Origin of the sequence: Shinella sp. 838, assembly GCF_029623935.1 — a bacterium.
Lineage (GTDB): Bacteria > Pseudomonadota > Alphaproteobacteria > Rhizobiales > Rhizobiaceae > Shinella.
Genome location: NZ_JARSBQ010000012.1, coordinates 114,597 through 170,833, shown reverse-complemented (window position 1 = coordinate 170,833; position 56,237 = coordinate 114,597). Strand labels below are relative to the sequence as shown.

The 56,237-nt window shown below is 59.4% G+C and carries 58 protein-coding genes and 2 pseudogenes (2 of these 60 cut by a window edge); 23 read left to right on the top strand and 37 right to left on the bottom strand.

Translation table 11 applies throughout. The features are described from left to right. The 7 genes in view from otnC to P9A16_RS27590 are tightly spaced (at most 58 nt apart) and all read right to left on the bottom strand, a layout consistent with a single transcriptional unit that may run on beyond the window. Positions 1-77 carry the beginning of a 3-oxo-tetronate 4-phosphate decarboxylase gene (otnC, locus tag P9A16_RS27620; RefSeq protein WP_278026190.1) on the bottom strand. The gene continues 574 nt to the left of window position 1, outside the view, so the window shows 77 of its 651 coding nt (coding positions 1-77); the start codon lies at positions 75-77; its stop codon lies off the left edge, out of view. After that, the gene (gene otnK / locus P9A16_RS27615) at positions 74-1,306 is read right to left on the bottom strand and encodes a 3-oxo-tetronate kinase (RefSeq protein WP_278026189.1); all 1,233 of its coding nucleotides are present in this window, start codon (positions 1,304-1,306) and stop codon (positions 74-76) included. The genes otnC and otnK overlap by 4 nt, the downstream gene beginning before the upstream one ends. Continuing rightward, positions 1,303-2,100 (bottom strand): N-acyl homoserine lactonase family protein, encoded by a 798-nt coding sequence (locus P9A16_RS27610; protein ID WP_278026188.1) that lies wholly within the window; start codon positions 2,098-2,100, stop codon positions 1,303-1,305. Before P9A16_RS27610 ends, otnK begins: the two co-directional genes overlap by 4 nt. Beyond that, complete coding sequence (locus P9A16_RS27605; RefSeq protein WP_278026187.1) at positions 2,097-2,387, bottom strand: putative quinol monooxygenase; 291 nt, start codon at positions 2,385-2,387, stop codon at positions 2,097-2,099. Before P9A16_RS27605 ends, P9A16_RS27610 begins: the two co-directional genes overlap by 4 nt. A gap of 11 nt (positions 2,388-2,398) precedes the next feature. After that, positions 2,399-3,682: a TRAP transporter large permease gene (locus P9A16_RS27600; RefSeq protein WP_278026186.1), complete on the bottom strand. Its 1,284-nt coding sequence runs from the start codon at positions 3,680-3,682 to the stop codon at positions 2,399-2,401. Next, entirely contained in the window at positions 3,679-4,209 is a 531-nt protein-coding gene (locus tag P9A16_RS27595) for a TRAP transporter small permease (RefSeq protein ID WP_278026185.1), read from the bottom strand. Before P9A16_RS27595 ends, P9A16_RS27600 begins: the two co-directional genes overlap by 4 nt. 58 nt (positions 4,210-4,267) lie before the next feature. Next, positions 4,268-5,275 carry a TRAP transporter substrate-binding protein gene (locus P9A16_RS27590; RefSeq protein WP_278026184.1) on the bottom strand — a complete coding sequence of 336 codons (1,008 nt, stop codon included), beginning with the start codon at positions 5,273-5,275 and terminating at the stop codon, positions 4,268-4,270. A gap of 182 nt (positions 5,276-5,457) precedes the next feature. Here P9A16_RS27590 and P9A16_RS27585 point away from each other — a divergent pair, with 182 nt between their 5' ends. Next, a complete protein-coding gene (locus P9A16_RS27585) occupies positions 5,458-6,492 on the top strand; it encodes a Gfo/Idh/MocA family protein (protein WP_278026183.1) in 1,035 nt (344 codons plus the stop codon). After that, the gene (locus P9A16_RS27580) at positions 6,482-7,159 is read left to right on the top strand and encodes a GntR family transcriptional regulator (protein ID WP_278026182.1); all 678 of its coding nucleotides are present in this window, start codon (positions 6,482-6,484) and stop codon (positions 7,157-7,159) included. Before P9A16_RS27585 ends, P9A16_RS27580 begins: the two co-directional genes overlap by 11 nt. A gap of 454 nt (positions 7,160-7,613) precedes the next feature. Here the strand turns inward: P9A16_RS27580 and P9A16_RS27575 are convergent, their stop codons facing one another. Next, on the bottom strand, positions 7,614-8,507 hold the full coding sequence (locus tag P9A16_RS27575; RefSeq protein ID WP_278026181.1) for a LysR family transcriptional regulator: 894 nt from the start codon (positions 8,505-8,507) through the stop codon (positions 7,614-7,616). Between the two features lie 138 nt (positions 8,508-8,645). Here P9A16_RS27575 and P9A16_RS27570 point away from each other — a divergent pair, with 138 nt between their 5' ends. The 6 genes from P9A16_RS27570 to P9A16_RS27545 are packed head-to-tail and all read left to right on the top strand — an operon-like array spanning position 8,646 to position 14,148. Then, entirely contained in the window at positions 8,646-9,731 is a 1,086-nt protein-coding gene (locus P9A16_RS27570; RefSeq protein ID WP_278026180.1) for an ABC transporter substrate-binding protein, read from the top strand. A 23-nt stretch (positions 9,732-9,754) separates the two neighbouring features. Next, positions 9,755-10,819, top strand: a complete 1,065-nt coding sequence (locus P9A16_RS27565) for an ABC transporter ATP-binding protein (protein ID WP_443021706.1) — start codon at positions 9,755-9,757, stop codon at positions 10,817-10,819. Next, positions 10,816-11,763, top strand: a complete 948-nt coding sequence (locus P9A16_RS27560; RefSeq protein ID WP_278026178.1) for an ABC transporter permease — start codon at positions 10,816-10,818, stop codon at positions 11,761-11,763. The genes P9A16_RS27565 and P9A16_RS27560 overlap by 4 nt, the downstream gene beginning before the upstream one ends. A 1-nt stretch (position 11,764) precedes the next feature. Continuing rightward, on the top strand, positions 11,765-12,568 hold the full coding sequence (locus P9A16_RS27555) for an ABC transporter permease (protein WP_278026177.1): 804 nt from the start codon (positions 11,765-11,767) through the stop codon (positions 12,566-12,568). 13 nt (positions 12,569-12,581) lie between these two features. Then, positions 12,582-13,214 carry a cysteine hydrolase family protein gene (locus tag P9A16_RS27550; protein WP_278026176.1) on the top strand — a complete coding sequence of 211 codons (633 nt, stop codon included), beginning with the start codon at positions 12,582-12,584 and terminating at the stop codon, positions 13,212-13,214. A gap of 19 nt (positions 13,215-13,233) precedes the next feature. Next, positions 13,234-14,148 (top strand): DMT family transporter, encoded by a 915-nt coding sequence (locus P9A16_RS27545; protein ID WP_278026175.1) that lies wholly within the window; start codon positions 13,234-13,236, stop codon positions 14,146-14,148. 5 nt (positions 14,149-14,153) lie between these two features. Here P9A16_RS27545 and P9A16_RS27540 read toward each other — a convergent pair whose 3' ends face one another. Then, on the bottom strand, positions 14,154-14,579 hold the full coding sequence (locus P9A16_RS27540) for an Lrp/AsnC family transcriptional regulator (protein ID WP_278026247.1): 426 nt from the start codon (positions 14,577-14,579) through the stop codon (positions 14,154-14,156). A 129-nt stretch (positions 14,580-14,708) separates the two neighbouring features. Between P9A16_RS27540 and ctlX the strand changes: the two genes are divergently transcribed. The 5 genes from ctlX (at position 14,709) to tnpB (P9A16_RS35820) (ending at position 18,409) form a co-directional block, all read left to right on the top strand. Beyond that, positions 14,709-15,647 carry a citrulline utilization hydrolase CtlX gene (gene ctlX / locus P9A16_RS27535; protein ID WP_278026174.1) on the top strand — a complete coding sequence of 313 codons (939 nt, stop codon included), beginning with the start codon at positions 14,709-14,711 and terminating at the stop codon, positions 15,645-15,647. Positions 15,648-15,656: 9 nt separating this feature from the next. Further along, entirely contained in the window at positions 15,657-16,721 is a 1,065-nt protein-coding gene (locus P9A16_RS27530; protein WP_278026173.1) for an ornithine cyclodeaminase, read from the top strand. Positions 16,722-16,730: 9 nt separating this feature from the next. Further along, positions 16,731-17,045 (top strand): DMT family transporter, encoded by a 315-nt coding sequence (locus P9A16_RS27525; RefSeq protein WP_278026172.1) that lies wholly within the window; start codon positions 16,731-16,733, stop codon positions 17,043-17,045. A gap of 558 nt (positions 17,046-17,603) precedes the next feature. Continuing rightward, a complete protein-coding gene (tnpA, locus tag P9A16_RS27520; RefSeq protein WP_278026171.1) occupies positions 17,604-18,047 on the top strand; it encodes an IS66-like element accessory protein TnpA in 444 nt (147 codons plus the stop codon). Next, a complete protein-coding gene (gene tnpB, locus P9A16_RS35820) occupies positions 18,044-18,409 on the top strand; it encodes an IS66 family insertion sequence element accessory protein TnpB (protein ID WP_443021700.1) in 366 nt (121 codons plus the stop codon). The genes tnpA (P9A16_RS27520) and tnpB (P9A16_RS35820) overlap by 4 nt, the downstream gene beginning before the upstream one ends. A gap of 247 nt (positions 18,410-18,656) precedes the next feature. Here the strand turns inward: tnpB (P9A16_RS35820) and P9A16_RS27515 are convergent, their stop codons facing one another. Beyond that, the gene (locus P9A16_RS27515) at positions 18,657-19,076 is read right to left on the bottom strand and encodes a transposase (RefSeq protein ID WP_278026170.1); all 420 of its coding nucleotides are present in this window, start codon (positions 19,074-19,076) and stop codon (positions 18,657-18,659) included. Between the two features lie 338 nt (positions 19,077-19,414). Here P9A16_RS27515 and tnpA (P9A16_RS27510) point away from each other — a divergent pair, with 338 nt between their 5' ends. From tnpA (P9A16_RS27510) to tnpC (P9A16_RS27500), 3 genes and pseudogenes are all read left to right on the top strand, one after another. Beyond that, positions 19,415-19,900 (top strand): IS66-like element accessory protein TnpA, encoded by a 486-nt coding sequence (gene tnpA / locus P9A16_RS27510; protein WP_278026169.1) that lies wholly within the window; start codon positions 19,415-19,417, stop codon positions 19,898-19,900. Beyond that, on the top strand, positions 19,897-20,253 hold the full coding sequence (gene tnpB, locus P9A16_RS27505) for an IS66 family insertion sequence element accessory protein TnpB (protein ID WP_278026168.1): 357 nt from the start codon (positions 19,897-19,899) through the stop codon (positions 20,251-20,253). The genes tnpA (P9A16_RS27510) and tnpB (P9A16_RS27505) overlap by 4 nt, the downstream gene beginning before the upstream one ends. Before the next feature lie 71 nt (positions 20,254-20,324). After that, a pseudogene (gene tnpC, locus P9A16_RS27500) lies at positions 20,325-21,140 on the top strand (IS66 family transposase); the annotation flags it as partial. A gap of 489 nt (positions 21,141-21,629) precedes the next feature. On the opposite strand, the gene P9A16_RS27495 reads toward tnpC (P9A16_RS27500), so the two are convergent. Next, positions 21,630-22,529, bottom strand: coding sequence for a LysR family transcriptional regulator (locus tag P9A16_RS27495; RefSeq protein ID WP_278026167.1), 900 nt, complete (start codon positions 22,527-22,529; stop codon positions 21,630-21,632). A 103-nt stretch (positions 22,530-22,632) separates the two neighbouring features. Between P9A16_RS27495 and P9A16_RS27490 the strand changes: the two genes are divergently transcribed. The 3 genes from P9A16_RS27490 (at position 22,633) to P9A16_RS27480 (ending at position 25,465) form a co-directional block, all read left to right on the top strand. Beyond that, positions 22,633-23,109 carry a nuclear transport factor 2 family protein gene (locus P9A16_RS27490; RefSeq protein WP_278026166.1) on the top strand — a complete coding sequence of 159 codons (477 nt, stop codon included), beginning with the start codon at positions 22,633-22,635 and terminating at the stop codon, positions 23,107-23,109. A 24-nt stretch (positions 23,110-23,133) separates the two neighbouring features. Then, on the top strand, positions 23,134-23,760 hold the full coding sequence (locus P9A16_RS27485; protein ID WP_278026165.1) for a glutathione S-transferase family protein: 627 nt from the start codon (positions 23,134-23,136) through the stop codon (positions 23,758-23,760). A 61-nt stretch (positions 23,761-23,821) separates the two neighbouring features. Continuing rightward, positions 23,822-25,465, top strand: a complete 1,644-nt coding sequence (locus tag P9A16_RS27480) for an FAD-binding oxidoreductase (protein ID WP_278026164.1) — start codon at positions 23,822-23,824, stop codon at positions 25,463-25,465. Positions 25,466-25,851: 386 nt separating this feature from the next. Here P9A16_RS27480 and tnpC (P9A16_RS27475) read toward each other — a convergent pair whose 3' ends face one another. The 3 genes from tnpC (P9A16_RS27475) to tnpA (P9A16_RS27465) all read right to left on the bottom strand — a co-directional run bounded on the left by tnpC (P9A16_RS27475) (position 25,852) and on the right by tnpA (P9A16_RS27465) (position 28,290). After that, a complete protein-coding gene (tnpC, locus tag P9A16_RS27475) occupies positions 25,852-27,471 on the bottom strand; it encodes an IS66 family transposase (RefSeq protein ID WP_278026163.1) in 1,620 nt (539 codons plus the stop codon). Between the two features lie 76 nt (positions 27,472-27,547). After that, a complete protein-coding gene (gene tnpB, locus P9A16_RS27470) occupies positions 27,548-27,892 on the bottom strand; it encodes an IS66 family insertion sequence element accessory protein TnpB (protein ID WP_112700979.1) in 345 nt (114 codons plus the stop codon). Beyond that, positions 27,889-28,290, bottom strand: coding sequence for an IS66-like element accessory protein TnpA (tnpA, locus tag P9A16_RS27465; RefSeq protein ID WP_037405095.1), 402 nt, complete (start codon positions 28,288-28,290; stop codon positions 27,889-27,891). The genes tnpB (P9A16_RS27470) and tnpA (P9A16_RS27465) overlap by 4 nt, the downstream gene beginning before the upstream one ends. A 73-nt stretch (positions 28,291-28,363) precedes the next feature. On the opposite strand from tnpA (P9A16_RS27465), the pseudogene P9A16_RS27460 reads away from it, so the two are divergent. Continuing rightward, positions 28,364-28,908 (top strand): annotated as a pseudogene (locus P9A16_RS27460) (transposase); the annotation flags it as partial. 112 nt (positions 28,909-29,020) lie between these two features. Here the strand turns inward: P9A16_RS27460 and P9A16_RS27455 are convergent. The 11 genes from P9A16_RS27455 to P9A16_RS27405 all read right to left on the bottom strand — a co-directional run bounded on the left by P9A16_RS27455 (position 29,021) and on the right by P9A16_RS27405 (position 40,995). Next, positions 29,021-30,292 (bottom strand): TRAP transporter large permease, encoded by a 1,272-nt coding sequence (locus P9A16_RS27455; RefSeq protein WP_278026162.1) that lies wholly within the window; start codon positions 30,290-30,292, stop codon positions 29,021-29,023. Between the two features lie 8 nt (positions 30,293-30,300). Then, a complete protein-coding gene (locus P9A16_RS27450) occupies positions 30,301-30,864 on the bottom strand; it encodes a TRAP transporter small permease (protein ID WP_278026161.1) in 564 nt (187 codons plus the stop codon). Between the two features lie 83 nt (positions 30,865-30,947). After that, on the bottom strand, positions 30,948-31,928 hold the full coding sequence (locus P9A16_RS27445; RefSeq protein ID WP_443021705.1) for a sialic acid TRAP transporter substrate-binding protein SiaP: 981 nt from the start codon (positions 31,926-31,928) through the stop codon (positions 30,948-30,950). Positions 31,929-32,021: 93 nt separating this feature from the next. Further along, positions 32,022-32,792, bottom strand: coding sequence for an SDR family oxidoreductase (locus P9A16_RS27440; protein WP_278026159.1), 771 nt, complete (start codon positions 32,790-32,792; stop codon positions 32,022-32,024). Continuing rightward, positions 32,789-33,823, bottom strand: coding sequence for a zinc-dependent alcohol dehydrogenase (locus P9A16_RS27435; RefSeq protein WP_278026158.1), 1,035 nt, complete (start codon positions 33,821-33,823; stop codon positions 32,789-32,791). Before P9A16_RS27435 ends, P9A16_RS27440 begins: the two co-directional genes overlap by 4 nt. Before the next feature lie 7 nt (positions 33,824-33,830). Beyond that, a complete protein-coding gene (locus P9A16_RS27430; RefSeq protein WP_278026157.1) occupies positions 33,831-34,928 on the bottom strand; it encodes a mandelate racemase/muconate lactonizing enzyme family protein in 1,098 nt (365 codons plus the stop codon). Next, on the bottom strand, positions 34,925-35,926 hold the full coding sequence (locus P9A16_RS27425) for an ABC transporter permease (protein WP_278026156.1): 1,002 nt from the start codon (positions 35,924-35,926) through the stop codon (positions 34,925-34,927). The genes P9A16_RS27430 and P9A16_RS27425 overlap by 4 nt, the downstream gene beginning before the upstream one ends. Positions 35,927-35,929: 3 nt before the next feature. Beyond that, positions 35,930-36,925, bottom strand: a complete 996-nt coding sequence (locus P9A16_RS27420) for an ABC transporter permease (protein ID WP_278026155.1) — start codon at positions 36,923-36,925, stop codon at positions 35,930-35,932. Further along, entirely contained in the window at positions 36,922-38,445 is a 1,524-nt protein-coding gene (locus P9A16_RS27415; protein ID WP_278026154.1) for a sugar ABC transporter ATP-binding protein, read from the bottom strand. Before P9A16_RS27415 ends, P9A16_RS27420 begins: the two co-directional genes overlap by 4 nt. A gap of 73 nt (positions 38,446-38,518) precedes the next feature. Then, entirely contained in the window at positions 38,519-39,493 is a 975-nt protein-coding gene (locus tag P9A16_RS27410; RefSeq protein WP_278026153.1) for an ABC transporter substrate-binding protein, read from the bottom strand. 77 nt (positions 39,494-39,570) lie between these two features. Continuing rightward, positions 39,571-40,995: an aldehyde dehydrogenase family protein gene (locus P9A16_RS27405; protein WP_278026246.1), complete on the bottom strand. Its 1,425-nt coding sequence runs from the start codon at positions 40,993-40,995 to the stop codon at positions 39,571-39,573. Between the two features lie 229 nt (positions 40,996-41,224). Here P9A16_RS27405 and P9A16_RS27400 point away from each other — a divergent pair, with 229 nt between their 5' ends. Beyond that, on the top strand, positions 41,225-41,950 hold the full coding sequence (locus P9A16_RS27400; RefSeq protein ID WP_229576183.1) for an FCD domain-containing protein: 726 nt from the start codon (positions 41,225-41,227) through the stop codon (positions 41,948-41,950). Continuing rightward, positions 41,950-43,572, top strand: coding sequence for a GMC family oxidoreductase (locus P9A16_RS27395; RefSeq protein WP_278026152.1), 1,623 nt, complete (start codon positions 41,950-41,952; stop codon positions 43,570-43,572). Before P9A16_RS27400 ends, P9A16_RS27395 begins: the two co-directional genes overlap by 1 nt. A 74-nt stretch (positions 43,573-43,646) precedes the next feature. Here P9A16_RS27395 and P9A16_RS27390 read toward each other — a convergent pair whose 3' ends face one another. The 3 genes from P9A16_RS27390 to P9A16_RS27380 all read right to left on the bottom strand — a co-directional run bounded on the left by P9A16_RS27390 (position 43,647) and on the right by P9A16_RS27380 (position 46,229). Then, complete coding sequence (locus P9A16_RS27390) at positions 43,647-44,435, bottom strand: SDR family NAD(P)-dependent oxidoreductase (protein WP_278026151.1); 789 nt, start codon at positions 44,433-44,435, stop codon at positions 43,647-43,649. Further along, entirely contained in the window at positions 44,432-45,415 is a 984-nt protein-coding gene (locus tag P9A16_RS27385) for an LLM class oxidoreductase (RefSeq protein ID WP_278026150.1), read from the bottom strand. The genes P9A16_RS27390 and P9A16_RS27385 overlap by 4 nt, the downstream gene beginning before the upstream one ends. 106 nt (positions 45,416-45,521) lie before the next feature. Further along, complete coding sequence (locus P9A16_RS27380; RefSeq protein ID WP_278026149.1) at positions 45,522-46,229, bottom strand: NAD(P)H-dependent oxidoreductase; 708 nt, start codon at positions 46,227-46,229, stop codon at positions 45,522-45,524. Positions 46,230-46,338: 109 nt separating this feature from the next. Here P9A16_RS27380 and P9A16_RS27375 point away from each other — a divergent pair, with 109 nt between their 5' ends. Continuing rightward, positions 46,339-47,244 (top strand): LysR family transcriptional regulator, encoded by a 906-nt coding sequence (locus tag P9A16_RS27375; protein ID WP_278026148.1) that lies wholly within the window; start codon positions 46,339-46,341, stop codon positions 47,242-47,244. A 295-nt stretch (positions 47,245-47,539) separates the two neighbouring features. On the opposite strand, the gene P9A16_RS27370 is transcribed toward P9A16_RS27375, so the two are convergent. The 9 genes from P9A16_RS27370 to P9A16_RS27330 form a co-directional block, all read right to left on the bottom strand. After that, complete coding sequence (locus P9A16_RS27370) at positions 47,540-48,292, bottom strand: SDR family NAD(P)-dependent oxidoreductase (RefSeq protein ID WP_278026147.1); 753 nt, start codon at positions 48,290-48,292, stop codon at positions 47,540-47,542. Continuing rightward, positions 48,289-49,398, bottom strand: a complete 1,110-nt coding sequence (locus P9A16_RS27365) for an ABC transporter ATP-binding protein (RefSeq protein ID WP_278026146.1) — start codon at positions 49,396-49,398, stop codon at positions 48,289-48,291. The genes P9A16_RS27370 and P9A16_RS27365 overlap by 4 nt, the downstream gene beginning before the upstream one ends. Before the next feature lie 13 nt (positions 49,399-49,411). After that, positions 49,412-50,314: a carbohydrate ABC transporter permease gene (locus tag P9A16_RS27360; protein WP_278026145.1), complete on the bottom strand. Its 903-nt coding sequence runs from the start codon at positions 50,312-50,314 to the stop codon at positions 49,412-49,414. Further along, positions 50,307-51,233, bottom strand: a complete 927-nt coding sequence (locus P9A16_RS27355) for a carbohydrate ABC transporter permease (protein WP_278026144.1) — start codon at positions 51,231-51,233, stop codon at positions 50,307-50,309. The genes P9A16_RS27360 and P9A16_RS27355 overlap by 8 nt, the downstream gene beginning before the upstream one ends. A gap of 74 nt (positions 51,234-51,307) precedes the next feature. Further along, positions 51,308-52,582, bottom strand: coding sequence for an ABC transporter substrate-binding protein (locus P9A16_RS27350; RefSeq protein WP_278026143.1), 1,275 nt, complete (start codon positions 52,580-52,582; stop codon positions 51,308-51,310). A 120-nt stretch (positions 52,583-52,702) separates the two neighbouring features. Then, complete coding sequence (locus tag P9A16_RS27345) at positions 52,703-53,410, bottom strand: SDR family oxidoreductase (RefSeq protein ID WP_278026142.1); 708 nt, start codon at positions 53,408-53,410, stop codon at positions 52,703-52,705. Positions 53,411-53,444: 34 nt separating this feature from the next. Next, on the bottom strand, positions 53,445-55,226 hold the full coding sequence (locus P9A16_RS27340) for an IlvD/Edd family dehydratase (RefSeq protein WP_278026141.1): 1,782 nt from the start codon (positions 55,224-55,226) through the stop codon (positions 53,445-53,447). Positions 55,227-55,235: 9 nt separating this feature from the next. Beyond that, positions 55,236-55,985, bottom strand: a complete 750-nt coding sequence (locus P9A16_RS27335; RefSeq protein WP_278026140.1) for an SDR family NAD(P)-dependent oxidoreductase — start codon at positions 55,983-55,985, stop codon at positions 55,236-55,238. Continuing rightward, positions 55,982-56,237: the 3' end of a fumarylacetoacetate hydrolase family protein gene (locus P9A16_RS27330; RefSeq protein ID WP_278026139.1), read on the bottom strand. Its footprint extends 608 nt past the window's final position; 256 of the gene's 864 nt are visible here — the last part of the coding sequence; its start codon lies off the right edge, out of view — the gene reads right to left on this strand; it ends in the stop codon at positions 55,982-55,984. Before P9A16_RS27330 ends, P9A16_RS27335 begins: the two co-directional genes overlap by 4 nt.

Below are 56,237 nucleotides of genomic sequence, written 5' to 3'. Positions count from 1 at the left end.
CCATGCGTCAGTCCCCGATCGAAGATCGACCTGGCATGGAGTGCGACAAGGTCTCGGGCACGGGAGACTTCACTCATGAGCGCCCCTCGAGGGTTTCGAGGGCTTCGGCAAAGAACTGCGGCCCGCCGAAATTTCCCGATTTGAGGGCAAGCACCACATCCCGGTCACTGACCCTTAACGCGGGCACGCCCGGCGCGATCTTCGGGCCGATTTCAAGAGCCGAAGCCCCTATCCCGGCGACCACGGCCCCCGATGTCTCCCCACCGGCGACGACAATCCGCCTAGCGCCCGCTTCGACTAGCGCCCGGGCCAGGTCGGCAAAGAGTTTCTCGACTGCGCCGGCGACGTCCTTCTGCCCGAACCGATCCTGCGCTGTCGCGACCACCGCGGGATCGGCGGACGAATAGATCAACGGGGCTTGCTGTTGCTCCATCACCCATCGGACCAGCTCACCGATCGAATAGGCGCCCGCCATGACCTTTTCGGCCAGCACTTCAAGAGAGGGCGCGTTGGATCGATAAGTCTCGACCTGTTCCCGCGTCGCCCTCGAGCAGGAGCCGGACAGCACGGCCCCCGGCCCGGAAAGGCCGGACCAACCGGATGAAGCCGGGACGATACCGAAATTGGCGGGCAGGCCCAGCGCGATACCGGAGCCACCGATCAGGAGCAGACGATCGCGCGCGGCCTTGCCGATTTCGATCAGGTCTTCATCACGAATGGCGTCCACAATGACCATTGCCTTGCCCGAAGCGGCGAGACCCGCCTCCAGCGCATCGGCACCACCAAGGGTCGTCCCGATGGGAACATGGGAAACGGGCCATTCGGTCTGCCGTGCCAGCACCCGGCGCAGGTCGGGATCCGTCATTGGCGTCAGCGGATGGTTTTCCATGCCGCTTTCGCTGAGGAGGCGGTCCTTGACGAAAAGATGTCCCTGATAGACGGAGCGGCCGTTCTCCGGAAATGCAGGGCATACAACGACCTTGCTTTCACCAAGACGTTCCGCCAGCGCGGCGCCCACCGGCCCGATATTGCCCGAATGCGTTGAATCGAAGGTCGAGCAAACCTTGTAAACGATCTGCTTGCAGCCCTGTTCACACAGCCAATCGCAGGCCTCCAGTGCGGCCTCGACAGCTTCCGTGACCGGACTCGTGCGAATTTTGAGCGCGACAACTCCAGCCTCGACCGACGGGTCAGCCCGCATCCGGGGCACACCGATATATTGAACGGTCGACATGCCGCGCGAGGACAAGGTCAGACCTATATCCGAGGCGCCTGTAAAATCGTCGGCGATGATACCGAGCATCATGGCAGAATTTCCTTCAATGGGCCGCGATCGAGACGAAATATGTGGTCAGCGAAAATGGAGGGGAAATAATCCCGTACCAGCGGATCGTGACCTGGAACGATCAGGGCCGGCGCGCTTGCCAGCCGGCGCAGCAGCTTGAAGCCGTCGAGCATGTCCTGAAGATCGACGACGATCGGGAAGGGCTCTCCGCTGATGAAATTCTCGTAGTAGTGCGACGCGTCGGACGCGAGGCACAGCCAGCCAACTTCGGTCTGGACGCGAACCGCCTGGAGCCCGCGGCTATGCCCCCCGATGCGATGCACGGTGACCCCTTCGGCGACCTCGCCGTCACCATCATGGAATATCATTCGCCCGGAATAGAGACGCTGCACAGCCTCGCAAACATGCATGGCTGTGAACGGCGCCTGCAAGACGCCATGGCACATGCAGGGGCCGGTCGCGTAAGCCATCTCGGCGGCCTGGATATGGATCGTGGCATTCGGGAACAGCCGCAGCCCGCCTGCATGGTCATAGTGCAGGTGGGTGACGATGACGGTATCGACCGCTTCCGGCGCGATGCCAAGCGGCTTCAGTGCTTCCACCGGGTTCATCCGGATCGGGCGGGCGCGCCTCGCGCCCTCTTCCTCGTCATATCCGGTATCGACCAGGATCGTGCGGCCGTTTCGCCGCAACACCCACATGAAATAGTCCATCGCATGAGCGACGTCATGGCGCTCATCGAAGAGGAAGCTGTCCTTGCGGGTTCGCTGGTTGCGGTCCGCATATTTGACAGCGAAGACTTCCCATGCACTCACGCTTCCGCCCTCCCGAAGGTCATGACCTCCTTGGCCGAAACCATGTCCCTGACCTCGGCATCGAATGAGAGAAAGTGTGGCATCTTCAGATGCGCCTGGAAGGCTTCGGGACTGTCATAGACCTCATAGAGCAGGACCTCTTGAGGGCCTCCCGTCGACACGCAAACGTCGAACTGGTGACATGCCGGTTCCAGCTCTACCGAAAGTCTGGCGTTCTCCATCATGAGCGGCATGAACGCCTCCACTCGGCCCGCGTGAAGTTGAAAGCGTACGACGACGACAAACACGGATATCTCCTTCACCGGAACAGATGGACCATGCCCATGGATACGAGGGGCACATAGGTCACGAGGCCGAGCGCAAAAATGGCGGCGATGTAGAGCGGCGCCATGCCGCGCGCGATCGACAGGACCCCCACGCCCGAAATGCGGGAGGCTACATAGAGCGTCGCACCGACCGGCGGCGTGAACAGTCCGATTGCGACGTTACATGTCATGATGACTCCGAGATGCACCGGATCAATGCCGAAGGCCTGGGCGGTCGGCAGGAAAAGCGGCGCCGTCAGGAGGATCGCGGGAACAGGGTCCAGAACAAGGCCGAGGATGAGCAGAACGATGTTGACCATCAGCAGGAACATCCAGGGTCCACTGGAATAGGCCTGAACGAATTCAACGAGAATCTGTGGCATCTGCTCCAGTGTAATAAGCCAACCGAGCACACTCGTTGCGCCAATCACCACCATGACCACCGCGCTGGTGACAAAGCTGTCCACGAGAAGCGCAGGCAGGTCCTGCAGCTTGAAGTCGCGATAGACGACTGTGGTGACGATGAGACCGTAGACGACAGCCAATGCAGCCGCTTCCGTTGGCGTTACCCAACCCGTAAAGATCCCGCCGAGGATCAGGACCGGCATGAACAGGGCCGGCGCGGTCCCGATGAAGGACGACCAAAGTTCCTTTCCGGAGATTGTCCTGCCGCCGGGATCGCATTTCGTCGTTTTGCCCACGTAGTAGCAAACCGCCATGAAGAACAGGCCGAACATCAGACCCGGCACCACTCCCGCCAGGAACAGGTCGGCGACGGAAACGTTGCCGACAAAGCCATAGATCAGCATGGGAATAGACGGAGGAATTATGATGCCGATCGTTCCTGCGGCTGCAACGAGCCCGGCGGCAAAAGCGGTATTGTAACCTTCCCGCCCCATGTTCTTGATCATCACCGAACCGATGGCTGCGGAATCGGCTATGGCAGACCCCGATATGCCGCCGAAAATCATCGAAGCGCCCACGACCACCATGCCAAGGCCACCGGCCATGAAACCAAAGGCCGCCCGGGCAAAGCCGATGATGCGGAGCCCAACACCGCCACGGCTCATCATTTCGCCGGCGACGATGAAAAGCGGAATGGCAAGGAAGTGATTGGGCTCGACGCCGCCGATGAAATTCAGGAACAGCGCCTGCAGAGGATATCCGAGATCGAAGACGATGATCGGCAGGGTGGCGGTCAAGAGTATCGCCCAAACCAGCGGGATACCGAGAAATACCGTCGTGAGAAAGACGGCAACAACGAAAAGCAAGATCATGACAGCGCCTCGCCACCATCGCTGTGGGCGCCGTGGGGCATCACCGGTTGACGGACTTCGATGTAAAAGTTGAACATGTGGAAGATCAGCGACAGTGCCATTCCGGCGGGCATCGATGCATAGAGCAAGCCCATGGGCCAATAGAGAACCGTCGTTGTCTGATCCCAGGTTCGCTGTGAAATCTGCCACCCGATCACGATCAGCAGGAGCAGCAAGCCCGCGACGATGGCGTTGATGACCAGATTGAGAATGCGCAATCCAACCCCCGGAAACAGCCCCTCCGCAATTTCCGTCACTCGCATGTGGGCGCCGCGGGCGATGGCGGCGGCACAGCCCAGAAAGGTGGTCCAGAGCAACAGAAAGCTCGTCACCTCGAGCGACCAGGCGAGGTCGAAGCCGGCGAACCCGCGCAGAGCGGCGTTGCAGAAGACAAGTGCGAGGATGGAGAAGCCGCCGGCCATCAGGCACAGGTCGACCAGACCGCTTAGGAGCCAGAGGGCTTGCGGATAATTTGCACGGTAGTCCAAGTGTTTCCTCCCGAATTCGGAAGCGGACTAAAGCCCGCTCCCTGATGATGCCTGACGATCAGTTCGCAGGCATCGCCTTACGGATCGCCGCCGCGTCAGCAAGAATTTTGTCGACAGCCTCCGCACCGTAGACATCCTTGGCTTTCGCGTACACGGATTGCACAGCGGAACGGAACGGCTCGATATCGGGCGTGCTGATCTTGGCTCCGGCAGCCGACATTTCCTCCAACTGCTTCGCGACCGAATTCTTCACCAGATCACGGCTGAACGCGGCCGAGTCTTTCGCAGCCTTCATCACCGCCTGCTTGTCCTCATCCGAAAACGACTGCCAGGTCTTTTCGGAAACGGTCAGCGGAAGCGGACTATAAACATGCCGCGTCAAGGTGATGTAGGGAGCCACCTCATAGAAGCGTTGGGACTTGATCGTATCGACGGGATTTTCCTGCCCGTTGACGACACCTTGTTGAATAGACAGGTAAACATCGGTGATCGGCATAACGACGGTCTGGAACCCCATCGCCTCCATAGACCAGCGGATCATGTCATTGGGAAACACGCGCATCTTCATTTTCTTCGCGTCTTCAGGCGAAGTCAGCGGTTCATTAGTGGTAAAGCTGCGGAAACCCGCTTCCCATGTGGAAAGCACCCGGAAGCCCTTTGCCGGCAATTTTGCGAATTCGCCCTGAAGCCACTGCGAATTGTCGTAGAGTTCCCAGCCTTGCTCGTAACTATCGACGAGGAACGGCATTGCCGTAAGGTTCAATGATGCAAGATGAGGCGCATACGAGCCGGTCGCCGATACGGTGAAGTCGACCGCTCCAAACTGCATCATTTCAATCGCCTTTGGGTCGTTGGCGAGCTGGCCCGAGGGATAGATCTTAACTTCGTAGCGACCGTCCGTATATTCGGCGACCTTCTTCGCAAAGACCTCCGCCGCAGCCTGCCGGGAACCGCCCGGATTGTCGGTATGGCTGAATTTCAGCGTCTGCGCCGCCATCGCGTGCCCGGAAAACAGAACTGCTGCCAACGCGGCCGCGATCCTGCCTACCTTGAATTGCTTCTCCATCAACTGCCTCCTCCCAAAGCCCAACTCAAGGGCAATTCCTTTATGCATTTAACTGCGTATACATTAATATACTCATTGTCAACGACACTGGGTCATTCTATCGATGAGTTCAATGGCGTTGACGTGAAGCATCCGACGGCGCGCGATCGGGTTTACGAGCGGCAACCTTGCTGGAGGGAACGATGAAGAATTTTAGCGCAATACGTGTCGCGTGCTTGGGAGCCGGTTATTTTGCGCGCTTCCACTACGATGCATGGAACAGGATCGACGGAGCCCAAGTTATCGGCGCATGCGACCTCGACGCTACGCGCGCGCAAGCCACTGGGGCACACGCATTCTCCGATCTCAAGACAATGCTAGAGGTGGCCCAACCGGACCTACTAGATATTATCACGCCCCCTCCGTCGCATCTCGACGCTATCGGAACCGCGCTTGACGCTGGTGTTAAGACTATCATTTGTCAGAAGCCGTTTTGCCGGAATTATTCGGAGGCCTTAAAAGCGACGACGTTGGCCGAAGAGGCGGGAGCGACACTGGTCATTCACGAGAATTTCCGCTTTCAGCCCTGGTACAGAACAATCCGCAGCATGATTGATGCAGGCGAACTAGGTGACGTCAGCCAGATAACATTCAGGCTCAGAACAGGCGACGGACAAGGCAATGACGCCTATCTGCACAGGCAACCCTATTTCCGATCGATGCCGAGATTGCTGATGCACGAAACCGGGGTGCATTGGATCGACACGTTTCGCTACCTGCTTGGCGAACCGGAAGCGGTCTACGCAGACATACGGAAGCTCAACCCTGTGATTGCCGGCGAGGATGCGGGTTATTTCATCCTCGACTTCCCCGGCAACCGACGCGCCTTGTTCGATGGAAACAGGCTTCTGGACCACAACGCGGACAACCACCGGACTACTCTCGGGGAAGCTGCTATCGAAGGGACGAAGGCAACCGCATTGCTTGATGGCAACGGTGCCGTCAGCGTGCGCGCCTTCGGCGAGAACCAGGTGACCACCGTGCTTCACCATCAGGAATGGCCCGGTTTTGGCGGGGATTGCGTCCGGGCACTGAATGAGCACGTAATCAGGGGTATTGAAGGCCGAACAGCATTGGAAAACACAGCACGCAACTATCTGAAGATCATAGTAATCAAGGATGCAATCTACAAATCCGCGGAAACTGGGCAGAAAATTTGGGGGTTCGATGACCATTGAGGCCGCAAAGCAGAAATCGACAACAATCCAGGCCGTCGACAGCATCCGGTCGTTGATATTCAGTGGCGAACTTGCCGCTGGAACCGACCATTTGGAAAGTGAGTTGGCAGAGCGGCTGGGTATGTCGCGCACCCCAGTCCGCGAGGCGACACTGATGCTGGCACAGCAAGGTTTGCTCGAGGTGCGTCCACGCAAGGGTGTGCGGATATGCGCTCTATCCGTAAGGGACATGGAGGAGGTTTACGCCGTCCTGACCGAGCTGGAGAGCCTCGCTGCAGAGGATGCCGCCCGTGTAGGATACAGCGAGGAGGAACTCACCAACCTGAAATCCGCGATAGACAGTATGGATCGCTCGATCGCGGACCAGAATCTTGAAGACTGGGCTGCCGCGGATGACAGTTTCCACAGCGAACTCGTCAGGCTCGGTGGAAATTCGCGAGTTCAGACAATAGTGACCATGATGAGCGATCAGGTTCGCCGAGCCCGCTCCATTACACTTTACATTCGACCGCTTCCCGTGAAATCAAACGAAGATCACCGAGAGCTTTACGAAGCCATCAGGCGTGGAGACCCGGTAGCAGCCCGCCAGATACACCGCCGACACCGCAGCCAAGCTCGAGAATTACTGGTTGGATTACTGCATCGCCACCGGCTAAGCTTTCTCTAACCGTGAAGTATTCAGAAACTGGCGGACGATCCATAGTGTTTCGGGGCGCGGGGGATGTCTAGAGACACGCGAGCATACGACACGCACATCCCGGTGAGACAAAGGCGCAGAGCTACGTTCCCTGTCATAGGTAGCGGCCCCAGTCACCTTATACCGCCCCTCACCGATCAAAACCCATTGGCCCATTCTCTGCGTCCGATGCAAGCCGCACCAACTGCGAACCGCCAATTCCACGCGCGGGACCTGTGTCGTTTAATCGGTCAAGCTGCCTTCGAAGCGCGGGTACTCGATGTAATCTGCAAGTTTAAGTGCCAGAGGTTTTCAGCGACCTTGGCTGTGCACGGACGTGCGGTGTTAGCGGGCGAGATTTCGCTTGAACCGTGACCGTTCGACTACACGCTTTAAACTTGAACCTGCCGAATTGAATACAATACATCCATGCTTTGGCGCTATTTCAGTCCCGCAGCGCATGCGTCTTGTCCCGCAACCAATTGCGCAGTGTCTCGGCGGCTGGCTTTCGAGTGGTGTTTCGCGGCAGGGCAACCTGATACCAAACGCAGCGTACCGAGCGTTCATCCAATCGGACAAGGCGGCTCGACGCCATTTCCTGCTTGCACAGGATGTCATCCGCCAAAATCACGCCCTCCCCGTCCGCTGCAGCATCGATCGCAAGGGAAAGATCGGAATAGACCCGCCCTGTTCGCCATGCCTGGCTTCCAGGCTCAAACGCTGTAAACCATTTGTGCCACGTTTCTCGTCCATTGTCGTGCACCAGCGCGGCGCCGGACCAATCAATAGCTCCGTTTGCATTGATAAGTCCGTCCCTAACCTGCGGCGTCGCAGCGGGGTAACCGTCAATCGGGAACAGGTCGGACTTCTCGACGCCGCTCGCGGGCATTCGGGTGGCGAAGTGAATGATCATGTCAGCCTGACCGTCTGCGATCCATTCGGGCGTCCACGCGGGGCGTAGGTCCACCTCGATCCGAGGATAGAGCGCGCAGAACTCGGTGATGTGTTTGCGGAGCCAGAGCGAAGCCAGGGCGGGTTCTGCACTGACGACGACAGCTCCCGATTGCGACTTGCGCAGGATCCCTTCGCAAGCATCGGTCAGCGTCTGCAGCCCGCTCGCTACCTGCGGCATCAGGGCTCGTCCTATCGCAGTCAGTTCCACGCGGTTTCCATGCCGAGAAAACAGGTCGGCACCGAACCACTCTTCGAGGTTCTTCACATGCTGGCTGACGACGCTGTGGCTGACGTTTAATTCGCTTGCCGCCATGGCAAAGCTCGAATGTCGGGCGGCGGCCTCGAAGGCGCGCAGGGAGTTCAGGTGGCGAAGTGAACGCGTCATACTTCAGCGTAGCGAAAAACGACGCTGAGCGCCAGATCTTCGTGTTTTGTCCCGCAACTTGCTCGCCATACTGTTTGATGAAGCATCCATAACTCGGACCAACCGAACTAAGCGACTTCAGCAAGAAGGGGAACTGCCATGACCACATCCATCACCCGCCGGAATCTTCTGAAGACCTCCGCAAGCCTTAGCGTTCTTGCGGGAACCGGCATGCTCGCCGCTCCAGCCATCGCGCAAAGCCGGTCGATCAAGATCGGATCCTATGGTGGCTACTTCGAGGACAGCCTGAAAAAACACGTCTACCCCGTGTTCACCGAAGCCACGGGTATCGCTGTGGAAAGCGTTACGCAGCCGGACTCGACGAGCTGGCTACAGACGATGAGCCAAGCGCTTTCTGCCGGGAACATCCCCGCTGATTTGTCGATGCACACGCCGGTCAACATCATCAAGGCGGGGCGTCTTGGCGGCATCCTTGCGCCGATCGACCCGGGCCGGGTCGCGACCATTGACAACGTCGGAGAGAACTTCCTTTCGCGCCAGGATGATAGCCTGCTTGGCGTCGGAGCGCTGAGCTTCTTCTACTCGATGGTCATCAATACTGACAAGATCGGGCAAGTACCGAGCAGCTGGGCCGATTTCTGGGACTCGAACCGTTTCGAAGCCAGCCTCGGCCTGCCAAAGAGTGTCAACTTCCACTTCCTCGATGTGGTCGCCGCAACCTTCCTGGGCGGCATCGACGCGCTGCGAACCCATGACGGTATCATCGCCGCCGTCGAGAAGGCCGCAGAACTGCACCAGAATGTCGCACTGTGGTACACCGGCGAAAGTCAGATGGAACAGGCGTTGAAGAATTTCGACGTGGTGGGCGGGATGTACTTCCATGACGTCGCGGGGCTAATGGCGGCCGATGGCCTGCCAATAAAGTCGGTCTTCCCCAAGGAAGGCAACGTGCTCGACTTCAACTCCTGGACGCTGGCGCATGGCTCGGCCAAACAGGACGAAGCCTATGAATTCATCGCCTTCTCCTGCCAGCCGGAAACGCAGGCGATCATGTCGCGGATGATCGGTACCGCCCCGGTCGTCGATCCGGCGTCGATCGGACTGTCGGGTGATGAACTGGCCGCCGTCACCGGAACGCCCGCCATTCACGTACCCTACGAGGTCTACCTGGATGACGAGACCTTCATCAATGAAGCTTGGGACCGCATGGTCGCCAAAGCGTGATACGGATGAAGGGGGCCAAGGAAGTGTCTGATCTTATTCTAGAAGATGTGCGTAAGGAGTTTGGCAGCTTCGTCGCGGTGCAGGGCGCGAACCTGACATTCGAGCGGGGAAAACTCACCGCGCTTCTCGGCCCCTCCGGCTGCGGGAAAACTACGCTCTTGCGGATGATTGCCGGGTTGGAGGGCCCGACCAAGGGGCGCATCCTGCTGAACGGGCGGGACATCGCGCCACTTCCTGCAGAAAAACGCAAGTTCGGCATGGTGTTCCAGTCTTTTGCGCTTTTTCCGCACCTGAACGTCGGGCGCAACGTGTCGTACAGCCTGCGCATTGCCGGGGTAGATGCTGCGACCCGACGGGCGCGGGCGCAAGAATTGCTGGACTTGGTGCAGCTCGGCGACAAGGGGCAGAACCGAATCGGCGAACTGTCCGGCGGCCAACGCCAGCGGGTCGCCATCGCACGGGCGCTGGCCCAGGAGCCCGAAATATTCCTGCTCGACGAACCCATGTCGGCACTGGACGCCAAGCTGCGTAATGACATGCAGATGGAATTGCGGCTACTCCAGCAGCGGCTCGGTATCACCACAATTGTCGTCACCCATGACCAGCGAGAGGCGATGACCATGGCCGATCGGATCGTGGTGATGAGCCATGGCCGGGTCGAGCAAGTCGGCACGCCGCAGGAAATATACCACCGCCCTGCCAACTCATTCGTTGCTTCGTTCATTGGCAACGCCAACCTCTTGCAAGGGCGTGCAACAGAACACGGCGTTAAGCTGGGCGGTACCGAATTTGCGGTTCACGACCACGGCGAATTCGGTACGGGCGATCCTGTAACGCTGTTCTGTCGGCCCGAGGCTGTACGGCTTTTGGAGAGTGCCCCGATCAAGAACAGCCTGCCGGGCAAAGTCATATTTGTGCGTGACGAGGGTGTGGCGCGCGAGATCCATCTTGAAACGCCTGCCGGTCACGTAACGGCGGAAATCCCGGGCAGCTTTCACGAGACCGTCCGCATCGGCGATCAACTGAGCATCGAGTTTCCGGCCGACACTCTGCATCTCTTGCCTGCTACCGAAAGCAAATCCGCATGAGCGCCTCGACCCTGCATAGTCGCCCCCTCCTGAAGGGCTTGAAAACGATGCATGTGGCATTTGTTCTGGTCCTTTCGGTGGTGCCTTTCCTCCTCGTCTTTGCGATCAGTTTCGGCCACAAGGTCGAAGGCGCGGGTTGGATCTGGGGGTTCGAACTGACCAACTACAAGCGCTTCTTCGTCGGCACGGAGTATCCGGACAGCGTTTCGCTGCTCTACGTCAAATATCTTTGGTATTCGGTCTGGTACGCTCTGGTGGCCGCAATCCTCGCCGTTGCCACCGCCTTCCCATTTGTCTGGCTGATGACACGGGCATCGCGCCGGGCGCAAACGGTTTGGCTGGTCTTCTTCCTGTGCAGTCTGACCTTCTCCGAGGTCTTCATCGTCATGGGTTGGGACATCCTGATGTCGAACCGTTCTGGTTTGCCGATGGTGTTCCAGGAAACCGGGCTGACCAATTGGCTGAAGGCCAACGGTGGATTGGACCTGCTGCGCGAATGGGGGCTAGCGACGCCGCGCAACGTGCGTTTCAAGCCCAGCGAGTTCGCAACAATCCTGACGCTGACCTATCTGGTGTGGCCCTACGCCGTGATACTGCTCTATCCGCCGATTTCGAAAATCGACCGTGAAGTGGTCGAGGCTGCCCGCACCATGGGCGCCAGCCCCTTCACGGTCGTCCGCACAGTGGTCATGCCGATGGTCCGGACGCCGCTGGTGGGCGCCGTACTCTTGCTCTTCGTGTTCCTGCTGGGTGCCTACGTCACCATCGCTGTCTTTGCCGAGCCTTCGCAGCAAACGCTATCCATCTCGGTTTACGAAGCGGTGCGCGGATCGACGCTGAACGCACCCTTCGGATCCGCGCAGGCGGTGGTGCTCGTGCTGACAGCCGCAGCGGTTCTGGTCATCGGACAGCGCTTCCTGTCTGCCAAGACCGGAGGGCGCTGAGATGGGAAAACTCCTTGCACGCGCCTACATGGGATTTGCCGCGCTCTGGATCGTCTTCCCGATCCTTGTCGTCTGCCTTGCGGCGCTGAATGGCGGGCGCACGATGTTCTTCCCGCCCGAAGACCCCACACTTGCCCGCTTTGCCGAGTTCTTCCTGACCGAAGAAATCTGGGTGCGCTCGCTCCGGACATCGTTCATCGTGGCCTTCTCAAGCGCGGCACTTGCGGTGCTGACTGCATGGCCGATCGCATACGCTCTTTGGCGCCGCAAAAGCCGAGCCTCAAAGCTGGTCGCTGGCCTGGCCTCGATGCCCTTTGCTTTGCCGCCCATCGTCTTCGGTGTCGGGCTGGTGTTCTTCTGGGGATATTTGGGCGCGCTTGGCGACCTGTGGTCCGGCATTCTCAGCCATACGATCCTGTTCCTGGCCCTGCCACTGACCACGTTGTCAATCGGGCTACAATCCATCGACCGTGCGCATCTGGATGCGGCCGCGACCATGGGCGCGAGCGAGGCCACGGCCTTTTGCACCATCATCCTGCCGCAAATGATGCCCTTCACCGCCTCGGGATTCTTCTTTGCGCTCGTGCTCAGCTTCAACGAGTTCATAGTGATCTTCTTCGTCTCGGCCTCGGGCTACTCGACCGTAACAGTGCAGATCTTCAACTCGCTCCGGAACGGGTTCACGCCGACGATGGCCGTCGGAGCCATTACCTTCCTCGCAATTTCCGCGTTGGTCTTTTCCCTGATCGCGCGGTTCGCAAACCTGCCCCAACTGCTTGGGGCCGATACAAGCAAATCGTCCTGACGGAGAAACCATCATGCTGAACGGCAAACCCAACAAGCGCGCCCTTATCGAGGGCAAAGCCGCCCTGATCGTCATCGACATCCAGAAATCGACCTTCGCGCCGATCCCCGATGACAAGCGGTCCATCGCACACATGCCCGACTACGCGGACCGCATGGCCCGCACCAAGATCGCAATCAACCGCGCGCGCGAGGTCGGCATTCCCGTTATCTTCATCCAGGAAATCCACCGCGCTGACTTGGTGGACATGGGCCGCGAAACCGACGGCGACGAGGATATCCACTGCCTCGACAGCAATCCGCTGACCGCGCTGGCCGAAGACGAACTTGGCATCCGCCCCGATGACTACAAGATCCAGAAACGCCGCTATTCGGCCTTCTACGGCACCGACCTGGAAATCCTGCTGCGGGGCCTCAAGGTCGACACCCTGCTGCTCACCGGCGGGCTTACCGATGTCTGCGTGCATTACACCTTCGTGGACGGGCATCAGGGCGATTACTTCTGCCGCGTGATCGAGGATTGCGTGGCGGGTTCCAGCCTTGCCGCGCACCAGGCCTCGGTGAAAGCGATGGAATACCTGCAACATGGCGCCATCCGGTCGCTGGACGAAGTACTGACCGCAATGGACGGAAAAGCGGCGGCCTAATTTCCTGAGCCATGAGACCATGACGGCAAATACAAATCTTCAAGCGGCGGCACTGGCGCTGGCAGCCTCAGCAATCCTCAGTCTAATCGACAACTTCGTCGCATCGATCGCCGAGGAGGCCGGCCTGTGGCAATTCCAGATCTTCCGCACGCTCTTCGCGCTGCCACTCCTGGTGTTGCTGGGTCGCACCGTGCGCGTTTCGGTCGCACCGAAACATTGGGGGCGGCTAGCCCTGCGAAGCGCCTTCGTATCGGCAGGGCTACTGCTTTACTTTGCCTCGCTTGGGACGTTGCCGGTGGCTCAGGCGGGAGCGGGCCTGTTCAGCGCCCCGATCTGGGTGTTGCTGCTGTCTTTCATGGTGTTTGGCGCCCGGATTGGCGGCTTGCGTGTGCTAGCGGTCATTGGCGGCTTTGCTGGGGCGCTCATGGTTCTGCGGCCCGACGCGGCGGCGCTGTCAGTCATGGCTGTCCTGCCCCTTGCGGCGGGGGCGCTCTACGGATTCGGAATGCTCCTGACGCGTGAGTTCTGTGCACATGAAAGCCCCGTGGCACTGGCGTTTGGCGTCTTTGCCACCATCGGACTATTCAGCCTTGGATTGGTCTGCGTCACGGCTCTTGCTCCGGGCGAGACATTCCTTACCCGCCCGTGGGCGCCGGTGACGTTCCGTTTCCTGTGGCTGACCCTTTTCCAGGCTGCAGGCGCGGTGATCGCTGTGACGCTTATCGCACAAGCCTATCGGATCGGCAGACCGGCAAACGTAGCAGTTTACGAGTACTCCTTTCTTGTTTTCGCTGCTTTCTGGGGATTGGCCCTGTGGGGGACCGCGACGGACGTAATCAGTTGGATCGGCATCGGCATCATCATCGTCTCCGGTCTGGTCGTAGCCAGGCTACCGGACGTGCCGATGAACCAAGCCGCTCGGATCCGCTCATGATCTACCTAAACCGAGCTCAGGAGAATCGAGGTCTCGCTATTGGTTATGCCGGGGATGCCACGCACCTCGCGCAGCACGCGGTCGAAATCTGCCAGGCTTTCAACACTGAGCTGTGCGACGAGGTCCCAATTTCCATTGGTCGAGTGCAGCTGGTGCAACGCCGGGATGCCTCGCAAGGAGCGGATCACCTGCGTCGTCGACTGGCCGGAGACTTCGATCATCATGATCGCCCGCACGCCTTGGGGTCCGCTGTCCTCGCGGGCGCGGATGGTGAAACCCAGCACCGCGCCGCTGTCCAGCAACCGGTCGATCCGCGCCTGCACCGTCGCCCGGGACACGTCGAGGATTGTCGCCAGCTTGGATACGGGTGCCCGCCCGTCTTCACGCAGAAGCGTGATCAGCCTTCGATCGAGATCATCATAGATGTGCATGGCAATATTAACATCCGAACCAAGCAATTTGCGCAAGAAAGCTTTGCAAAAATATCATCGTGGCAATGCAATTCATTAACCCGTCCGGATAGGTATTGGGCACAGTTTTGCACAGGAAAGCTCTGCTCCATGCCCCGTTCCTCGCTTCAGGCCCCGGCCTCGGTCGTGATGATACGTCCGCACCATTTCACCCCGAACGCGGAAACCGCGCTCGACAACCATTTCCAGAAGAATACCGACAGCGATACCGCAACCCTGGCGCAGGCCGCCCATGCCGAGGTCACTCGCGCCGTCGAGGCGTTGCAGGCCGTCGGCGTGCATGTTTACCTGTTCGAGGACGAAGGCACCGCCACACCGGATTCCGTCTTTCCGAACAATTGGTTTTCCACCCATTCCGGAGGGCATGTCGCGGTCTACCCGATGTATTCGCCCAATCGACGGGCCGAGCGGCGACAGGACGTGCTGGAGAGGCTCAAGCGTGACTTCCGCGTGCAAGACATCATCGACTATTCGGGGCTAGAACAGGACAACCTGTTCCTCGAAGGCACCGGCGCCATGGTCATCGACCACCTGGAGCGGGTCGCCTATGCCGCGCGGTCGAAACGCACCAGCGAGATCCTGCTGGAAAGGTTTTGCACCCATTTCAACTATGAACCGGTGGTCTTTGATGCAGTCGATGCGAACGGCCAGCCAATCTATCACACCAATGTGCTGATGTGCATCGGCACCGATTTCGCGATAATCGGGCTCGACTCCATTCCCGATGCACCGCGCCGCCGCGAGGTGGCCGAACGCCTCCGCCGTGGCGAACGTGACATCATCGAACTGAGCCGTGCCCAGATCGCGGATTTCGCGGGCAATGCCATCGAATTGCAGGGGCGTGACGGGCTGGTTCTGGCGCTGTCGTCGCGGGCGCTGCGGTCGCTCGATGCCGAACAACGCGAGACGCTGGAGCGCCATGTGGCCCTGCTGCCACTGGACATTCCCACTATCGAACACGCGGGCGGATCCGTCCGATGCATGATTGCTGGGCTGCATCTGAGCGCCCGTACCCCCCAAACGACCTGAGGAGATCCCATGTCCTCCCTGCCCTCGAAACTTGCCTATGTTCCCTTTGTCTCTGTCGAGCACATGATGGGCCTTGTCCATCACATCGGTGTCGAGAAGGTGCTGACCGATCTGGCCGCCGAGATCGAGGCCGATTTCCGCCGCTGGCCGCTGTTCGACAAGACGCCGCGCGTGGCCAGCCATTCTGATGTGGGCGTAATCGAGTTGATGCCAACCTCGGACGGGCATACCTATGGCTTCAAGTACGTCAACGGTCACCCCAAGAATACCGCCGAAGGCTTGCAGACCGTGACGGCGTTCGGGCTTCTGGCGGATGTGGGGTCGGGATATCCGAAACTGCTTAGCGAAATGACTCTCCTGACCGCGCTACGCACCGCGGCGACAAGTGCGATGGCCGCAAAGCATCTGGCACCCAAATCGGCACGCACGATGGCGATGATAGGCAACGGCGCGCAGTCAGAATTTCAGTGTCTAGCCTTCAAGACCGTCTGTGACATCGACACGGTGCGACTCTATGACATCGACCCCTCGGCCACCGCGCGATGTGCGGCAAACCTGGAGCGAAGCGGGCTGAAGGTCGTGCATTGCCAGTCGGGGCAAGAGGCGATCGAAGGTGCGCAAATCATCACGACCTGCACCGCTGACAAGCAATACGCCACGATCCTGACCGACAACATGGTTGGCACGGGCGTTCATATCAACGCAATCGGCGGCGACTGTCCTGGCAAGACAGAGCTGCATCGCGACATTCTGCTGCGGTCGTCGATCTTTGTCGAGTATCCACCCCAAACACGGATTGAAGGCGAAATCCAGCAGCTGGCCTCAGATCACGCGGTTACCGAACTATGGCAGGTGATTACTGGCGAAGCTGAGGGTCGCAACGATGACCGGCAGATCACCCTCTTTGACAGCGTAGGCTTTGCCATCGAGGATTTCAGCGCCCTCCGCTATGTCGCCAAGGCCATCAAGGGCACACCCTTTTTCACGCGGCTCGACATGATCGCCGACCCGGACGACCCGCGTGATCTTTTCGGTATGTTCCAGCGCGCCAAACCCGAAATCGCCATAGCATAGGCGAGAGACATGGCATGGGTGTGCCTGCTTTTCGCCGGCTTGTTCGAAATCGGCTGGGCCGTTGGTTTGAAGTACACTGAGAGCTTCACCCGCCCGTTGCCGACAGACCTGACGGCCGGTTCGATGATCGTCAGCCTTGTTCTGCTGGGTCTCGCGCTGCGCAGCATACAACTTGGAACCAGATACGCGATCTGGACCGGAATCGGCACAGTCGGACCCGTGATCTTCGGCATCCTGTTCCTTGCTGAACCGGTCACGGCATTGCGACTTGCTTGCGTTGGCTTGATCCTCACGGGCATAGTCGGGCTAAAACTCGCATTGTAATTTCGGCGTTGGTCATAATTTCCTTTTCACTGATCCCCGGGCCGAAACACAGGGCCCGGGGATCGTCCTGCTCATAAGGTAGTATCCGCCTCTCAGCCCGGAATCTGTTCGATTTCAAATCGCTACAGCTTAGGATCCTCAGTTCTCGGTCAGTTCTCGGTCGGGCCCTCGTGTCTCAAATCATCTGACGGCGGACAGATCGCCATACTTCGCGGCCTTGAACCCGAGCGAGCAATCGAGACCGCCGAGACCCTTATCGAATCGGGATTTCGGATCATCGAAGTGCCTCTCAATTCGCCCTCACCACTGGAATGCCTCGAACGTAATTACCTCGACCCGTCGATACTGCCCTTCGTGCCTGGCATCACACATGGCTTCAACCCTGGCACCATCGTTCCGCTCGTCCATTGAAAAATCGTCCTCCCAAATCAACGAGCAGAATCTCAAGCCCAAATCGCGCCGTTAAAAGGTAAGCGCCGTCTGCGTCCCATTGGGTTGGCTATATTTTGAGGCTTTCTGCGTGTGCGAGAAGGTTTCCAGGACTATCTGGAGATTGGCATGGCAGATGATGGATTTGTTGGGCGCTACGAGGTTGTCGAGCCGCGTCGTGGGAACCGGCGTTGGCCGGAAGATATGAAGGCGCGGATTGTCGCGGAAAGCTTTGAGCCTGGTGTTCGAGTTGCTGATGTCGCACGCCGTCACGACGTTGTTCCGCACCAGCTTTCCTTCTGGCGCCGGCAAGCGCGCGAGGGCATTCTGGCCCTGCCTTTTGAGGCTATGTCGGGCCCGTCGGAGATCGGGGATGGCGAGCCTGCCTTTGTACCTTTGGCGATTGCGGTGGAGCCGAGCGAGACTGTGAATGTTTTGGCGCCGCCGCTGCCGGCGGCGGTTTTGCCGGTCTTGACGCTGGAGATCGGCCCGGACGTTGTGATGCGGGTTCCTGGCGATGTGCCGGTTGAGCGCGTAGCGGCTCTGGTGCAGGCAGTACGAGGGACGACATGATCGTCGCTGGCCAGCGACTGCCAATCCTGATCGCAACGCGTCCGGTGGACTTCCGCTGTGGGCATCAGGCGCTGGCTTTGATGGTGCAGACCGAATTGAAGCTCGATCCGCATTCCGGGGTGACGGTGATCTTCCGGTCGAAGCGCGGGGATCGCTTGAAGAGCCTTTCTCGTCCGGCAAACGTACGTTGCGTTCACTCCAGACGCTCAGTGCCGGCGCGGTCAGCCGTGTGTGTCTGTGTCTTTCGAGTGAAAAGGGGGCTGCCTAAGCCCGTAAGGCAAGGGTTTTCACCTTCGTGGCGCACCGATAACTCAAGGGTCACGCCGTTTTCGGTAAGCGATGCGGTCTGCCAGGCCCTGTAGTCCCAAGGAGACTGCGGGCTGGGTAGATGCCTGCGTGACAGCGTCACCGAAGCGTGATCAGCCTTTACAATACGCCATTGAATGACCCGCAGAATGCCGAACATCTGGGCAGCGGGCCGTTCGGTCAATCAGCTTGCTCGGCCTCTATCCACATCGTTTTGGAAATCTCATCGCCCTGGTCCAGCACCCGCACTTGGCCTACCCTCTGCAACCTCGGCCAGCGCCGTGCAGGCCAAGCGCTGATCGCCTACCGGTTCACCCGCATCGCCTTTGCCTTGAGCTGACCGGTGATCTGCTCGAACAGGATCTTGTCCAGTCCGTGCGCAACGAGCGCCTTGCGGAAACGAACGAAGGCGGTGCGCTCCGGTGTCGGTTCCGGCACCGAGAACCCACTGAACCGTCGGAAAGAGGTGCGATCGTCCAGCGCTTCGGCGAGCTTGACGTCGGACAAGTCATTCCAGATCGACAGCAGCATGGCCTTGAACAACGACAGCGGCGGCCACGCAGGCTCGCCCCTGGCAGCACAGGAAATAACCGAGAGAGAGCGATCAATCGGCATCCATTCGATCAGCTTCGCAAGCTCATCCAATGATGACTGTTTACCGCCATCAACGGCAAAACCGAACCTCTCCTGCCCAATGCGCCGCCGCCCCATCGCATCCCTCAATCCATTGTTCGGATTGATAGAATCACAGATATTCGCACCGGTCCAGTCACCCGCGCACAGGTCTCATTACTCGGCAAATTGCCAAAAAACTTTCCAAGCGCGGATCGAGCTAAACTGATGTTCGATTTACGACAGAGGGTGGTCTTTCGGGCACGCGCCGGCTTCTCTGATGAACACCTTGCGCGCGACATAGATAAATACGTGAAATCGGTACTGGCAAATCCTGAAGGCTGACCTTAGTTCAAACGGCCTGCTCCCCCTTGCCAGTCCCTCATTCATAATGAGAGGCTGCAGTTTGGACGTAAGCGGTGTTCTGACCGCACCTTCCGGATCAGTGCGTGATTGACGATGGTGAGCCCGAACGAGGGCTTGGACATATGTCAATTTCACAGCTTACGCTTAAATCCAGCGACGACGAACGGGTTCGCAGGTTCGAGGTTTTCACCGGCAGCGGCCGCCGTCGCGAGTGGAGTGATGAGCAGAAGGCGCAGATCGTCGCCGAGAGTTACGAGCTGGGCGTGAAGGTCTGCACTGTAGCGCGGCGTCACGGCTTGACCCCGCAGCAACTGTTCACCTGGCGACGGCTCGCCCGCAAGCCCCTGGCAGCTTCGCCTGATGTTGATATTCCGATGTTTGCGCCGGCCGTCCTGGATGTGCCCACGACGCCTGTAGCGAAAGAGCAGGAATCGCCGCGTGCAGCGAGAAGGAAGTCGGGCAGCAGCGCAATCGAATTGGAGCTCGGCGGGGCGATCGTCCGGATCGCATCCGGCACCGACGCCGTGACAATTGCTGCCGTTATCCAGGCTGTGAAGGCAACGTCGTGATCGGACCTTCGGGAGCTGTAAAGGTGATGGTCGCCACCCGGCCTGTTGATTTCCGCAAAGGTGCGGAGGGCCTGGCGGCGCTGGTCAAGGCCGAGATGGGGGCCGATCCGTTCTCCGGTGCGATCTACGTGTTCCGGGCCAAACGGGCGGACCGGATCAAGCTCGTCTTCTGGGACGGCAGCGGCGTTTGCCTGGTCTCCAAGCGGCTGGAAGATGGCGAGTTCCATTGGCCCAAGATGCAGGATGGAGCGATGCGTCTGACGGCCGCCCAGTTCTCGGCCTTGTTCGAGGGGCTGGACTGGAAGCGTGTTCATGCGCCGCTCGAGATGCGTGTCCCGGAGGCGGCGGGATAGTCGCCGCGACCAATTGAATCAGCCTCATCCACACCCTCGTCTTGGTAGCCGGATTGTGCTGTTGTCGGTCCATGACGATGACGACTGAGGAGCTTCCCGACGACCTGAACGCGCTGAAAGCCATGGTGCTTTCGCGTGAGCTTGAGAACGCCAGGCTGCGCCAGATCATCAAGGAATTGCAGCGTCATCGTTTCGGCCGTCGCGCAGAGACGCTTCCCGAAGATCAGCTTCTCCTTGGGCTCGAAGAGGCCGAACAGGTCGAGGCGGATGGCCTGGAAGACAAGGAGCAGGCATCGAGCGATCTGCGCCGGGAGCGGATCGCCAAGCGGCGGACAAACCGCGGATCACTTCCCGCCCATCTGCCGCGCATCGATGTGGTCATCGACATCGAAAGCCATGACTGCCCTTGTTGCGGCCACGACCTGCACCGGATCGGCGAAGATGTCAGCGAGAAGCTCGACATCGTGCCTGCCCAGTTACGCGTTCTGGTGGTGCGCCGTCCCAAATATGCCTGCCGCGCCTGTGAGGAGGTTGTCGTCCAGGCTCCGGCTCCCGCGCGGCTGATCGAAGGTGGCATTCCAACGGAGGCGACCGTCGCCCAGGTGCTGGTCTCCAAATATGCCGATCACTTGCCGCTCTACAGACAGGCGCAAATCTACAAGCGCCAAGGGATTGATCTCGATCGGTCGACACTTGCCGACTGGGTCGGCCGCGCCGCCTGGCATCTGCGCCCGATCCATCAGAGGCTGCTCGAACAACTCAAGACATCGTCCAAGCTATTCGCCGACGAGACGACTGCTCCGGTGCTCGATCCGGGCCGCGGAAAGACCAAGACCGGACAGCTCTGGGCCTATGCCAGTGACGACAGACCATGGCAGGGAGCCAATCACAAGTCGCAATGGGTGGGTTGACACCCTAAGCGCCTTGAACTGGAAGGCGTTGGACTCGTTCAATTTCATTTGCGTGATCCGGGTGGCAATCACGTCCATATCGATTTCACACTCAAAGACTAGGTGTAGTCAGGCCTGACGGCGGAGGACCATTTGAAGTGTCAAATCACACATCGTAAGCGGTTAGGTGTTTGGTTTCCACGCAGAACTGAGCCGGTTAGGCGCATAATGGGGGTTCAGTTCCGCGTGGAAACCAACATGCGTGAGTCATAGCTGGATGAGATTGGCCGAAACGCCGTAGCTACGCTGGGCGTCGCGCCGTCCGATGACACCGTTTCGGATATCCCGGCAAAGCTGCAACTTGAACGGCGTCGAATGCCGTCGATATGGCCCCAGGACTTTATAAGCCTTCTCCGATTGAGGCCCCAGTGTATCAATTTTCCCGTGTCCCGTGGTCCAGACCTAGGGGTTCACTCCAAGTGGGTCTCAGCCGTTCAATACAGCCATTCCCCGCAGTCTCTTGCGGGCAAAATCCAGAAAGCAGCGCAGTTTAGCGGGCACCCGTCGACCTTCTTGGTGCACAAGATGGACAGGCAGGCGGGCGGGCTCATAGCCTTTCAATATCGTTCGCAAGGCACCTGTCCGTTGATCCGGCCTCACCTGATAGGACAAAGCCCGGGTGATCCCCCATCCCTGTCGCGCCAGTTCCAGCGCCGCTCCGACGTTTGAAACCGAAAGACGGGGCTTTAGCCGAACCGTCTGCCCCTGGGTCTCCCCGAACCGCCATTCCGTGTTAGGCGTTACACCCGCGATGGAGATGATATTGTGATGCGCCAGTTCCGACGGGGTTTTTGGGATCCCATTTCGCTCAAGATAGTCCGGTGACGCACAGACGACACGCCGCACATGCCCAATGCACAGGGCCATAAGGCCCGAAGGGGGCAACTCACCAATCCGCAAGGCGACGTCGATGCCTTCGTCCAACAGGTTTACCACACGATCGACTGTTACCAACTCCGCAGAAACATCGGGATAACGATCCAGGAAATCGGCCAAGATCGGCGCGATAAGGATCCGTCCGAACTCAACCGGGGCCGTGACCCGCAAATGGCCTGTTGGCCGCGCGGCCGTGCCGGATGCCAAAGCGTCCGCCGCAGTCAAATCTGCAAGGATACCACGGACCTCTGCCAGATAGGCCTGCCCCACATCCGTCAGCCGAACAATGCGGGTGGTGCGTGTGAACAGTCGCGCGCCCAGACCCTCCTCCAGCTGATTGACGCCGCGTGTAACCGATGGCGGACTAAGACCAATAGACCGCGCGCCGCCAGCAAAACTCTGCGCCTCGGCGACAGCGACGAAGACCTCGAGCATCTGGATACGATCCATAGGTTTATTCCAATTTCTGGAAGAGTGACTTTTCCATTTCCACTATTCTTTCATATTAGCAATGGAGCTACCTTACCGACAAGCCAACAAGAGGATTTGCCAGATGACCACCAAAGCGGGGCGTCCGCCACTGCCCCCCTTTGCCGAGGCCTCCGCCCGGCAGAAGGTGCGCATGGCCGAAGACGGCTGGAACGGCCGCGACCCCGCTAAGGTCGTGCTGGCCTATACGCACGATAGCCAATGGCGAAACCGGGCCGAGTTTCCAAGGGGCCACAAAGAGATAGAGGAATTCCTGGCCCGCAAGTGGAACAAGGAGCTTGACTATCGACTGATCAAGGAACTGTGGGCCTATACGGCCAACCGCATCGCCGTTCGCTACGCCTATGAATATCGGGACGACAGCGGTCACTGGTTCCGCGCCTATGGCAACGAGAACTGGGAGTTCGACGAAAACGGCCTGATGGCGCATCGCCATGCCTCCATCAACGAAATAACCATCACGGAGGAGGAGCGCCTCTTTCGCTGGCCACTTGGTCGTCGCCCCGATGATTACCCGGGCCTCAGCGACCTGGGACTCTAACTTCACATCGCAAGGACCGAAACAATGACAACCCCGATTAAACTCTACCGCAACCCGAAATCCGGCCATTGCCACCGGGTAGAGCTGATGCTGGCCTTCCTCGGCCTTGCTTACGAGACCGTTGACCTCGATATGGCAAACGGCGCGCACAAGGCACCCGAGTACGTCAAAATCAGCCCCTTCGGTCTGGTTCCGGCCATTGAAGATGGCGGCTATACGCTGGCAGACAGCAACGCGATCCTGATCTACCTTGTGCAGACCTATGCCAAAGGGTCGCACTGGATGCCTTCAGATCCGAAAGAGGCCGCCGAAATGCAGCGTTGGCTAACGGTTGCGGCGGATAATATCTATGCCGGGCCCTGCGCGGCGCGGTTGGTTAAAGTGTTTGGCTCCGGCCACGACCACGGCGCGGCTGTCGCCAAGGCGCATGACCTTTTCAAGGTGATGGAAACGCATCTGGCGAACCGCGACTGGTTGGCGGCCGATATGATCACCATCAGCGATGTAGCAGGCTACAGCTACATAGCTCACGCCCCCGAAGGCGGTGTGGACCTTGCCCCCTATCCGAACGTGCGTGCCTGGCTGTCGCGGATCGAGGCGCAGCCGAACTTCGTGCCCATGGCCAAATCGCCCATCCCCGAACTGGCCTGATGCGCGCCCCGCACCCGGGGGTCCTCCCTCCCCTGGTGCCCTTCCTTGCAGGAGAAACGCCATGAGAACGACCGGCATCCGCAACCCCTTCCACGAAGGCGAGCGTGCCGCACAGGAGCGCGCGGGCGCGGGCGACGTGGCAGCACGCGTGGGCAGCTTTATCCGCGATTTCCTGCCCGAGCAGCATCGCGATTTTCATACGAATTTGCCTTTTCTCGTGGTTTCGGCGGCTGACGCACGGGGCCGGACCTGGGTGACATTGCTGGAAGGGCCGGAGGGCTTCGTTACTTCGCCCGACCCGCGCCACCTTGGGATTACCACAACACTACAAGCAGACGACCCCCTTGTCGCTGCCTTCAATGAAGGCTCGGATATCGGTGTCGTGGGCATCGAACTGGCAACTCGCCGCCGCAACCGCTTCAGCGGGCATGTGCGCCCTTCAGGCGATGGCTATGTGATCGACATCCGCCAGACATTTGGCAACTGCCCGCAGCACATTCGCGAACGTGCCGTCGCGCAGGTAGAGACAACGCCGGGGGTCGCACTACGATCCAACGCGCTAAACGAACACCAAATCGCCCGTATAATTGCCGCAGACACACTGTTCATTGGCTCGGGCCATCCCAAGGCGGACGGAGCCGCGCGCGGCTACGACGCCAGTCATCGCGGCGGGGTGCCGGGGTTTGTCCATGCGCCCAGCCCCAAACGCCTGCTGATCCCGGACTATGCGGGCAACAATTTCTTCAACACCATTGGAAATATACTGTCTGACCCCCGCGTAGGTTTGCTGTTCATCGACTTCGAGACAGGTGGCCTTTTGCACGTCACCGGCCGCGCGACCATCGACTGGTCTCCCAAAGGCGCGCATGATCCAGACGCATGGAGGATGATCGCGGTCGACATCGAAGCCGTGATCGACCGCCCCGGCGCGGTGTCGCTACGCTGGACTAAGATGGACCACGTGTCGCGTCGCCTTCGCATTGCCAAGAAGATTCGCGAAAGCGACGCGATCACGTCTTTCTATCTGACCCCTGCCGATGGTCGCCCTCTGGACCCGTTCGAGGCCGGGCAACACCTGCCCATCGAGGTGCAAATCCCCGGTCATCGCGGCATCTCGAGACGTTCCTACTCCCTGTCTGGACCTCCACAGGAGCGTCGTTTCTACCGCATCAGCGTGAAGCGTGAGAACAAGGGGCTGGTGTCCCGGTTCCTCCATGACGATCTTCAAGAAGGCAGCCTCATCGAGGCAAAAAAACCATCGGGCGAGTTTGTCGTACCTTGTTCTGATTGCCCGCTAGTGCTGGTCAGCGCGGGCGTGGGGCTGACACCCATGCTGTCTGCAATCTGGGCGAATGTCGACCAACAGGAGCGCGATGTCTGGTATGTCCACGGAGCACGCAACGGCGCGGCCGATGCCATGCGCAAAGAGGTCGCCGGCCTGATCGAGGCCAGCCCTCGCCTCCGCGAAAAGCTGTTCTACAGTCAGCCCGGTGCGGATGAACGGCTTGGCGAAGACTATGACGCCAAGGGCCGCATCACAGCCGAAAGCCTACTCGCCCTCGGCGCGGGCCCCGACGCTCGCTACATGCTTTGCGGCCCCGCAGCGTTCCTCTCAGGTCTCCAGCGGGACCTGGAAGCCGCAGGCATTCCCCCGACCAGCATTCTTTATGAAACGTTTGGGCCAGAGGGCCAGAGCAGCACATAGGGCACAATCGGTGATTGTCGGCCCTGCAGAACTCGTCGCCAACCTCCAAAGCCGACCTGTAGCAGCGCTTACCAGGTCGGGCTGTATTTAGTCGAACCACTTCTCCGGTCGAGCGGCCTTGTGAAAGCACAACGTCAACCTGACCCAGTTTCGCGCCGATCTCTTTAGGCTTGTGCTTCGTCTGAAGATCTCCGCGCCGCTTACGATTTGAACTGCCCCCCATTTCGACCGGACAGTCGGCATAAGCAGAAAGGCTCAAGCACAGGCTTGAGGACAGGCTTATGTCTAACGAGTATCGACATGTTGAATTGCTGACGGGTGAATGTCCGCCGCAGGCGGTGGACAACCGAACAGAAACTGACGATCATCGAGCAGAGTGTAAGCGGTCAGCCGATGGCTTCAGGCTTGAAGTTCCAGGGCATAAGCGCCTCGATATCCGCTACCGGCCAGCCTTGAGCGATGCGGGTCAAGGTCTGGGATAGCCAGTTCAGCGGATCGACGCTGTTCATTCTGCAGGTCTGCAGCAAGGTGGCCAGCGTGGCCCATGTCCGTCCACCGCCCTCACTTCCGGCGAACAGACTGTTTTTTCTCGTAATTGTTTGGGGCCTGATCGCGCGTTCGACTATGTTGGAGTCGATTTCGATACGGCCGTCCATCAGGAAGCGTTCGAGGGCCTCACGCCGTGTGAGCGCGTAGCGGATCGCCTCAGCAGTTTTGGATTTTCCCGATACCTTACCCAGCTCCTTTTCCCACAGCTCGAAGAGGCTGGTGACGATGACCGAGGACGTTTCCTGACGGCGGCGGGCTCGGGTGCCGGCGTCCTTGCCGCGAACCTCGTCCTCGACCTTCCACAGTTCGGTCATGGCGACGATGGTGTCTGTCGCCGCCTGCGAGACCCCGCTGATGTGCAGGTCGTAAAACTTGCGCCGAAGATGAGCCCAACAGCCCGCGAGCTGGATCGTCTCGTTGCTGCCGGTCGTGGCCCGCGCCTTGGCCAGGTTGCTATAGGCCGAGTAACCGTCGACCTGCAGGATGCCGCTAAAGCCGGAGAGATGCCGCGCCACGCACTCGGCGCCTCGGCTGTCTTCAAACCGATAAGCAACCATCGGCGGGCTGGTTCCGCCGTAGGGTCGATCATCGCGCGCGTAAGCCCAAAGCCAGGCTTTCGTCGTTTTCCCTGAGCCGGGCGCCAAGGTGGGCAAGGTCGTTTCGTCGGCAAAGACCCTTTCGCCCTCTTTGACCCGCTCGAGGATATAATCGGCGCAGATCTGGAGCTCGAAGCCCAGATGCCCCATCCATTGGGCCATCAAATTCCGGCTGATCTCGACGCCGTCGCGCAAATAGATCGCCTCCTGGCGGTAAAGTGGAAGACCGTCGGCGTATTTGGAGACGGCGATATAGGCGAGCAGCCGCTCCGTCGGCAGGCCGCCTTCGATGATGTGTGCCGGCGCCAGGGCCTGGATCACGCCGTCGCGTCCCCGGAAAGCGTATTTGGGGCGGCGCGTCACGATGACCCGGAACTTCGGCGGCACGACATCCAGCCGTTCTGAGCGGTCTTCCCCGATCAGAACCTTCTCCAGCCCCGCGCACTCGGCGGGGACGTCCGGTTCGATCACCTCCTCGATGCGTTCGAGATGAGCGGCAAAGCCCTTGCGCGGACGCGGGGCGCGTTTCGGCTTGTCGCCGGGCGCGCGATCAAGTTCGCTCTGGATCGCCGAAAGGCCCGTCTCGATCTCCTCGAAGGCAAAGGACACTTGCTCGTCGTTGACGGCCAGGCGCAGCCGCTCGGAACGCGTGCCATGTTGGGTGCGCTGCAGAACCTTCAGGATCGATGTGAGGTTGGCAATCCGCTCGTTGGCGCTTTTCTCGACCGCTTCCAGTCGGGTGATCTCGGCTTGTGCCGCGACAAGCCGAGCCTCGTTCGCAGCCCGTTCCTCAGCCATCGCTGATATCATCGCTTTCAGCGCATCGACGTCGTCCGGCAGGTCGGGAATGGGCAAAACCATGGGAGGCAATAGAGCACAAAAGCAGCCGTTTTCCCAACCATTACAGCGACATGATTCATCTTGCCGCAGGCCGATATCAGCCCGTCAGCAGCGGTCGCCGAACCTTGGCCGGACGGATCTTCTTCCAATCCATTCCAGCCAGCAGCGCCATTAGTTGCGAATGGTCGAGACGCACCCGCGCCGCCGATATGCCCGGCCAGCAGAAGCTGTTCTCTTCCAGGGTTTTCGAATAGAGACAGACCCCGCTGCCGTCCCACCAGACGATCCGGACACGGTCCGCCCGTTTCGATCTGAACACGTAAAGCGCGCCATTGAACGGGTCGAGGCCGCCTTCCCGCACCAGCGCCATCAAGGATGCGGCTCCCTTGCGGAAGTCGACCGGCTGGCACGACACGTAAACCACAACGCCGGAAGCGATCATGCCTTGCGCACCGCGCCGATAATTCCCGCCAACTGATCCGGATCAATATCCCCGCGCACCCGCACAACGACATCACCCAGAACGATCTCTACGGTCGCGCTGCCGCCCGTCTCAAAGCGCGCGAACTTCACCGGCTCGCTTTCCGACATGGTTCGACCGCCCAATGGCACCGTCAATGGCGCCATCGCCCCCGAGGAAAGTGCCTTCCTGCGCCATGCGTAGAGTTGCGACACGTCCAGTTCATAGGCGCGTGCAACCTCCGCCACCGTCCCTCCCGGCGAAAACGCTTCCGCCACAAGCCGCGCCTTCTCGTCATCAGACCAATGCCGCGGCGAACGTCGCGACGGCGTCGCCGTCAAAACTTCGAAGGTCCGAACCTGATTCACCTTGTCGCTCATATGACTCTCCGCATGACTCATGCAGAAAATGAGCTTCCACCGACAAACGCGCTACGTGGGGTTGCCTAACCGCTTACAGCAGAGTTTCGAACCAGGCAAGACGGTATCGTCCACCGCTCGCCGCCATGGCGTTGCGCCCAATCTGCTTTACCGGTGGCGCAGGCTGTTGAGCGAAGGAGGTGCTGCATCCTTGGATTCTGACGAGCCGGTTGTCGGCAATTCGGAAGTGAAGAAGCTGGAGGATCGTGTCCGCGAGTTGGAGCGCATGCTCGGCCGCAAGACGATGGAGGTCGAAATCCTCCGCGAAGCCCTTTCCAAAGCGGACTCAAAAAAACGGATATCGCGGCCGATCTTGCTGCCGAAGGACGGTTCCCGATGAAGACCGTCGCAGACACGCTGGGCGTCTCCCGTTCCAACCTGGTCGAGCGGTTGAAAGGCAGATCGAAGCCGCGCGGGTCCTATCGCAAGGCCGAGGATGCAGAGCTTCTGCCCGTCATTCGCAGGCTGATGGATCAAAGGCCAACCCATGGCTATCGACGGATCGCCGCGCTCCTCAACCGCGAAAGGCGAGCCGCCGATCAGCCTGTCGTCAACGCCAAGCGGGTCCACCGCATCATGGCGCTTTAGGTTTTCGATGCCCTTCTCATCATGGATCACTATATTCGCTGAACCACTTGGCGGGGTGTAGGGTTGAAAAAGCTGAAGACAATTCGAGGCAGGTTTCTAGGATCTATCGATACCACAGAGTAGGAAGATACAGTGTTAAGGCTGGGAAAGCACTGATGAGGGCAAGTACAGCAAGCAAGGGCAAGAGATAAGGTACGATTGTTTTCATCGTGGCCTCGACCGACAGTCCCGAGACTTTGGCAAGCACAAAAAGCACCATCCCTACCGGAGGGGTCAGCAATCCAATCATAAGATTTAGAATCATGATCACACCGAATTGTACCGGGTCGATTCCGGCGTGCAGAACCGCAGGCATAAGCACCGGTACGAGAATAGAGATTGCTGCTATCGTTTCCATGAAACACCCGACAATCAGGATCAGAACATTGATCAGCAGCAGGAGCATCAAAGGATCGGTGGTGATACCGAGGAGCAGGTCAGTAACGTAAGCAGTCACCTGGGTCACGGTCAAAACCCAACCGAACAACGACGCCGCCGCGACGATGATCAGGACACTGGCCGAGGTCTCGATGGTTTGGATGCTGATGGTATAGAAGCGTTTCAGATCCAGCGTCCGGTAGAAAGCCCCGAGCAACAAGGCCCATGCGCAAGCGGCGATAGCCGCCTCAGTGGGCGTGAAGGCCCCGGTGGCAATCCCGCCGATGATAATAACAGGGGTCATGAGAGCCGGGACAGCCGCTACGAAAGTCCTCCCAAGCGTACTGACACGGAATGCTTGGTCGGCACCGATGTTATGGCGTCGCGAGTACCAGCTTACGTAGATCATGAGAACCAACGCCATCAGGAGGCCGGGAATGAACCCCGCGGCAAACAACTGACCAATCGAGACATTCGCCATGACGCCAAATATCACCATCGGCAGGGATGGTGGAATGATTGGGCCGATCGTTGAAGACGCAGCAGTTACGCCGACGGCGAGGTTGTCATCGTAGCCATGGTCGCGCATCGCCTTGATCTCGATGGTGCCAAGCCCGCCAGCATCGGCGACGGCGGCGCCCGACATGCCAGCAAAGATTACCGACGCAAGAACGTTTACATGACCCAAGCCGCCTCGCATCCAACCAACAGCCGCGGTCGCAAAGCTGAAGATGCGATTGGTGATACCTGCGGAGTTCATCAGGTTGCCGGCAAGGATAAAGAATGGCACAGCGATTAGCGGGAAGCTGTCTACGCCCCCCGCCATGCGATGCAGGACAACGAAGTCGGGAACATTACCGACGAAATGTGTATAAGCCAAGGAGGCGCCGCCAAGTGCCACAAAAACGGGCACTCCGATCACCAGCATCCCAAAAAAAACAATAAGCAGGAGCGCCACGGCATACCTCAATCAATAGCTGTTTGGTCGATTTGGTTGGGAAACTGCCATCCGCGCTTTGCATTGGCGATGAAGGTCTGAACTGCACGCCAGAGCATCAGAAGACATCCAACACCGACACCCGCATAAACAATGCTCATCGATAGATCGATTACCGTCATTCGTTGGATCGCCATGCGCTGCGTAACAGTCCAGGAAAACCAGGCCAAAAGGCCGACGAAGAGAACTGTGACACAATCCGCTAGAAACCGAATGAGTCGTCCCAAAGTAGGCGGGAGCGCATCGACGATGATTTCAACTGCGATGTTGCTGCGTCGGCGGAAGACGATGGCGGCACCGACAAACGTGACGGTCATCAGAAGATAACGGGCGATTTCCTCGGTCCAAGCAATTGAATCGTTCAGCACGTAACGAGAAAAAAACTGCAGGAACGTTACGCCGGCCATAACCAAGAATATGATGAAAGCGAGTATGTCATCGACATGCAGCGTTATCGCCTCCGGCGCATCGGCCTCGACATGGATAATGGGTAGGTCATTGGCCGCTCCAGCGTCAGCAGACTTGTCTTTCATTGGTAACTCCGGTGATTGGCGCGGCATACGCAGTAAGGGGTAGGCTGTCCGGCGCCCGCCCAGCCGAACAGCCGCCAAGACTGCTAGAGCGCTTGCAATGCGTCGTACTCTTCCTTGCTCCAGCCGGCTCCCGACTCCGGATCATTGTGAAGCGGGACTGTTGCATCGATAAATGGTCTGCGGTCAAGTTCAACAACCGTCTTGCCGAGCGAGCGGAACTCGCCCACGAGTTTGTTCTCGGCATCACGGATCTCGCTTGTGGCCTGCAACGCGGCCTGCTGGAGCACCTGCTCTACAACAGACTTCTGCTCATCGCTCAGTTGCGACCAGACATGGCTACCAACAACGGTAACAAGTGACTCAGTGATGTGTCCTGTGAGCATGATATGCGATTGCACTTCATAGAACTTTTTCGCCTTGATAGTGGGAAGCGGATTTTCCTGGCCATCGACCGTACCCTGCTGCAACGCCAGGTAGACTTCGGCAAAGGCGATGGGGGTCGCGTTGGCGCCCATCGCTTTGGTGAACATGAGATACAACGGCGCCGGCGGCACCCGCAGCTTCATGCCCGTCATATCTTCAGGCTTGTCGATCTGCTTATTCGCCGTAAGGTGTCGCTGGCCGTAGTATGTCAGAGAAACGACCTTGTGACCGGTCTTGCTCTCGTACCCCGAAGCGATGTCGCGAAACAGCTTGCTGTCGCGATATGCGGTCCAATGGTCAAAATCCCTCAACATGAACGGTGCGTTCGCGATTGACAGCGGTTTGTGGATAGATCCGGCAAAAGCGGCTCCGGTGTAGATGATATCAACTGTACCGAGACCAAGTCCCTCGTTGATCTGGTTTTCGTTGCCGAGTTGGGAGGCTGGGAAAACAGAAATGTCGACCGCTCCGTCGGTCCGCTTGCGTATTTCATCTGCAGCCCACACAGCCTGAAGATGATATGGTTCGCCCGTCTCGTAAACGTGCGCCCATTTCAATTGGACCGCCGCTCTCGCCTTCAATGGAAACGTTCCGGCAACACTGAGCGCCGCCAAACCCTGCGTTAATGCTCTGCGTGTGATGTTCATGAGTTTATCCTCCCAAACGGTCGGGCGGCGCGACCGGCAAATGCCGCCAATCTTCATGGCCTTGGAACCAGCTCCGTCGCTACGCCCTCAGCGACCCATCCAGCCACCGTCGACGGTCATGGTGGCTCCGTGAACGTAATTCGACGCGGACGATGCAAGAAAGACAACCGGACCGGCGAAATCTTCCGGGTTGCCCCATCGCCCAGCGGGAATTCGCTCGAGTATCGATTTCGAGCGAACCGGGTCATTGCGAAGTGCTTCGGTGTTGTCGGTGTCGATGTAACCTGGAGCGATCGCGTTGACATTGACGCCACGTCCAGCCCACTCATTGGCAAAGGCTTTGGTCAATTGGCCGATCGCCCCTTTTGATGCGGCATAGCCCGGAACCGTGATGCCGCCTTGGAACGTAAGCAGTGACGCGGTGAAGATGATCTTGCCACTGCCACGCTCAAGCATATGTCGCCCGATTTCCCGGGTCAGAACGAACTGCGAGGATAGATTGACCTCGATGACCTCATCCCAGATCGCATCAGAATGCTCGGTCGCCGGTGCGCGTCGGATCGTGCCGGCATTGTTGATCAGAATATCGATCTGGGGATTGCCCGCCAGAACCTGCGCGGCAAACGCCGTCACAGCCTTGCGATCGGCGAAATTGCATTGATAGCCGCGAAAGGATCGGCCAGCGGCCACAACATCCCCTTCGACGTCACTTCCGCTTGTTTCAAGGCTGGCGCTTACGCCGATAATGTCGGCTCCCGCTTCGGCGAGCGCCTTGGCCATGCCGCGCCCAATGCCACGTTTGGCGCCGGTAACAAGTGCGGTTTTCCCGGAAAGATCAAAACTTGCCAAGACACTCATGCCGGCTCCTCCGAAACCTGAATCATCGACTTCATCGCATTGGGGTTCTTGGTCAGCGCCTCAAAGGCGTCCTGAATCGCGTCGAGCCGTTGAATATCGGTAATGAAATTGTCGCAATCCACAACTCCGTCTTCCAGCAGAGCCATGGCCTGCTCAAAATCCTGCGGATGATAGACCCGCGCGCCAAGCATTTCCAACTCGCGCCAGAAGAACTGGAACAGATCGATCTGCGGCTTGCTGGCATGGATCGCCACCATCACGATCCGGCCGCGCGTTGCCGCAACGGCCGTCATCAGGTCGACACCGGGCTGCGTGCCCGACACCTCGAACACGACATCCGCGCCCTTGCGGTTCGTCGATTCCGCGACAAATGCCGCGGCATCGACCAGCTTGGGATTGACGGTGCGGAAACCCAGCTTTTCAGCGAAGGCCAGCCGGTTTTCATTGATCTCCGAGATCGTGACTTGGCCGCCGGCATGGCGGGCAACCAGCGCCACCAGCAGGCCGATCGGCCCGCCACCAATGACCACCACATCCTCGCCTGGCTGGAGGCGCGCGCGCTTGACGTCGTGGCAGGCCACCGCCAGAGGTTCGATCAGGGCCGCATGCCGCAGGCTCAGATTGTCCGGCAGGACGTGGATGGTATGGGCCGGCACATTCCACTTCTGCTGGAACGCGCCCTCCGTATCGATGCCAATGAATTTCAGGTCATGGCAAATGTGCTGATGCCCCGCATTACAAGCCGGGCAATGGCCACAGGCGTCGAGCGGACGCACGACAATCCGCTGTCCAGCGGCAAGCCCCTCGACGCCCTCACCGATCGCCGCAATCGTGCCGGACATTTCATGGCCGACCGTGCGCTCGAAGCCGACGCGCTTATCCATGTGCCCGAGATAGATATGCAGGTCCGTTCCGCAGATGCCGCAATAGGCGACATCGATCTGAACTTCGCCTTTGGCCGGCGGCGCAACCTCACGGGCTTCGAGCGTAAACGTCTTGTTGCCGCGATAGACGGCAGCTTTGCTGGTCATGGGAACCTCATGCTTTCAGAGTGTTTTCGGATTCAAGCTTTGCCCAGTCGAAGGTGACCCCAATACCAGGCGTGTCTGGAGCCACCGCCATCCTGTTTTCGACCACAAGCGGGCGGGTGGTATATTGATCAATGGGGAAGGAATGGACCTCAATCCAGCCCGCATTGCTGCGCGCCGATACCAGGCTGACATGGAGCTCCTGCATGCCGTGGCTGCAGATCGGCACACCATGTTCCAGCGACAAATCTGCGACCTGCAGGAAGCCGGTGACGCCACCGCAATTGGAAGCGTCCGGCTGCACGAAGCTAAGTTTGGCATAGTCGAAGGCATAGCCGAACTCGTGGATGGTGTGCAGGTTTTCGCCCATAGCGAGTGGCATGCCGGTTGCTTCGACGATGCGCGCATATCCTGCATAATCGTCAGGGATCGTCGGCTCCTCGAACCAAAGCAGATTGTAGGGCGCAAAGGCGTTCGCCGCCTCGATCGCCTGATCCACGCTCATTGAATAGTTGGCATCGACCATGAAGGCGACATCGGGGCCAATCAGCTCGCGCACCGCTCTGATGCGCGCCACGTCCTCTGCAAGGCTGGGCTGGCCGATCTTGATCTTCACCCCGTCGAAGCCGCGCGCGATATAGCTGCGGATACTGTCCAGCAGCTTGGGCAGCGGGAAGTTCAGGTCGATGCCGCCGCAATAGGCGCGACAACGATTGGAAGCGCCGCCCGCCATCCTCCACAGCGGTTCGCCCAGACGCCTGCCGCGCAAGTCCCACAGTGCGATATCGATGGCCGAAATCGCAAATGAGGCGATGCCGCCGCGCGCGACATAATGCACATGCCACTGCATGGCATCGTAGAGCTCCTCGACCGGTTCGGCATCGCGGCCGATCAGGAACGGCGCCAGATCGTGTTCGATCATCGCCGCGATCGCGTGACCACCCTTGCCGCCCGTATAGGTATAGCCCGTCCCGGTAGCGCCATTCTCCAGCGTGACAGTGGCCGTGATCAATTCGAAATGATGGTGATCACCATGCTTGGCATCAACCAGAACTTCGGCAAGCGGAATATGAAACAGTCTCACATCGATTGTGCTGATCTTGGTCATTGCATCGTGCCTGTCTTGCGCGAACCGGAGATGCCGCGCGTTTGAAGAAGAATTACCGCAAAAAGGAAGCCACCACGGATGACCATCTGCCAATAGGCGCTCATGCTGATCGTGCCCCGGCCATTCTCGAAATTGAGGATATTGAACACCAGGCCAAGCAGCAGCGCACCGGCGATCGTGGCCGGGATTGAACCGATGCCACCCGTCAGGAGAGTCCCGCCAACCACGACGGAGGCGATTGCGGAGAGCTCCCAGCCGACGCCCTCAAGCGGTTGACCGGCGCCGAAACCGGACGCGAGAAAGACACCTGCCAGTCCGGCACAGCCGCCACTCAGCGCATAGACGAAGAATTTGGTGCGATCGACATCCAGCCCCATCAGTCGCGAAGCGTCTTCCGAACCGCCGACGGCGAGCACGACGCGGCCCAGTGAACTGTGCTCGAGAAGCACCCAGAAAGCGATGGCAACGGCGGCAACGATCAGGATGGCCCAGGGGAAGAGGCCAAAAACGCTTTCCATGCCAAGCCGGGTGAAATTGGATCCCCAATCGACAGCGATGGTGTCAGCGCCAGAGATGATCAATGCCCCGCCCTTTGCGCCCAGCATGGTGGCGAGCGTGGCGATGAACGGTGGAATGCGCATCCCGACGATGAAAAAGCCGTTGAGAATTCCAATCAGCACGCCAGTGGCGACACCACAGGGCAGCGCCACCTGAATGCCATAGGGCGACATATAGGCGGCGACAACAGAGGTGAACGCCGCCACCGAGCCGACCGACAGATCGATGCCGCCAGTCAGGATGACGAAGCACATGCCGAGCGAAATCAGGATGAACATCGCATTGTAATTGAGGAAGGAGCTGAAGTTGTATGCACCGCCGAAATTGTCGTAGCGCAGCAAGCCAAACAGGAGGAGCATGGCAAGCGCGATCCAGACGCCGGTGGTCTGGGAGTTGCCGCGCAGATAGCGGCGCAGATCGAATGCCGATTGATCAAGCATCTCCTAGTCCTTTCGTCCTTGCTGGATGTAGACGGCGAGAATGATGATCCCGGCCTTGGCGACTAGAGCGACTTCGTCTGCAACGCCGTTTGCGAGAAGCGTGTATCGAACCAGCTGAATGATCACCGCTCCGAGGATGACGCCGAAGACAGGGGCACGTCCCCCTTGCAGCAGGGCGCCACCGACCACGGCTGCTGCAATGGCATCCAGTTCCATCAGATTGCCGATGCGCGCTGCATCAGAGGCGGAATTGATGGCCACGACGATCAGGCCGGCGAGTCCCGCCAGACCGGCGCAGATGACATAGGCGCCGATCTTGATGCGCTTGACCGGCGCGCCCGTCAGCCGTGCTGCCGTCTCGTTGCCGCCGACAGCGAGCAGGTAGCGACCAAACAGGGTCCGGTGCACGAGCCACCAGATGACAATCGCCAGAGCCAGGACCAGCCAGCCCTGAAACGGCAATCCGAGGATCTTGCCCGTTCCGAGATAGCTGAACGCCTTGTTGCTGAAGGTCTGCAGGTTGCCATTGGTCAGCACCTGGGCAATTCCCCGGCCAGAGATGAACAGGATCAGCGTGGCAATGATCGGCTGCACATTCAAAAGGCTGACGAGCGAGCCGTTGAAGATCCCGCAACCGAGCGCCACCACCAGCGGCACGGCGATAGCCGCCGTCAAACCGAGAACCGGATAGGCCTGGGCGAATTCGGAGGTGAAGATCAACGGAGCCAAGGCCCCGGCCAAAGCCATGACGGCGCCGACGCTAAGGTCGATGCCGCCGGTGGCGATCACCAGCGTCATGCCGACGGCGACGATCGAAATCGTTGCCACCTGACTGATGTTGACGAAGAAGGTTTGCAGGCTGACGAAATTCGGCGTGACCATGACATTGAACAACAGGATCAGTGCCAGGGCGATCAGGCTGCCATGCTGCCGGACGAAATCGGCGCCAGACGCATATGTTCGCGACGTACTCGCGAGAGGAAGCTCGGTAGTGCTCATGCTGCATCCTCCTGATGATGGTGGGCGATAGCGGCGACGAGCGCATTCTCGGTAATGCCGGGATTCTGTAGCTCCGACACGGTATGCCCGGCCTGCAGCACGACGATCCGGTCGGCACCCTCCACGAGTTCCTCAAACTCGGAACTGATCAGCAAGACACTGCCGCCCTTCGATACGTAATCGCGAATGATGGACTGGATCTCGAGCTTTGCCCCGACATCCACACCGCGGGTCGGTTCGTCGAGAATGAGCAAGTCCGGTTCATTGGCGAGCCAGCGTGCCAGCAGCACCTTCTGCTGATTGCCGCCCGACAATTCTCTGATCGGTTGCTCCATGCTGGAGGTCTTGATACCGAGAACCTTGATGTAATGTTCGACCAAGGCGCGTTCACGCTTGCGGTCGATGGCGCCGGCCCAGGTCAGTTTGGGCAGCAGCGCCAGCGTGAGGTTCTCGCGAACCGACATGTCCGGCACGATGCCCTCGGCCTTGCGATCTTCTGCGAGGTAGCCGAGACCTGCTGCGATCGCATTGGCCGGGCTCCTTGGCTGTGACAGTTGATCGCCGATACGCATGTCGCCGGTCACCAGGGGATCGACACCGAAGATCGCGCGCGCAACTTCCGTGCGCCCGGATCCCAAAAGACCGCCAAGGCCCACGATTTCACCGCGCCGGACCGTGAGCGACGCATGGCGCAGGCTGCGGCCTGTGGCGATATCGGTTGCCACCAGCAGCAGCTCGCCTGGTTTACTCTCCGCGCCGCCAAGGCTGGTCATCCCGGCCGCAGCGATATCTTCCGGATTGCGGCCGAGCATGTCCGCGATCAGATCCAGCTTGGTGCAATCGGCAATGTCACGACGACCGACCGTCACACCATCGCGCATGACCGTCACGCGGTCGCAGATCTCAAACAGCTCTTCGAGAAAGTGGGAAATGTAGAGCACCGCAATGCCAGCGGCTTTCAGCGTCCGCACGACGTCGAACAGAATGGAAACCTCTCGGTCGTCCAGCGATGACGTCGGCTCGTCCATGATGACCAGCTTGGCATCCAGCGACACGGCTCGGGCAATCGCAACCAGTTGCTGGACCGCCGTGGAATAGCTGCCAAGCGGCGCGCGCACCTCGATGTCGACACCGAAACGCGTGAGGATCTCGCTCGATCGCCGATGCGCTTCCGGCCAGTCGATCAACCCCCCGAAGCGGCGCGGTTCATAACCCATCACGATGTTTTCGGTGACGCTGCGCAGGGGCACCAGATTGAGTTCCTGGTAGATCGTGGCGATCCCTGCATCCTGCGCCTCGCGCGGGCCAGCTATGTTGAGTTCCTTGCCGGCAAAGTGAACAGAGCCCGCATCTCGGCGATAGACCCCCGTCAGGATCTTCACCAACGTCGACTTGCCAGCGCCATTCTGGCCAATCACGGCATGCACCTCACCGGGCGCGATTTCGAGCTGCGCCGCCTTCAGCGCTGCCACGCCTCCGAAGGTCTTTGATATTCCATCCATGCTGACAAGCGGCTGCATTCCATACCTCACGATCGCGCCGGGAAAGGAGCCAGGAGAAGTGCCCCGAGGCACCTCCCCTGGCACGGGAGGATCAGTAGGCTTCAGCGATATGATCGGCCGCGTTTTCCTTGGTGAAGATCCGGTCCTTGACCTGAACCCAGGGCTCGATCTTCTCTCCGGCGGCGTAACGCTTCATCACGTCGCAGGCGAGCGGCCCGAAGAAGGGCGAGCTTTCCACCGTCACACCCATCTTGCCATCGGAAATGGCCTGCAGGGCGTCACGCGTTCCGTCGATGGAGACGATCGTGACGTCTTCACCAGGCTTGCGGCCGGCAAGTTCCAGTGCCTGGATCGCGCCGATCGCCATTTCGTCATTGTGAGCATAGACGATATTGACGTCGGGATGGGCCTGGAGCAGCGTTTCCATGACCTGACGCCCGAGGTCGCGGGCGAAGTCGCCGGTCTGCGATGCGACGATCGTAAAGCGCGGATCCTGAGTGATCCGCTCATCGAAGCCTTTCTTGCGATCATTGGCCGGAGATGAGCCAGTCGTGCCTTCCAGCTCGACGATCACGCCCTTTTCTCCCTTGAAATTCTCGATGGTCCATTCGGCAACGCGTCGACCCTGATCGACGAAATCCGAACCAAGAAACGCGACAAAATCCTCCCCGGCCTTGGCGGAGTTCGGATCGACGGAACGGTCGACCAGGAAGGTCGGGATGCCGGCGGCCTTGGCCTTCTTGACGGCTGGGATGAGCGGCTTTTCCTCGCGCGGCGGCAGGAACAGGACATCGATGCCCTGGGCGATCATGGAATCGACGTCGGCAACCTGCTTGGCGGCCGAGCCGGCTGCATCCGTGGCGATCAGGTCCCAGTTGCACTTCTCAGCCGTGTCGTGGAACGACTTGGTTTCGGCAATGCGCCACGGATTGTTGCTTTCCATCTGGGAAAAGCCAACTTTGTAGCGTTCCTTTTGAGCCAGTGGCGGCGGCTCGGCCGAGACTGTGACGGCGGATGCGACGAGGCCGAAGACGGCCGCCGATGCCAGAAGCAATGTCCTGTTCATGTGTTCTCCTCCACTTGGTGCGACGGACCTCCTCCGTCGCAGTTACGTTGCGGCCCGTCGGAACCTCAACCTGGGGACTATCCCCAATTCAGATAGAGCGTCTGCTTGCGCAGATAGCCGTCAAACCCATACTTGCCGTCCTCCCCGCCAAGGCCGGATTGACCCCAGCCGGTGTGGAAGCCCTGGAACTGTTCGCCATTGGCGCGGTTGAAATAGATCTCGCCAAAATTCAGCGCCGCCGGTGTGCGCATCAACCGCCTGTAATCGCGGGTGAAGATATAGGCCGAAAGGCCGTAGGCGGTATCATTGGCAAGCGCGACGGCCTGTTCGAAGCTCTCAACTTTCATCGCCGCGACCACCGGACCGAAGACCTCCGTCTGCATCACCGGCGAGGCATTGTCGGCAACCGACAGAACCGTCGGCGAATACCAATGTCCCTTGGCAAAAGCGCCGTCCTTCAGCGGTCCACCCGGCAGAAGGATTTCGGCCCCTGCCTTGACCGCCTGATCGACGATCTCCTTGATCTTGGCGATTTCCGCCGAGTTCACCTTCGGGCCGAGATCCGGATCGGTCATTGGATCGCCGATCGTGAGCCGCGCGGAGCGCAGCACGAACTTCTCGAGAAACTCCTCGGCAATGGCGCGATGAAGATACATCCGCTCATTGCAGGTGCAGATCTGTCCGCAATTGGTGTAGCGCGCAGCCACGGCCGCCTCGACCGCCGCATCGATATCGGCATCGTCCATGACAATAAACGGCGCCTTGCCGCCAAGTTCCAGGCGGAGCACCTTCAGGGTTTCGGCGGCAGTGGCGAAGATCTCCTTGCCGGCGCGCGTGCTGCCGGTCATCGTCACAAGAGACGTCACCCGACTTTGCACCAGAGCGCGGCCAACCACTGGCCCACGCCCGGTAACAACATTGAACACACCCGCTGGAAGACCCGCCTCGTCGGCCAGCAGCGCCAGAAACAACCCCGAAAGCGGCGTGACCTCATGGGACAGGAGGACCACCGTATTGCCCGCCACCAGGGCCGGCGCCAGCTTCCGCGCGGCAAGCGCTGCCGGATAATTCCACGCCGTCAGGGCCACCACGACGCCAAAGGGATGACGGCGAATCTGGATTTCCTCGTTGATATTGTCGGACGAAACTATGTCGCCCTCGATCCGCCGGGCATTGCCGGCATGATAACGCAGGAAGCCGAGCACAGCGCCAACTTCACCCCTGGCCTGACCAATCGGCTTGCCCTGCTCCATCGTGATGATCTGTGCGAGTTCTTCTGCGCGCATCGCCACTCGATCAGCCAGCTTCAGGACGAAGTCGGCTCTCTGAACAGCCGGAAGGGCGGCCCAGGCGGGTTGCGCAGCCTTCGCTGCATCCAGTGCGACATCCGCATCCTCGGCGACGCCTTCCGGAATCGTGGCAATGATGGATTCATCCGCGGGATTTTCCACCGCCAGGGCGTTGCGGCCGGCGCCGTCGATCCAGCGCCCGCCCACATACATCATCCCCTGTATAGGGGTCCCGCCGCCTCGCTCGAACCGCATTGCCAAACCTTTTCGTCATACCAAACTTGTGTGAAACCTAGATACTGGATGCACCAAAAGTCAAGTCGACTCAGGAAAGATTCTATATTCCATGCGTAAACACTGGTATTTCAGCGCAAAACCATTGATTGCCACATCGAAAACGGTAGATTGCGGTTAGATTTTAGACAGACCAAAGGCGGCCATCATGCGCAACCAAACCGCGGAAGACAGCAGACAAGGCGGACGTGCCGCCGATTGGGTCATCGCCAACATCCAGGAGGACATCCTCTCCGGCGCGCTTGAGAATGGCGCGCCGCTTCCGGCCGAGCGGGAGTTGATGGAACGGTTCGGAACAAGCCGCACCGTCGTGCGCGAAGCAATCACTACGCTTTCAAGTCGCGGCATGATCGAGGCCCGCCCCCGCTATCGCCCTGTCGTGCGCAAGCCCGGCTACGACACGGCCTTGTCCACCGTCGGCAGCATCGTCAAGCTGCTCATCGGTGAGCCCAGTGGCGTCCGAACGCTTTATGAAAGCCGCGTCTTCATGGAACGCGCCCTGTCGCGCGACGCCGCGCGTCTGGCAACGCGTGACGACATCAATGATCTGCGCACGGCGCTGGCGGCCAATCACGACGCAATCGACAACTCGGTTCGCTTCTACAATACCGATGTCGCCTTCCACGGGGTGCTCTACCGGATTCCGCGCAATCCGATCTTCCCTGCCGTCCACGAGGCCTACACCTCCTGGCTGGCACCCCACTGGGAGCGCATGCCCCGCTCGCCGGAACGCAACCGCATGAACTATCTCAGCCACAAGGCGATCTTCGATGCCATCGTCGATCGCGATGGCGATGCCGCCGAGAAAGCGCTGGAAACGCATCTGTCGGCTGCGTGGGAATATGTGCGCGGCACCTTCGAGGTTCAGGACTGATGACCGATCGCTACGACCACATCGTCATCGGCGGCGGCGCGGCAGGCTGTGTTGCAGCCGCCCGGCTGGCGCGGGACGGAAAGGCAAAGGTCCTGCTGCTGGAAGCCGGCCATTCCAATCGGCATCCCCTTCTCGACATGCCGCCGGGCATCTTCAAGATGATCAACGGCTCGCGCTACATGCGCTATCACCGCACTGTCGCACAGCCTCATCTCGACGGTCGCGTCCATGAGATCGCGCAGGGAAATGTTCTGGGCGGCGGTTCGTCGGTCAACGCACAGGTCTATATGCGTGGCAGGCCGAGCGACTATGACGAGTGGGATACATTGCTGGAGGGCAGCAATGACGGGGTCGGCTGGGGCTGGAAAGATGTCCTTCCGCACTTCCGCCGGATGGAGGGCAACAATCGGCTCGGAGGCGACCTGCATGGCAATGAAGGTCCGCTGCTCGTGTCTGATCCCGGGCATATCGACCAGACCTCGCGCTGGTTCGTCCAGGCTGTCCAGAACATGGGTGTCCCCTTCAACCCCGATTTCAACGGAACCAGCCAGAAGGGCGTGGGCTTCTATCAATTCATGAATCGCGACGGCAAACGGTCCTCATCGGCCTATGCGTTCATCGAACCGGAGAAGAACAACCCCAAACTCGCCGTGCAGTTGCGCTGCGAAGTGACCGAGATCCTGTTTGACGGTGACCGCGCCTGTGGTGTCGCGTTCCACAAGGACGGCGGCCCGAGACAGGAAGTCCATTGCAGCGGCGACATCGTTCTTTCGGCCGGCGCACTGGTAACGCCCAAGCTTTTGATGCTCTCGGGCATCGGCCCGTCGGATCATCTGGCCGAGCATGGCATTGCCTGCCGGCACCATGCGCCAGGTGTCGGCCAGAACTTGATAGACCATCCGGAAGTCCCGATGTCGGTCTATCTGAACGGAGCTTATGGCTATTATCGCCAGGGCGAAGGCTGGCGCATGCTGCGCAATGGCCTGCAATTCAAGCTCTTCGGCACCGGACCAATCACCACGGCTGGCGTTGAGGCTGGCGCCTTCATCAACCCGCACGATCCGGAAGGGGTACCGAGCATCCAGGCCTTTTGCGTGCCGATCGTCTATGTCGATCGCGACCGGCGCGACCTCGTGAAGGATGGTTACGGCCTGACGATTACCACCGTGGTCGTGAAACCGCGATCACGCGGCGAAGTTCGTCTTGCCTCCGCCGATCCCGCAGCCCCGCCCCGGGTGTCGCCCAACCTGCTGAAGGATGATGCCGATATGCGCGAGATGATTGCGGCGCAACGCTTCTTTCTGAAGGCGTTCCGCCAGTCGCCGCTGGCGTCCAGAGTCGACAGGATAGCGTTGCCGCAAAGTCCTGATCTGTCCGACGAAGGGCTTCACACCCACTGCAAGGCCTTCGTCAAGACCAACTATCACCCGGCCGGCACCGCGCGCATGGGCCCGGATGGGGACCCGCTCGCGGTTCTGGATGCGCGGATGCGTGTGCGCGGGGTAAGGGGACTCAGGGTCTGCGACATGTCTGCGGTTCCTGACATCAATGCCGGCAACACCAATGCACCCGCCATGATGCTCGGAGACCGCTGTGCCGACATGATCATGGGCCGGATATAGAACTGCAGCGGAGCTCGCGTTGGACTCGATGCGAGGTACCGCGGCGTTCTCGCAACGGTCCTCGGCTCCTCGCGTCATTCCCCGGCCAGATCGCGGATGGCCCGCATGACAGCGGCAACGTGATCAGTGTCTTTTCCCGCGGCATGGGGATTGGCAAACCGCCCGCCGTCATTGTCGTAATACTGGCCTGAAGCCTTGGCGAATTCGTCCGACAGCGCGGCGCGGCGCAGGATGTCGGCGCCGATGCGCAGGTCGTTGCCTGCAACACCGAAACCTTCCTTCACCATCTTCGACGCCAGCAGCGAGCCGGGGTTCACCGCGACGAAGACCGGGCCATCGGGATGTTGCCGCGCCATTTCCTGCGTCCAGATCGTGATCGCCAGCTTGCTTTGCGCATAGGCACCCATGTGATCGAGCGCGACCTCGCCCCGCAGCGCGGCCAGATCGACCGGAGCTTGCGCAGCCGAGGACAGGTTCACCACACGACCATCCCGCGAAAGGCACGGAAGCAGGGCCTGCGTCAGCACATACGGCGCAATGGTATTGACCACGAAGCGCACATCCAGTCCTTCTGGCGTTCGCGTCTGCGATGTCTTGTAGACGCCCGCATTGTTGATGAGGACATCCAGCCTGTCATGGCGCGAAAGAATTGTCTTGGCCAGCGTACGCACCTCATCCAGCCGCGCAAGGTCGGCAAGGTAGGTTTCGGGGGTGCCGCCCAGCTCGCGCGCCACCGCTGCCAATTTGTCGGAGCTGCGTCCGTGCAAAAGGACATTGTGTCCCTCTGCAGCCAGCGTTCGAGCCGTCAGAAGTCCGATGCCGTCGGTTGCGCCGGTAATGAGAATGGTCTTGGCCCTGGTCATGATTGTTCCTCAGCGTTGGAGAATTCCGGTAGCAGCGCCTCGGCAAGGCGATGCATCGTGTCATCGATATCGGCGCCGCTGAAGCGAAGATTCAGCGCGACATGGTTGATGCCGAGGTCGCGCAGTTCGGCAAGATAGCGCTTGAGGAATACCGTGCCGGATTGGAAGCCCAGATGGATCGGCCGCGGCGGGGCATCCGGCTGCTCGACAAGATCTACATAGAGTGACTGCATCACCGGTTTGTCAGGCAGTCCGGCCTCGGCAATCCGACGACGATAGTCCGCAACCACAAGGCCCTGCGCGGCAGCATCGCGCGGATAGGTCATCCAGCCGTCGCCGTTCCGGGCCACCCACTCGGCCGATTGCTGACTGCCGCCGGTGATCAGCAGCGGCAAGCCACCGGCGGTCGGTTTCGGAAGCATGTCGATCCCGCCCGTCAGGATGCCTTGTGCTGTCTCTATACGGGGGTAGCTCTCGGCCATCGCGCGGATGTAGCCCACGCTGTCGCGAAACCGCGCGCCGCGATCGGGGAAGGACATGTTGAGCGCCGGGTATTCGTCGGGCCGGTCGCCCGAGGCGATGCCGAGCAGAAGCCGCCCGCCAGACAGCGCATCCGCCGAGGCGGCGGCCTTGGCCACATGCGCGGGATGGCGCAGCGGCAGCACCATACTGGCCACTCCAAGCGCGATATTGCGCGTCGCCATGGAGAGCGCGCCGAGATAGACAAAGGGATCGAAGACCTGCCCGGCGTCACCGAAAGACGGCACGTTGAACGGCACATCGCGCAGCCAGAGTGCCGAGAAACCCAAACTGTCGGCCAGTTGTGCGCGTTCGATGTGCCGCGTCAGATCCGGAACCGGGTCGTGGCCATGCGGGTCCAGCGGCACGACCAGCCCGACGCTCAGGCGCCCGGGCCGAAAGACCGTGTTGTAGGCGCGGTTCAGGGTCTGGAAGTTCCTCATCTCGACCTTCTCCAGCATGTCTTCTCTCCCGTCGCCTCTATTCCTCGATGGACGGCGCAACATCGAGCACGGAATAATGAACCATTTGGAAGGCTCCTTTCCTTGCGGTTGTCGAACCTGAACGTCAGAACCAGCTGACCGTTTCCGCCATGCTGCGACGGGTCTTCGGAAATTCGGGATCCTTGGCGCGGTAGCCGAAGGCGAACATCACCGCGGGTTTCCACTTGCCGGTGTCGATTTCGAAATGCTGCGCCAGCGTCTGGGTCGTACGCCCCATGTCGAAACCTTCGATCGGGCAGCTGTCGATGCCGATCAGGGCGCCCGCGGTCATCATGTTGGCCAGAACGATATAGGCCTGCTTGCCCGACCAATCGGTGATCTGACGATCCGTCGTAATGCCGTGGTCGGTGGTCTGGAACTTGCCATAGGCGCCGTTGAACATCTCGATCACCGGTTCGGGCAGCTTCTTGACCGTCCGGTAGTGATCCACAAGGTAGTCCGACCCAGCCGTCATCGTCTCAGCGGTACTGGCAAGTATGATGCCGAAATGGCTCGCCGTGCCCAACTGGCCGGCAGAACCATTCATGATGCCGTTCGCCCCCCAGGAGAACTCGCGGAACAATTCCCGCTTTTCCGGGGTCTGGATGATCAACACCTTGAAGGGCTCGTGCCCGAAGGACGTCGGCGACAGGCGCGCGGCCTCAAGGATCGTCTCGAAGGCACTCTCGTCGATCTTGCGCTCGGGGTCGAAGACCTTTGTGGCATGGCGGAAGTTGAAGGCGTCGATGATCTGGGCCTGGATGTTGGGAAGAATCTTGGTGATCGCGTTCATGGCTCATTCCATTGGTGCTGTGTTTCGCTGCCCAACAGATATCACTTGCAATTTTGAATTAAATCAGCAGCCTTAGGAGTTCAGTTTTCCGATTTTGGATATAATGGTGATGGACACTGACTGCTTGCGTCTGTTTGTTTTGGCAGCCGAACGGCTCAACATCAGCGACGCCGGACGCGCGCTTGGTCTGGCTCCGGCGGTCGCAAGTGCGCGTCTTGCAAAACTTGAAAACGAGCTAGGCGTCGAGCTTTTGCGCCGTACGACGCGCAAAGTTTCCCTATCGCTCGACGGATCGGATTTCCTGCCCTACGCCCGGGAAATCTTGGCGCAGGCGGATGCCGCGCGTGCCGCCTTGGGTGGTGCCGGGACGGATCTGAAGGGAACGCTGCGCTTCGCGGCTCCGAGCAGTTTCGCACAGCTCCACATCATGCCCCTGCTGCCCGAATTTCACGCGCGCTATCCCAATCTCACACTTGACCTGCGGCTCTCCGACACACGCTTCGACCTGATCGAAGGCAGTTTCGATCTTGCGCTCAGAAGCGCGCCGCTGACCGACAGCAGCCTGAAGGGGCGCAAGCTTTCCGACGACACTCGCATCCTTTGCGCATCGCCGGGCTATCTTGAAAGCCGTGGGACGCCTGTCTCGCCATTTGAACTGGCGCGTCATCAGTATATCGCCTGGAGCAACCTGGAGCCGCGTAGCCTGGTAAACGCGACGGGAGAGACCGCGGTGCTCGAGCCAGGTCAGATGACCTGCCGTGCCATCGTCGACGATGGCGATGCGCAGCGTGAGGCGACCATAGCCGGTGCCGGGATCTCGGTGAATTCACTCTGGAGCGTCGCCCACGAGATCAAGTCGGGCAGACTTGTTCGCATCCTTCCCGGCTGGCGACTGAACGAGCCCACAGTGCTTTGGCTCGTCTATCCGAAATCAAATGTTCTGACGCCGAAAACCCGCATTTTCATCGACTTCCTGATCGACCGGCTGGGAAATCGCCCGGACTGGTCCGCTTGAAAAGCACCGGCAGTCGCAGGCGCCCGCCCCAAGCGGCCCATTTCTGCCCCGCCGTGTGGCCCGTTCTTTAGGCCGCCGTCGACAACAGCGCTTGTCGAATTGCGTGACCTCTGCGCGCGCTGGATGTCCAAACATCCGCTGTCGTCCTATCTGCAAGTCCCGGCAAAGCCATTGCGCGAGTTGCGCGCCGTTTTAAGGACGGCGGACCCAGCCCGCCTGGATGGCGATTGGGGGTCAGTTCGACAACTGCTTTCCCGCCAGAATGAGACTGTGACATTTGACCGAAGGGTTCAGTTCAGGACCAGCCCGCATCAACGACCAGCGTTTGGTTGGTAATTGCGCTCGCGCAATCGGAGGCGAGCATCAACACCGGGGCTGCAACATTTTCGGGCTCGATGAAACGCTTCAGACACTGGCTTGCGAAAACAGTTGTTTCGAATTCCGGGGTCAGCCAATTCTCGATCTGTCGCTTGGTGCGCACAAAGCCCGGGAGTACACAGTTGACCCGAATACCCGACGGACCAAGCTCCCTAGCAAGCGAATGCGTCAAACCTTCGATTGCCGCCTTGGCGGTGACATACGCGGGAGCATTCGTCAGTCCGACGCGCCATGCAATGGAACTCATATTAATTATGGACCCTTCTTGCTTCTTGCGCATCGCCGGTATCACCGCCTGCGCCGCAAAGAAGTGATGATCAAGGTTGATCGCCATCCGCTCTCGCCAATAACCTGGCGTCACGTCCTCGATGCAATGGCGATCGTCATGTGCAGCGTTGTTAACCAGCACGTCGAAGGAACCAAAAATACCCGCCGCAGCATTAAAGCAGAGTTTCAACTGTTGGAGATCCACCAGATCGAGATCTTGAAAGGCGACATTTCCGCCCAGTTCTGCAGCGAGAGTCTGGCCGGCGGCTTTATCGCGATCAAAGAACACCACCTTGGCTCCTTGGCGCGAGAACGCAGCAACAATCGCTGCGCCAATTCCACTGGCGCCGCCCGTGACGGCAACGACTTTGCCGCATAAATCTGGATAAATTGCCTCGGTCATAGTCGTTGCTCAGTCGCTGGATCGAAGAGACACGCTTTCGTCATATCGACAGCAAAGGATACCGTATCCCCCTGCGATGGGGCTTCATCGGGTTCACAGGCAATCACTGCATCCGAGCCGCCGATCGTGACCATCAGGATCGTCTGCGACCCCGTTGGTTCCACCATATCCACCTTGGCCTGCATGATGACGGATTGTCCCCCCTTGCGCTCGGCACGCTGTTCGTGCGCGGGCGAAAAATGCTCGGGGCGCACACCGAGCACAACGTTCCGGTCCGGCGCCAGGTTGCTGAAGGTGCCGGAGGGCAAAGGCAAGACCGAGCCATCGCCGCCTGCGAGAACAAGTCCCGTTCCACTCTCACTTCGACTAACGCGTGCATCCAGAAAATTCATCGTCGGCGAGCCCATGAAGCTCGCGACGAACCGATTCACGGGCCGCTCATAGATCATCTTGGGCGTGTCATATTGCTGCAAGACACCCTTGTGCATGACAGCTATGCGAGACGCCAGGGTCATGGCTTCGATCTGGTCGTGGGTCACATACACGGTCGTTTTACCGACATTCTGGTGCAGCTTTTTGATCTCGGTTCGCATTTCAATACGAAGTTTTGCGTCAAGGTTGGAGAGCGGCTCATCGAAGAGGAAGAGCTTGGGATCGCGCACAAGCGCCCGCCCCATGGCAACGCGCTGCCGCTGACCACCTGAAAGCTGACTTGGCTTGCGATCGAGTAACGGTTCGATCTGCAGCAAGGCCGACACGCGATCAATCGCCTCCTGCTGCTGGGCTTTCGGAACATGACGGCTTTCCATGCCAAAGGTCATGTTCTCGCGAACGCTCATCGTTGGATAAAGCGCATAGCTTTGGAACACCATGGCAATATCGCGATCTTTTGGCGCCCGATCATTCACGAGAACGTCGTCAATGCGGATTTCGCCCGAGGTTACACTTTCCAGGCCGGCGATGATCGACAAGAGCGTGGATTTGCCACAGCCGGACGGGCCGACAAGCGCGACAAATTCACCGGACTCGGCCTCAAGATTTATATTTTTCAGAACCTCCACGCTGCCATAGCTTTTGCGCAGATCCTTGATCAGAAGAGATGACATTGTTTTCAACTTTCTATTTGACCGCGCCCTGGGTGAGGCCTCGGACGAAATACTTGCCCCCGACGAGATAGATGAAGAGCGGTGGAATGGCCGCCATGATCACGGCGGCCGCCTCGACATTGTAGTGACGCTCGCCGGTTCCAGAGCCGGAAAAGGCCACGATGGCGGAGGTGATCGGCTGGTTCGCACCCGATGTAAAAACGGTGCCGAATAGAAACTCGTTCCAGATCCCGGTAAACTGCCAGATCACGGAAACGATGATGATCGGCGGCGACAGCGGCAATATGATCCGGCGAAAAATGCGCCAGAACCCGGCACCGTCGATACGTGCCGCCTTGATCAGGTCGTCGGGGATATTGACGAAGTAGTTGCGGCAAAAGAGCGTGGTGAATGACAGTCCCTGAACTGTATGCACCAGAACCAGCCCCGATATTGTATTCGACAATCCCAGCTTCCCCAAAACGAACGCCCAAGGCAGCAACGTCATCTGGGCGGGCATGAACACACCGAGAGTTATGATACCGAACAGTGCATTGGATCCGCGAAACCGCCATTTCGACAGGACATAGCCGTTCACCAGCCCGATGGCCGTTGACAGAATGGTTGCCGGAACGGCCATCATCAGCGAATTCTTGAAGAAACGAGATACGCCTTCACAGGTGCCTCCGATGCAGAAAGTGCTCCAGGCTTCACCCCAATATTGCAGGGAGACATCGTGGGGCCAGGCGATGAATCCGCTCCGCACGATTTCATCCAAGGGGCGCAATGTGTTGATCAGGATGATCACGAGAGGAACGAGATAGCCCAGGGCAAATATTGTCAGGGCCATATAGACGGAGGTCTTAGACAGCATGCGCTGCCGGGAGCTTCCGGTTGAAAGAGGATCGAAATCGCGATGGGGTACGGCGTCAGCCATGATGGGCTCCTTCTCTGCTCCGGCGCCATGCGGTGTAGGCAGTATAGGGAACGAGCACTGTTGCGAGTGCCATAAGGATCATAACTGCTGCGGCGGCGCCTTGGGCAATCTGGCCACGCTGGAACATCAGGTCGTATACGACGATGGCCGGCACTGTAGTGGCAACACCTGGGCCACCCTGTGTGAGGGCGACCACAAGGTCGTAGGTTTTTATCGCAAACTGCAACAGAACCACCGCGACGGCCAGGAATATCGGCCAGATCACCGGCAGGATCACACGCCGGTAGGTGCGCGGAAGCGAAGCACCGTCAATTTGAGCAGCCTTGATCAGATCTCCGTCCACTGAGCGCAAGCCGGCGAGGATGAGGGCCATCGCAAATCCCGAAGCATGCCATATCCCCGTGATTACGACGACGTAGATCGCGAGGTCGCGATTGGTGATCCAGTCGAATCGGGCAGCCGCCCAGCCCATGTCCTTCAGAGCCAGTTCCACACCGGTTTGCGGATGAAAGATCCAGCGCCAGACGGTACCGGTGACGATGAAGGATATCGCGAGCGGATAGAGATAAATGGTTCGCCACACGGACTCGAAACGGACGCGCTGGTCGATAAGGATTGCCAGAAGTGTCCCGATAACCATCGAACCGACGACGTAGAGCAAGCCGAAGAGGAAAAGGTTCTGATATGCCACCGTCCAGCGCTTATTCTGCCAAAGCGCTGCATATTCATGAAAGCCAGCAAACGTCGGGTCCGGTAGGACAGTTGACGTCGAAACGGATAGCCAAACTGTCCAGAGCGAAAACAGCACGACATAAGTCAGTGTTGCGAATACCGTCGGGATCAAGACGATCTGTGGCATATGGTCGGCCAGCCATCGGCCTCTGGCGCGCAGATCCCCAGCCTCTATTTGCGAGCGCATATTCTTTCCCAATCTTTCATGTCATATCGGGTGCCGCCTCATGGAACTCTTGCTCCATGAGGCGGTGATTTCCGCTATTTCTGGGCTTCGACAGCATCGGCTAACTGGTTTGCGGCCTGTTCAGGTGTGATGCTGGAATCCGCGACGAATTCGGTGATCACCTCCATCATGGCGCCGCGATACTTCTGCAGCACGGTCATGTTGTGAGCCATGGAGCGGACCAGCGTGCCCTCGGCCACAGAGGCTTTCAGATCAGACTGGCTTTTCTGCTGACACTGCGTGAAACCGCCGGTCGACAGGTCCACGTCAGTACGCGAGGGGATAGACCCCTTGGCTACGTTGAATGTGACCTGGAATTCCGGTGACATGATCGTCTTGGCCAGCAATTGCTGCCCTTCGATATAGTCGGGATCCTTCTGTTTGAAGAACACCACGGAATCCGCATTCAAAATGTACCCAGTGCCACCCCAGTTCACTGGAGTCTGGCTGCACAGGTAATCGACATCTTCCTTGTAGCCCGCCAGATTTGCGGATGCGACCGTCCAGTCCCCCATCAGGAAGAAAGCGGCATCGCCATCCATGGTCATCGCCATCGCTTGCTCCCATGAGCGACCATTGATGCCTGCATCCATGTAGCCAACCATTTTGCGCAACTGCGCAAAGGCATCGATCATCCCTTGGCTTCGCATGGCTTCGGTATCCGCTTCCTGGAAAGCCTTGCGATAAAGGTCGATATCCAGACCATAGACGACGCTGTCGAATGTCGTGGTATCGGCCCAATCTGCGGCACCATGAGCGATACAGATCTTTCCGGCTGCCGCGATCTTGTCGCAAGCGGCATTGAATTCATCCCAGGTCTTGGGAACGGAAATACCCAAGTCGCCGAGGATTTTTTTCGAGCTGTAAAGCCAGTTCACCCGGTGGATGTTCATCGGGGCGGCAACCCAGTGGCCGGTCGGCTTCATCACAGAGAGCAGTTCCGGTGCCACCACCGCGTCCCAACCTTCGGCGGTAGCCAGATCATCCAAATTGGCTGTCTGTCCAGTCTGGTTCCATTCGATGATTTCGGGGCCCTTGAGCTGTACTGCCGCCGGCGCATTGCCCGCAACGACGTCAGAGCGAAGCTTGGCCAGGGTGTTGGACGTGTGACCGGAAATTGCAGTCTGTTCCCACTTGCCGCCGGCCGCCTCGAACATTTCGCCGAGCTTGGCGATTGCCGCAGCTTCCGATCCCTGCGCCCACTGATGCATCATGTTGGTTTTCGGCTGCGCATGCAGCGCCACTGCGCTCGTACTGAAAGCCAAAGCAGCGATCGCTGCCGTCCTTAGATTCTGTCTGGTCTTTTCCATAATGGACTCCTCCCGTTGATGATGGACAATAGAATTCACGTCGATCAGCGAAGCTGCTCGTGAACTGTACTGGCTGTAATGATTATCTTGTGGTCCGTTAGCCGGACGTTTGTGGAGTATTCAGATCGTGATACCTCCATCAATGTTAATCGTTTGGCCGTTGACGAAGCTCGCCTCATCCGAGGCGAGGAAGGCACACAAGGCGGCAATTTCCTCTGGTGTTCCGAGACGCCCCGCCGGTTGACGGTCAAGAAACAGTTTTTCCGCCGCGGCCATGCCTCCCACGCTGTCCGCCAGATCAGCCATGCGACTACGCAGTGATGGGCTATCTACAGTGCCAGGACAGATCGCGTTGAAGCGGATGTTCTCGCGCAGGTAGTCCGCTGCGCAGGCCTTTGTCAGGCCGATAACGCCGCCCTTTGCGGCACCATAGGCCGCGCGCCTGGGGAAGCCTTTGATTGAGGAGGCGACAGAGGCAATCGTGATGACGCTGCCACCATGGTTTTTCATTTTCGGAATGACAGCCTTCAGGGCGATGTAGGCACTGTCGAGGGTGATATTGAGACTGCGACGCCAGTCTTCCGGGCCGCATTCCTCGATCGTTCCTTGATGCACAAAGCCAACGGCGTGGACCAGGATGTCGATCCGCTGGAAGGACGCAACCCAATTGCCAAACGCCTCCGAATTTGTTGCATCCAGAACGGTCGTCCTTGCCGCAGTCAGGTCTGCCAGTGCTGAGGCGCTCAGATCGCAAGCACTCACATCTGCACCGTCCCGGGCCAGGCGTTCGGCGACGGCGCGTCCGATTCCCTGTCCCGCGGCAGTCACCAGCGCAACCTTCCCTGCCAGGGGCCCCTTTGCATTAGTGGTTGTCACGGGGAATACCTCTCGTCTGTGCGATATGCTGGTATTTGACCGCCGGCTTCAGGACCATGCCCTGGTCGAACTGATCCACCATTCCACGTTGAATTTCCTGCCACGGCGTCTGGTGTTGAGGATAGGCAAAGCCGCCTTCCGCCAACAGGGCGGCTCGCCGTTCCGCAATTTCTTCCTCCGAAAGACGGACATTGACCGTTGCAAGCTTCAGATCTACGCGAACGATGTCGTCGGTGCGCAAGAGCGCCAAGCCGCCCATGACCGCCGCTTCCGGGCTGGCATTGAGAATCGAAGGGGATCCGGATGTTCCGGACTGTCGTCCGTCTCCAATGCACGGCATTGCTGTTACGCCGCGCTGTATCAGCGCACCAGGCGGCTGCATGTTGACCACTTCGGCACCGCCGGGGTAGCCAACGGGACCTGTTCCGCGGATTACGAGAATACAGTTCTCATCGATGCGGAGTGCCGGATCATCGATGCGGGCATGGTAATCTTCAGGGCCATCGAACACGATCGCTCGCCCTTCAAAGGCCTCAGGATCTTCGGGATTGCACAGGTAGCGGTTGCGAAACTCGTCGGAAATAACGCTGGTCTTCATAATCGCGGTGTCGAATAAATTGCCCTTGAGCGCGAGAAATCCGGCACTTTCCTTGAGCGGTTCGCCAAAAGGTCTGATCACTTCGGTGTTCAGCACCCTGGCGTCGGCATAAGCCTGTTTCACCGTTTCGCCCGTGACCGTCATGGCGTCGGGATGCGGCAAAGCGCCAGCTTTGAGCAGCTCTGCCATCACGCCTGGCACACCACCCGCGCGATGAAAATCCTCCCCGAGATACCTCCCCGCCGGCTGCATGTCGACGAGCAACGGGATATGATGGCCGACGTCCTGCCAGTCCTTGTTGTTGAGGTCCAATCCGAGATGCTTCGCAATGGCGATCAGGTGGATCGGCGCATTTGTTGACCCGCCTATCGCTGAGTTCAGCACAATGGCGTTCTCAAAGGATTCCCGCGTCATGATGTCGGACGGCTTCCTGTCGGCAAAAACCATTTCGACGATACGGCCGCCGGTTTCATAGGAGATCTGGCCGCGCTCGCGGTAAGGAGCAGGGATAGCTGCCGATCCAGGCAACTGCATACCAAGCGCTTCGGCAAGCGCGTTCATTGTGCTGGCTGTACCCATCGTATTGCAGTAGCCCACAGATGGTGCAGAGGCCGCCGCGACATCCATAAACTCGGCATAGTCAATATGGCCAGCCGCCAGGTTCTGGCGCGCTTCCCAGATTGCAGTTCCCGAACCGGCTCGTTTTCCCTTGTGCCATCCATTCAGCATGGGCCCCACGGACAAGGCAATCGCCGGTATGTTAACAGTGGCCGCCGCCATAAGCATCGCCGGAGTGGTCTTGTCGCAGCCAATCGTCAGCACAACCCCATCAATGGGGTAGCCGAAAAGCGTTTCGACAAGCCCGAGATAGGCAAGGTTCCGGTCAAGTGCCGCCGTTGGTCGCTTGCCGGTTTCCTGAATAGGGTGGACGGGGAATTCGAAGCATATGCCACCTGCTGCGACAATTCCTTCCCGTACGCGCTTTGCCAATTCGATATGATGCCGGTTGCAGGGCGAAAGATCCGAGCCTGTCTGGGCGATGCCGATGATTGGTTTGCCCGACTGCAATTCGCTGCGGGTGATGCCGAAATTCAAATAGCGCTCGATATAGAGAGCCGTCATCCCGGGATTGTCGGGATTGTCAAACCAGCTTTGCGAACGGAGCTTCATCGGGCAGTCCTAATATGTGGCTCGACCACCGGACAGGTCGAAGGCTGCCCCTGTGGTGAAAGAGTTTTCAGCGGATGCCATCCAAAGGATCATGCTCGCGATTTCGTCGACGCTGACAAAACGTCCACGCGGAATTTTCGACAGCATGAAGTCAATAAACTCCTGGCTGACCTGATCGAGGATACGGGTCTTCGCCGTGGCGGGTGTGACACAGTTCACGGCGATGTCGTGGCCGGCCAATTCTTTCCCGAGCGACTTCGTCATGGCAATGACCGCTGCCTTCGACGCGGAATAGGCCGAGGCATTCGGGTTGCCCTCCTTACCAGCGATCGACGCGACGTTGACGATACGCCCATAATTGCGCGCCATCATGCCGGGGGTGACGGCTTTGCAACACAGCAAGGTGCCCTCAACATTGACCTTTTGCACTTGGCGCCACTTGTCCAAGGGGTATTCGACAAGCGAACTCGTCGGCCCGGCAATTCCAGCACTGTTGACAAGGATATCAACTTTGCCGAACGCTTTTTCTGTCTGCCCCATCGCGGCCTCGACACTGTTTTGGTCGCTGACATCAACCTGAACCAGCATCCGCTGTGCCTCGGGGATGGCCACAATCTTCGTCTCGAGTGCGCCAACATCCATGTCCCAGATAGCCACGCGGGCACCGGACCTGGCCATGCGCTCGGCCACTGCCGCACCAATTCCGTTGGCGCCGCCAGTAACCACCGCGACCATGTCGGAATAATCGTAGCTGTTCATTTGATCACCTCTTCCATCGGAACAACCACCTGATGCTGGGTGCCAAGCCCGCCAATCCCCAGAGAAACCCTGTCGCCCGGGTTGAGAAATCTCGGCGGCTTCATGCCCGCACCGACGCCCGGCGGGGTTCCCGTGCAGATGAGATCGCCCGGTTCCAGCTGGCAGAACTCGCTCATGTAGGAGACGATGGTCGCCACGTCGAAAATCATCTTCGCGGTCGTGCCTCGTTGCATTCTGTCGCCGTTGACGTCC

Excerpts from the sequence above, each read along its gene's own strand:
- otnK (WP_278026189.1), bottom strand. The coding sequence starts at position 1,306 with ATGATGCTCGGTATCATCGCCGACGATTTTACAGGCGCCTCGGATATA.
- P9A16_RS27600 (WP_278026186.1), bottom strand. The coding sequence starts at position 3,682 with ATGATCTTGCTTTTCGTTGTTGCCGTCTTTCTCACGACGGTATTTCTC.
- P9A16_RS27590 (WP_278026184.1), bottom strand. The coding sequence starts at position 5,275 with ATGGAGAAGCAATTCAAGGTAGGCAGGATCGCGGCCGCGTTGGCAGCA.
- P9A16_RS27585 (WP_278026183.1), top strand. The coding sequence starts at position 5,458 with ATGAAGAATTTTAGCGCAATACGTGTCGCGTGCTTGGGAGCCGGTTAT.
- P9A16_RS27580 (WP_278026182.1), top strand. The coding sequence starts at position 6,482 with ATGACCATTGAGGCCGCAAAGCAGAAATCGACAACAATCCAGGCCGTC.
- P9A16_RS27575 (WP_278026181.1), bottom strand. The coding sequence starts at position 8,507 with ATGACGCGTTCACTTCGCCACCTGAACTCCCTGCGCGCCTTCGAGGCC.
- P9A16_RS27570 (WP_278026180.1), top strand. The coding sequence starts at position 8,646 with ATGACCACATCCATCACCCGCCGGAATCTTCTGAAGACCTCCGCAAGC.
- P9A16_RS27560 (WP_278026178.1), top strand. The coding sequence starts at position 10,816 with ATGAGCGCCTCGACCCTGCATAGTCGCCCCCTCCTGAAGGGCTTGAAA.
- P9A16_RS27555 (WP_278026177.1), top strand. The coding sequence starts at position 11,765 with ATGGGAAAACTCCTTGCACGCGCCTACATGGGATTTGCCGCGCTCTGG.
- P9A16_RS27550 (WP_278026176.1), top strand. The coding sequence starts at position 12,582 with ATGCTGAACGGCAAACCCAACAAGCGCGCCCTTATCGAGGGCAAAGCC.
- P9A16_RS27545 (WP_278026175.1), top strand. The coding sequence starts at position 13,234 with ATGACGGCAAATACAAATCTTCAAGCGGCGGCACTGGCGCTGGCAGCC.
- P9A16_RS27540 (WP_278026247.1), bottom strand. The coding sequence starts at position 14,579 with ATGCACATCTATGATGATCTCGATCGAAGGCTGATCACGCTTCTGCGT.
- ctlX (WP_278026174.1), top strand. The coding sequence starts at position 14,709 with ATGCCCCGTTCCTCGCTTCAGGCCCCGGCCTCGGTCGTGATGATACGT.
- P9A16_RS27530 (WP_278026173.1), top strand. The coding sequence starts at position 15,657 with ATGTCCTCCCTGCCCTCGAAACTTGCCTATGTTCCCTTTGTCTCTGTC.
- P9A16_RS27525 (WP_278026172.1), top strand. The coding sequence starts at position 16,731 with ATGGCATGGGTGTGCCTGCTTTTCGCCGGCTTGTTCGAAATCGGCTGG.
- tnpA (WP_278026171.1), top strand. The coding sequence starts at position 17,604 with ATGGCAGATGATGGATTTGTTGGGCGCTACGAGGTTGTCGAGCCGCGT.
- tnpB (WP_443021700.1), top strand. The coding sequence starts at position 18,044 with ATGATCGTCGCTGGCCAGCGACTGCCAATCCTGATCGCAACGCGTCCG.
- P9A16_RS27495 (WP_278026167.1), bottom strand. The coding sequence starts at position 22,529 with ATGGATCGTATCCAGATGCTCGAGGTCTTCGTCGCTGTCGCCGAGGCG.
- P9A16_RS27490 (WP_278026166.1), top strand. The coding sequence starts at position 22,633 with ATGACCACCAAAGCGGGGCGTCCGCCACTGCCCCCCTTTGCCGAGGCC.
- P9A16_RS27485 (WP_278026165.1), top strand. The coding sequence starts at position 23,134 with ATGACAACCCCGATTAAACTCTACCGCAACCCGAAATCCGGCCATTGC.
- P9A16_RS27480 (WP_278026164.1), top strand. The coding sequence starts at position 23,822 with ATGAGAACGACCGGCATCCGCAACCCCTTCCACGAAGGCGAGCGTGCC.
- tnpC (WP_278026163.1), bottom strand. The coding sequence starts at position 27,471 with ATGGTTTTGCCCATTCCCGACCTGCCGGACGACGTCGATGCGCTGAAA.
- tnpB (WP_112700979.1), bottom strand. The coding sequence starts at position 27,892 with ATGATCGCTTCCGGCGTTGTGGTTTACGTGTCGTGCCAGCCGGTCGAC.
- tnpA (WP_037405095.1), bottom strand. The coding sequence starts at position 28,290 with ATGAGCGACAAGGTGAATCAGGTTCGGACCTTCGAAGTTTTGACGGCG.
- P9A16_RS27450 (WP_278026161.1), bottom strand. The coding sequence starts at position 30,864 with ATGAAAGACAAGTCTGCTGACGCTGGAGCGGCCAATGACCTACCCATT.
- P9A16_RS27440 (WP_278026159.1), bottom strand. The coding sequence starts at position 32,792 with ATGAGTGTCTTGGCAAGTTTTGATCTTTCCGGGAAAACCGCACTTGTT.
- P9A16_RS27435 (WP_278026158.1), bottom strand. The coding sequence starts at position 33,823 with ATGACCAGCAAAGCTGCCGTCTATCGCGGCAACAAGACGTTTACGCTC.
- P9A16_RS27430 (WP_278026157.1), bottom strand. The coding sequence starts at position 34,928 with ATGACCAAGATCAGCACAATCGATGTGAGACTGTTTCATATTCCGCTT.
- P9A16_RS27425 (WP_278026156.1), bottom strand. The coding sequence starts at position 35,926 with ATGCTTGATCAATCGGCATTCGATCTGCGCCGCTATCTGCGCGGCAAC.
- P9A16_RS27420 (WP_278026155.1), bottom strand. The coding sequence starts at position 36,925 with ATGAGCACTACCGAGCTTCCTCTCGCGAGTACGTCGCGAACATATGCG.
- P9A16_RS27415 (WP_278026154.1), bottom strand. The coding sequence starts at position 38,445 with ATGCAGCCGCTTGTCAGCATGGATGGAATATCAAAGACCTTCGGAGGC.
- P9A16_RS27410 (WP_278026153.1), bottom strand. The coding sequence starts at position 39,493 with ATGAACAGGACATTGCTTCTGGCATCGGCGGCCGTCTTCGGCCTCGTC.
- P9A16_RS27405 (WP_278026246.1), bottom strand. The coding sequence starts at position 40,995 with ATGTATGTGGGCGGGCGCTGGATCGACGGCGCCGGCCGCAACGCCCTG.
- P9A16_RS27400 (WP_229576183.1), top strand. The coding sequence starts at position 41,225 with ATGCGCAACCAAACCGCGGAAGACAGCAGACAAGGCGGACGTGCCGCC.
- P9A16_RS27395 (WP_278026152.1), top strand. The coding sequence starts at position 41,950 with ATGACCGATCGCTACGACCACATCGTCATCGGCGGCGGCGCGGCAGGC.
- P9A16_RS27390 (WP_278026151.1), bottom strand. The coding sequence starts at position 44,435 with ATGACCAGGGCCAAGACCATTCTCATTACCGGCGCAACCGACGGCATC.
- P9A16_RS27385 (WP_278026150.1), bottom strand. The coding sequence starts at position 45,415 with ATGCTGGAGAAGGTCGAGATGAGGAACTTCCAGACCCTGAACCGCGCC.
- P9A16_RS27380 (WP_278026149.1), bottom strand. The coding sequence starts at position 46,229 with ATGAACGCGATCACCAAGATTCTTCCCAACATCCAGGCCCAGATCATC.
- P9A16_RS27375 (WP_278026148.1), top strand. The coding sequence starts at position 46,339 with ATGGACACTGACTGCTTGCGTCTGTTTGTTTTGGCAGCCGAACGGCTC.
- P9A16_RS27370 (WP_278026147.1), bottom strand. The coding sequence starts at position 48,292 with ATGACCGAGGCAATTTATCCAGATTTATGCGGCAAAGTCGTTGCCGTC.
- P9A16_RS27365 (WP_278026146.1), bottom strand. The coding sequence starts at position 49,398 with ATGTCATCTCTTCTGATCAAGGATCTGCGCAAAAGCTATGGCAGCGTG.
- P9A16_RS27360 (WP_278026145.1), bottom strand. The coding sequence starts at position 50,314 with ATGGCTGACGCCGTACCCCATCGCGATTTCGATCCTCTTTCAACCGGA.
- P9A16_RS27355 (WP_278026144.1), bottom strand. The coding sequence starts at position 51,233 with ATGCGCTCGCAAATAGAGGCTGGGGATCTGCGCGCCAGAGGCCGATGG.
- P9A16_RS27350 (WP_278026143.1), bottom strand. The coding sequence starts at position 52,582 with ATGGAAAAGACCAGACAGAATCTAAGGACGGCAGCGATCGCTGCTTTG.
- P9A16_RS27340 (WP_278026141.1), bottom strand. The coding sequence starts at position 55,226 with ATGAAGCTCCGTTCGCAAAGCTGGTTTGACAATCCCGACAATCCCGGG.
- P9A16_RS27335 (WP_278026140.1), bottom strand. The coding sequence starts at position 55,985 with ATGAACAGCTACGATTATTCCGACATGGTCGCGGTGGTTACTGGCGGC.